Raw genomic sequence first — 56,514 nt, forward strand, 5'->3', positions numbered from 1 at the left:
CGCAACCAAATCTCTTTCGACGACTCGACCTTTAAAAGAACCCGGTTCGCTAACGCGAGCCGGGTTTTCTGCGTTCGGGGCTATGCGTGCCTGCGTCGCTCGGTCGATGGGGCAACATCGTGGGCGCGAGCCTGTATTACGGGCCGCCGGCTCGGCCGAATCCGGCCGGCGATCCGCGCGCGTCGCGGCCTCGAAGCCCGGCCACGGTCTCGCACGGGATGGTCCTCGCGAGACGGCCCCTCGCGGGGCGGGTCGAACCCTGTCCGAGGTGACAGGCCGAGGCCCGTGTTGCGTCGGCCTTCCGGGGGCGTTGGGCACGCTGGGGTTGCGCAAAGCGTCCCCTTCTTGCAGCCGAATTCACGCAGCGATGCGCGGCTCCGCTTTCCGTTCGCCCCGAAAAGAACCGATGCTGCACCAGCCCAAGTCTCTATTGCGTCAAGCTCGGCCGGATCAGCCATGTAATACCCGTCTCCGCCGCGACGTTTCGGTGGGCGCACCGACATCGATTGTGCACAAGCCATACTGCGGACAACCGTTTTCCTTGAGGTTGATCCCTCAATGTAGCGGTTCTTGCGCTGTTTCCGAATGTATAAGTCGATACCGAATTCGAGCCTTGACGGTTCATCGAAAAGCGATTGTATCTGCCCGCGGGATCGCGACGTTGTGCTTGCGTTCTCGACAGTTTCGACATCACGATGAGGCGGCGGACAGGTTATGAATCGAGTCGAGGACGACAAAAGCCGCTTCGTTACGCTCGCATCCGAGATCGTCTCGGCCTATGTGAGCAACAATCACGTGCAGAGCGCGGATCTCCCGAAACTGCTCAACGACATCCACGGCGCGATCCGGGGCGTCTGCGTCGGGGGCCCCGCGGTCGCGGCCCCGAACAAGCCGAGCGCGCAGGAGATCCGGCGTTCGGTGACGCCCGACTTCCTGATCTCGTTCGAGGACGGGAAGCCCTACAAGACCCTGCGCCGCCACCTGACCCTGCGGGGCCTGACCCCGGAGGCCTATCGCGCCAAGTGGGGCCTCGATGCCACTTACCCGATGACCGCCCAGAGCTATTCGGAGCAGCGCTCGCAGCTCGCCCGCTCGCTCGGCCTCGGCCAGCAGCGCCGGAAATCCGCCGCGCCGGTCGCCGAGCTGGAGGAGCCGGCCCCGGCGCCCACCAAGAAGCGCGGCGCCCGCCGCAAGGAAGATGCCTGACCGGGCCCGACCGCGGGCTTCCGGCAACGGTGTCGTGGGCCTGCCGCAATCGGCTCCGATAGCGTAAGGCCGCACGGCGCGCCGCCGATCGCACGGCGCGCCGACCTGCCGCCGGAGCCCTGCATGCTGACCCGCCTCGTCCTGCCCGCCCTCGTCGCAACCCTGCTGGCCGTCGGCCCCGCCGGAGCGCAGATGGCCCGCACCGAGGCCCCGGCCGCCCCGAAGGAGGGGACGGCCAAGACGGTCCCGCTCAGCCGGACCGACATCCAGCTCTCCTTCGCCCCGGTGGTGAAGCGGGCCGCCCCCTCGGTGGTCAACGTCTACGCCTCGCATGTCGAAAAGCGCTCCAACGCGCGCACCAGCGCCATGGAGGAGTTCATGCGCCGCTTCTTCGGCGAGCCGGAGGGCGGCCGCGGCCCCCGGGGCGACCGGGCCCAGCGGTCGCTCGGCTCCGGCGTGCTGGTCGATGCCGACGGCCTGGTCATCACCAACAACCACGTCATCGACAACATGAACGAGGTGCGGATCGCGCTCTCCGACCGCCGGGAATTCGAGGCGACGATCGTGATGCGCGACACCCGCACCGACCTGGCGGTGCTCAAGCTCAAGGAGGCCCCGAAGAACCTGGTGCCGATGCCGTTCGGCGATGCCGACGCCCTCGAGGTCGGCGACTTCGTGATGGCGATCGGCAATCCGTTCGGGGTCGGCCAGACCGTGACGCAGGGCATCGTGTCGGCGCTGGCGCGCACGCAGGTCGGCTCGGCGGATTACCAGTACTTCATCCAGACCGACGCGGCGATCAACCCGGGCAATTCCGGCGGCGCCCTGGTCGACCTGCGCGGCCAGCTGGTCGGCATCAACACGGCGATCTACTCGCAATCCGGCGGCAGCCACGGCATCGGCTTCGCGATCCCCGTCGGCATGGTCAAGGCGGTGGTCGACGCGGCCCGCGAGGGCGCGAGCGTGGTGCGCCGGCCCTGGCTCGGCGCGCGCATCCAGAGTGTGACCCCCGACATCGCCGACAGCATGGGCCTCGACCATCCCACCGGCGTGCTGGTGGCGAGCCTGCAGCCCAAGAGCCCCGCGGACGAGGCCGGCCTGAAGCGCGGCGACCTGATCCTGACGATCGACGGCCAGGAGGTCGCCGACCCGGAGGCGTTCGGCTACCGCTTCGCGCTCAAGGGCGTCCAGGGCCAGACCCGGTTCGGGATCCTGCGCGGCACGGCCCGCCAGACGGTCACGGTCAAGCTCGCCCCCGCCCCGGAGACGCGCCCGCGCGACGTGCTCAAGGTGCGCACCCGCTCGCCGTTCCAGGGCGCGACCCTGGTCAACACCTCGCCGGCGGTGGCCGAGGAGCTGCAGGTCGATTTCCCGGCCGAGGGCGTGGCCGTGCAGGCCGTGGACGAGAACTCCATCGCGAGCCGGCTCGGCTTTCAGAAGGGCGACATCGTCGTGGCGGTCAACGGCGTGCCGGTGGCGACCACCAAGGACCTGGACCGGGTCACCCGCAACACCCTCAATTCCTGGGAGGTCGTGATCAACCGCAACGGCGAGATCATGACCTCGGTGTTCGGGGGCTGAGCCGGACGGGGCGCGTCCGGCTCATGGCCGTGGGCAAGGCCCGGATCCCGGGTTGCGCCCGCCGCCGGGCCCGGTGTTGATGCTCGGATGTCCGACCTGTTCGCCTCCGCCGAGCCCCCATCGGGACCGGAATCCGGCCCCGCCCCCGTCGCGGCGGCGAGCCGCCCGCTCGCGGACCGGCTGCGCCCGCAAAGCCTCGCCGAGGTCGTCGGCCAGGAGCACCTGACCGGGGAGGGCGGGGCGCTCACCCGCCTCCTGCGCGGAAAGAGCCTCGGCTCGCTGATCTTCTGGGGACCGCCCGGCACCGGCAAGACCACGGTGGCGCGGCTCCTGGCCCAGGGCACCGACCTGCATTTCGAGCAGATCTCGGCGATCTTTTCCGGCGTGCCCGACCTGCGCAAGGCGTTCGAGGCCGCCCGCAAGCGCCGGGCGACCGGGCAGGCGACCCTGCTGTTCGTCGACGAGATCCACCGGTTCAACCGGGCCCAGCTCGACGCCTTCCTGCCCGTGATGGAGGACGGCACCGTCACGCTGGTGGGCGCCACCACGGAGAACCCGTCCTTCGAGCTCAACGCCGCCCTGCTGTCGCGGGCCCGGGTGCTGCTGTTCCGCGCCCTCGATCCGGGCGCGATCGCGCGGCTGCTGGTCCGGGCCGAGGCGCTCACCGGGCAGGCCCTGCCGCTCACCGAGGAGGCGCGGGGGGTGCTGGTCCGGATGGCCGACGGCGACGGCCGCGCGGCGCTGACGCTCGCCGAGGAGGTCTGGCGCTCGGCCAGCCCGGGGGAAACTCTCGGCGCGGACGAGTTGCAAGAAATCGTGCAGCGGCGGGCGCCGATCTACGACAAGGCCCAGGAGGGCCACTACAACCTGATCTCGGCCCTGCATAAGACGGTGCGCGGCTCGGATCCGGACGCGGCGCTGTACTACCTGTGCCGGATGCTCGATGCCGGCGAGGATCGGCTGTTCATCGCCCGCCGGCTGGTCCGGATGGCGGTGGAGGATATCGGGCTGGCCGACCCGCAGGCCCTGGTGGTGGCCAATGCCGCCAAGGACGCGTTCGACTTCCTCGGCAGCCCCGAGGGCGAGCTGGCCCTGGCCCAGGCCGCGATCTACCTGGCCTGCGCACCGAAATCGAACGCGGTCTACACCGCCTACAAGGCCGCGACCCGGCTCGCCAAGGAGGCCGGCTCCCTGCCGCCGCCGCGCACCATCCTCAACGCGCCGACCAAGCTGATGAAGCGGATCGGCTACGGCGAGGGCTACCGCTACGACCACGACGAGCCCGACGCCTTCTCGGGCCAGGATTACTGGCCGGACGCCCTCGGGCGCCAGCACCTCTACGCGCCCACCGAGCGCGGCTACGAGACCCGCCTGGCCGAGCGCCTCGCCCGCTGGGAGGCCCTGCGCAAGGAGCGGCGCGGGGAAGGGTAGGGCGGCGTCACAGGTCGAGCGGCGCGTTGTCGATCACCTCCTTCATCACGAAGAAGGTCCGGGTCTGGCGCACCCCCGGCAGGCCGATCAGCGTGGCGCTGTGGAGCCGGTTGAAGTCGGCCATGTCGGAGACGCGGACCTTCAGGATGTAGTCGAAGTCGCCGGCCACGAGGTGACAGTCGAGCAGCACGGGGATCGCCCGCACCGCCGCCTCGAATGCGGAAAAGCTCTCGGGGGTCGAGCGGTCGAGCACGACGCCGACGAAGACCAGGGTGCCCCGGCCGACCCGGGCCGGATCGACCAGGGCCCGGACCGCCCGCACGAAGCCCTCCGTGAACAGCCGCTGGATCCGGCGATGGCAGGTCGCCGCGCTGGTGCCCGACCGCTCGGCGATCTCGGCGTTGGCCATGCGCCCGTCCGCCTGCAGCAGGCGCAGGATCTTGAGGTCGATCCGGTCGAGCCCTGCGGACATGGCGGTTTCTTTCGTTTTTTTGCCGATTTCCGGACGATTTCTCACCCGTCGTCGCGATCGATGCAAGTGAGCGGCCATCGGCAGGCCAAGATCGAGAGCACCTTTCAAGCCATCCGGGGTAGTTTTCTGCCGTAACCCGTAGGCGGCCGTGCCGGGTGGAAAACAATCCCGGCGGCCGGAAGACCCGGAGAGACCCGATGCTGCAAGATTTCGAGCGCTATCCCCTGACCTTCGGCCCGACGCCGATCGAGCCGCTCAAGCGGCTCACGGACCATCTCGGGGGTGAGGTCGAGATCTACGCCAAGCGCGAGGATTGCAATTCGGGCCTCGCCTATGGCGGCAACAAGCTGCGCAAGCTCGAATACATCGTGCCGGACGCGATCAAGAGCGGCGCCGACACCCTGGTCTCGATCGGCGGCGTGCAGTCGAACCACACCCGCATGGTCGCGGCGGTGGCCGCCAAGATCGGCATGAAGTGCCGGCTGATCCAGGAAGCCTGGGTGCCCCACGAGGATGCCGTCTACGACCGGGTCGGCAACATCCTCCTGTCGCGGATCATGGGCGCGCAGACGCAGCTCGTGGATGACGGCTTCGACATCGGCATCCGCGACAGCTGGAAGCGCGCGCTGGCCGAGGTCGAGGCCGAGGGCGGCAAGCCCTACGCGATCCCGGCCGGCGCCTCGGTGCACAAGTATGGCGGGCTCGGCTATGTCGGCTTCGCCGAGGAGGTGCGCAAGCAGGAGGCCGAGATGGGCCTGCGCTTCGACTACGTGGTGGTCTGCACGGTCACCGGCTCGACCCATGCCGGCATGCTGGTCGGCTTCTCCGCGGACGGGCGCGCCCGCAACGTCATCGGCATCGACGCCTCCTGCACCCCGGCCCAGACCAAGGCCCAGGTCCTCGAGATCGCCCAGAACACCGCCGCCCTGGTCGGCGCGGGCGACATCGTCGCCGACGACGTCGTGCTCAACGAGGATTACGCCTACCCGGTCTACGGCGTGCCCTCGCAGGAGACCGTCGAGGCGATCCGGCTCTCGGCCCGGCTCGAGGGGATGATCACCGACCCGGTCTACGAGGGCAAATCCATGCAGGGCATGATCGACCTCGTGAAGAAGGGCTTCTTCCCGAAGGGCTCGAAGGTGCTCTACGCCCATCTCGGCGGCGCGCCGGCGCTGAACGGCTACAGCTACACGTTCCGCAACGGCTGAGGCCGCGCGACCGGCCTCCCACCCATACCCCTCAGCCTGAGGTGACCGCGAAGCAGGATGAGGAGAGGGTGGGAGCCGCGACTCCGGCGCGTGGCCCCCTATATGGCAGCGCCGGACCCGCATCGGAGAGAGCCTGGATGATCGCACCGGCACGCGCGCTGCTCCTTGGGCTTCTCGTCACCCTCGGAGGCCCCGGGGCGCGGGCCGCCTCGGGACCGGCCGTGGAGGCCGAGAACGGCATGGTGGTGTCGTCCCAGCGCCTGGCCTCCCAGGTGGGCGCCGACATCCTCAAGGCCGGCGGCAACGCCATCGATGCCGCGGTGGCGGTGGCCTATGCCGAAGCGGTGGTGAACCCGTGCTGCGGCAATATCGGCGGCGGCGGCTTCCTGGTCCTGCACCGGGCCGACGGGCAGAGCCGCTTCATCAATTTCCGCGAGAAGGCCCCCGGGGCGGCCAGCCGCGACATGTATCTCGACGCCGCCGGCAACGTCGTGAAGGGCGCGAGCCTGCGCGGCTGGAAGGCGGCGGGCGTGCCCGGCACCGTGCTCGGCCTGAACACCGCGCTCGCCGAATACGGCACCCTGCCGCTGGCCCGGGTGATGGCCCCGGCGGTGGCGCTGGCCCGGGACGGCTTCGTGCTCACCCGGGGCGACACCGACATTCTGGATTTCGGCGCGAAGCTGTTCGCCGGGCAGGCCAACGTCGCCCGCGTCTTCCTGCGCCCGGACGGCAGCTCCTGGCGGCCCGGCGACAGGCTGGTCCAGGCCGGCCTCGCCCGCACCCTCCAGGCCATCGCCGCGGGCGGCTCGGACGCGTTCTACACGGGCGAGATCCCCCGCCAGGTCGAGGCGGCATCCCGGGCGGGAGGCGGGCTGCTGACGGCGGCCGACTTCGCCGCCTACACGGTGACCGAATCCGAGCCGCTGAGCTGCCGCTACCGGGGCGCCACCATCCTGTCGGCGCCCCCGCCCTCGTCCGGCGGCACGACCCTGTGCGAGATCCTCACGATCCTCGACGGCTACGACCTGCGGGCGGCCGGCTTCAATTCCGCCCGGACCGTGCACCTGATGGTCGAGGCGATGCGGCGCGCCTTCGCCGACCGCAACATCCTGCTGGGCGACCCGGATTTCGGGCCCAACCCGGTGGCGCAATTGCTGTCGCCGGCCTACGCGGAGAAACTCCGGGCGACGATCCGGCCAGACCGGGCGACCCCGTCAGCGGATATCCGCCCGGCCCCCGAAAACCTCCCGCAGGAGAAGCCCGAGACCACCCATATCTCGGTGATGGACAGAGCCGGCAACGCGGTCTCGCTGACCTACACGATCAACGGCTATTTCGGCGCCGGGGTGATGGCGGGCGAGACCGGGTTCTTCCTCAACGACGAGATGGACGACTTCACGGTCAAGCTCGGGGTGCCGAACCTGTTCGGCCTGGTCCAGGGTGCCCGGAACGGGATCGAGCCGGGCAAGCGCCCGCTCTCGTCGATGGCGCCGACCATCGTGCTGCGCGACGGCAAGGTCGCCCTGGTGGCGGGCTCGCCGGGGGGCTCGCGGATCATCACGATCAACGCGCAGACGCTCATCAACGTGCTGGATTTCGGGATGGAGCCGCAGGAGGCGGTGGACGCCCCGCGCATCCATCACCAGTGGCTGCCCGACACGGTCTATGCCGAGCCCTTCGCGCTCTCGGCGGACACGCAAGGCATCCTGCGGGGCATGGGCCACACGATCGTCGAGCAGAAACCCTGGGGCGCGCAGGAGCTGATCGCGGTCCGCGCGGCCGTGCCGGATGCCGCCGACGTGGCCACCTCGGGCAACGACGCGACCCGCACGGAGCGGATGCGCCCGGGCCTGCTCTACGGCGCCAACGACAATCGCCGTCCGGCCGGCGCAGCCATCGGCGAGTAACGGGTTCCCAAAAGGCAAGCCCTTTCGCAGGGGTTCGGGGGGCGGAGCCCCCGAAGACAGCGGGCTCCGCCCGCACCCGCAAAAGGTCCCGGACCTTTTGAAACCAAGACTTTAGCCCCGCTCGGCGGCTTCCCGGGCGACTTCGCGGAAACCGATGTCGCGGCGGCAGAAGCCTTCCGGCCAGTCGATCCGGGCCACGGCCGCGTAAGCGCGGTCCTTGGCGTCGGTGACGCTGTCGCCCAGCGCCGTGACCGCCAGCACCCGGCCGCCATCGGCGAGCAATTGCCCGCCCTCGGCCCGGGTGCCGGCCTGGAACACGAACACGCCGTCGCCCTCGGCCGCCTCGACGCCCCTTATCACCGAGCCCCGGACCACGGCGCCCGGATAGCCGGCCGCCGCCATCACCACGGTGAGGGCGGCCCGGTGCGCGTCGAATTCGAGCGTGATCCCGGAGAGGTCGCCCTCGCTGGCCGAGAGCAGGGCCGGCACGAGGTCGGAGGCGAGGCGGGGCATCAGAACCTGCGCCTCGGGATCGCCGAAGCGGGTGTTGTACTCGATCAGCTTGGGACCGTCCGCGGTGAGCATCAGGCCGGCATAGAGGATGCCGGTGAACGGGCAGCCGCGCGCCCGCATCCCGGCGAGCGTCGGCATGATGATCTCGGCCATGACCCGGGCCTCGATCTCCGGGGTCACCACCCGGGCCGGGGAATAGGCGCCCATGCCGCCGGTATTGGGGCCGCGGTCGCCGTCGAACACGCGCTTGTGGTCCTGGGCGGTGCCGAGCGGGATGGCCCGGGTGCCGTCGCACAGCGCGAAGAAGCTCGCCTCCTCGCCGAAGAGACATTCCTCGACGACGACCTCGGCGCCGGGCTCTTCGAAGAGCGAGGTGAGGGCGTCCTCGGCCTGGTCCAGGGTCTCGGCGACGGTGACGCCCTTGCCGGCGGCCAGCCCGTCGGCCTTCACGACGATCGGGGCACCCTGCCGGCGGACATAGGCGAGCGCCGGCTCGAGTTCGGTGAACCGCGCGAAGGCGGCGGTGGGGATGCCGCAGGCGGCGCAGAGATCCTTGGTGAAGCCCTTGGAGCCCTCGAGCCGGGCCGCGTCGCGGGTCGGGCCGAAGGTGCGGATCCCGGCGATCTTCAGGTCGTCGACCAGCCCGGCCACCAGCGGCGCCTCGGGCCCGACCACCACGAGGCCGATCGATTCCGCGGTGCAGAAGGCCGCCACCGCGGCGTGGTCGGTGACCTTGAGGTCCGGCAGGTTGGTGCCGTGCCGGGCGGTGCCGGGATTGCCCGGCGCCGTGAACAGGCGGGTACAGAGCGGGCTCTTGGCCAAGCGCCAGGCCAGCGCGTGCTCGCGTCCCCCCGAGCCGATCAGCAGAATGTTCATGCGCGCGCCACCATGGGCCCTGCTTCTGGGCCAAGCGTGCGGACGGGAAAAGGTTTTTTTCGGGCTGTCCCCGCTATGCCGGGATTTCCGCCCCGGCATCGTCCGGTCCCGAAAGCCGGCGGCCGCCGTTCGGGACGATGCCCGCCGCTCAGCAGCCGATGCACACGCTCGTGTTGAGCCCGCCCCGGGGCGCCCGCGCGATCCCGTGCCGGCCGACCCGGCGCCCGCCATAGACGCCGTAGACCGGCGCGTGCGGCTGGAACTGGACGTTGCGCTGGAACTGCTGGTTCAGCGTGTTGTAGTCGGAGACCCGCTGCTGGTTGAGGGTGCGGATCTGGCTCTGCAGGGCGAACGAGGCGTTGGCCGCGTTCGGGTCGTTCGGCTGCACCTGCGCCCGGGCGGCGCCCACCGGGAGGGCGAGCGCCAGGGCGAGGAACGCGCGGGGGAAAGCGCGCATCTGTCTCTCCGTGATCAGGCCTGAATATTGTCCATCCCATCGACGCATCCAGGCTCGATCAGGTTCCTGGCCGCGTCAACCCGGCACGACCGGCGTCTTGGTCTGCGACAGGGCGTCGATCTGCTTGGGATCCAGCCCGGTATGGGCCTGCACCAGGGGATGCGGGGTCAGCGCCAGCCACTGGTTCAGCGAGATGTCGGCGTAGCGCGGGCTCTTGAACATCTCCAGGAAGGTCAGCGTCGTGTCGCCGGTATTCTCGATGTAGTGGCCCATGGCGTAGGGCACGTAGCCGACGTCGCCGGCCTGGTAGTCGAAGGTGCGGGCCTTCGATTCCGAGCCGAACACCGTCATCCGGCCCTTGCCCGAGAGGTAGTACTGCCACTCGTCGCTGTTGGGGTGCCAGTGCAGCTCGCGCAGCCCCCCAGGCTCGACCTCGACCAAGGCCGCCGCGATCGTCACCGAGGCCGGGAACACCGTGGAATCGGTGATGCGCACGCGCCCGCTCCTGGTGCGGATCGGCTCCTGCGCCAGCATCCGGTGGCTGAAGGTCTTCGGGACATCGCCGGCGCCGCCCATCTTGTCGGCCGCGAGCGGGCCGGGCGTCGGTCCGGGGAAGATGTAGAGTTCCTTCTCGGGGATCTTGGCCAGCGCGCTCTCGGGCACGCCGAGGTTCTTGGCCAGGATGTCCCGCGGGGTGTGGGCCAGCCAGTCGGTCAGCAGGAAGGTCGAATCCTCCGAGAAGCCGCCGTCGTCGAACACCAGCAGGAACTCGCAGCCGTCGACCCCGTCGGCGGCGAGCCCCTGGATCGAATGCGGGATGCCGCCCGGGAAGTACCAGAGGTCGCCCTCGCCGACATCGTCCGCGAAGGTGCGCCCGTCCTGGTCGACCGCGGTGATCCGGGCCTTGCCCTTGATCATGTAGGCCCACTCGGCCTCCTTGTGCCAGTGCATCTCGCGGACCACGCCGGCCTTGAGCCGCATGTTGACCCCGGCCATGGCCTTGGAGATCGGCAGCTCGCGCACCGTGGTCTGGCGCGCCCAGCCGCCCTCTTCCAGGCGCATGTGGCTGTCGCTGAACGACCATTTCAGGTTCGGCATCGTGCCGTGGTCGGTGGCCGGCGGCGCCTGGGTGAAGGGCTCCTCGGCGGCCCGGGGATCGTTGGTCGGGCCCAGGATGTCGGCGCCCTTGGAGCCGCGCCGGGGCAGGGGGGCGGCAGGAGCGGGGGCGGTCTGGGCCAGGGCGGGGGATGCCATCATCGCACCGCCGGCGGCGGCGATCATGGAGCGCCGGGAGATCTCGGTCATCGCGTCTCGGTCTGTTGAAGCGCGCCGTCGAAGCGGGGACCGGTTCGGCGTCCGCGCGGTGGAACACGGGCGCGGAGCCAGGCTCGCTCGCCCCACGATCGGGCCGCTCCGGCTCCGTCGCGAGGGTAACCGGCCGGTTCAGCGGAGGATCCAGCACATGATCGTGCGCTGCGGCATCTCGCCCGGACCCCGGGCGTGGTCTATGAATTGAATACGATATTGGATGTGCTCCGGTCGGCGGGCGCCGGCCGCAGGGCGGGGCGCCTCTGCGACGGAGGACGTTCGGCGCGACCCGAGGACCAGGATGGCGGACCGGGACAGTTCAGCCGCGCGCGAGGCCGGCGGCCCCGCGCGACGCGGCCGCCTGTGGGTCGGCCTGCTGGCGCTGGCGGGAATCGGGCTCCTGGGCTACCGCCACTGGCCGGACCCGTCCCGGGCGGCGACCCCGCCGTCCCAAACGGCCCCGAAACCCCAGACCGTGCGGGTCGCCAAGGCCCAGCGGGCCTCCGACACGCTCAGCCTCACCCAGACCGGCACCGCTCAGGCCTTCGACACGGCGAGCCTCTATCCCCGGGCCACCGGCTACATCGTCGAGCGCAAGGTCGATATCGGCTCGCACGTGAAGAAGGGCGACCTGCTGTTCCGGATCAGCGCGCCGGATCTCGACCAGCAGCTCGTCCAGGCGCAGGCGCAGGTGCTGCAATTGCAGGCGGCGCTGATCCAGGCGCGCGCGATGGTCGACCAGGCCGAGGCCAACCGCCACCTCGCGGACGTGACCAACCGGCGGACCTCGACGCTTGCCGGCACCGGCGCCGAGACCCGGCAGAATGCCGACACGTCGCAGGCCGGGGTTCTGGCGCAGAGCGCCAACGTCGATGCGGTCAAAGCGGCCGTGAAGGTCGCGGAGGCCAACATCGCCGCCCAGGAGGCCCAGGTCGCCCGGCTCAAGGTGCTGACGGGCTTCGAGGAGATCCGGGCGCCGTTCGACGGGGTCGTGACCACCCGCAACACCGATGTCGGCGACGCGGTCACGGCGGACACCAATACGGGTGCGCCATTGCTGACGCTGGCCCGGGACGACGTGCTGCGCCTGGCGGTGAACGTGCCGCTCTACGCGGCCGACGGCGTCCGCGACGGCCTGGAGGCCAAGGCCGAGGTGGCGCAGCTCCCCGGGAAGGTCTTCCCCGGCCGGGTCTCGCGCTCGTCGACGACCCTGCTCCACGCCTCCCGCACCCTGGTGACGCAGGTCGACATCCCCAACCCCGACCGCGCCCTCCAGGCCGGCCTCTACATCACCCTGACGCTGGCGATCCCGCGGGTCTCCCCCGCCGTGACGGTGCCGAGCGACGCCCTGATCTTCGACCAGAACGGCACCCGGGTGGCGGTGGTGGAGGCGGGCCAGGACGGGAGCCGGCGGGTGCGGATGCGCCCGGTCACGATCTTCCGCCAGACCGGGTCCACGCTGGAGCTGCGCACCGGCCTCGACGGCGGCGAGCAGGTCGTGGTCGGGCCGCCAGCCTCATTGCGCGACGGCGACGCGGTCGCCCTGCGGGCGGAGGGCAAGGCCGGGACGTGAGGAGCGGCCGGGCTGCGGGTCCCGCCCTCGGTCCGTCGCCGTACGAACCGCACAGCTTGAGGCCAGCTAAAGCGAAGATAAGCCGCCCGACTCGGGGCATTGCGCGGGTATTCTGTCCGGCAGCCCCCAAGATCCACCCTTTTCGTCCGGATCAAGAGAGCGGGTTCCATCGCAATGGCAGTCAAACTCCTGGGATTGCTGACCGCTATACTGGGCTTAGCCCTGATCGGCTTCGGATACAAGCTTGCGTCGGTCGGCGGATCGGCATTCTACGTCTGGATCGGCCTCGGCCTGCTCGCCGCCGGGATCCAGCTCGCCCGGCGCCGCCAGAGCGGGTTCTGGCTCTACGCGCTCACCCTGGCGGCCGCCTTCGCCTGGACGATCCAGGAGGTCGGCTTCGACAAGTGGCAATGGATCCCGCGCGGCGCGCTGATCCTGTTCCTCGGCCTGCTGCTGTCCCTGCCGTTCGTGCCGGGGGGCTTGCGGAATGCACCGCACGACCCGTGGGCGCCGAGCCTGCGGAACGGCCCGCTGGCCCTGCGCGCCGTCGTGGCGCTCCTTGCGATCCTGGGCGTCGCGGCCTGGTTCGTCGATCCGGTGGAGACGAAGGGCAGCCTGCCGAAGGTCGCGCAGGCCGGCAACGCCGCCATCGACCCGAGCGGCGTCCCCTATCCGGCCGACGACTGGGTCGCGTATGGCGGCACCAATCTGGGCCAGCGCTACTCGGCGCTGAAGGACATCGATACCGGCAACGTCCGGACCCTCAAGGTCGCCTGGGAGCACCATACCGGCGACCTGCGCGAGGGCGACAGCAAGGATTCGAAGGAATACACCTTCGAGGCAACGCCCATCAAAGTGAACGGGCTGCTGTATCTCTGCACCCCGCACAGCATCGTCCAGGCGCTGGAGCCGGAGACCGGCAAGCTGGTCTGGGCCTTCGATCCCAAGATGCAGCGGGACGCCCAGTACCAGCACCAGACCTGCCGCGGCGTGTCCTACAACGACTCGGCCAGTTACGTGCCGCCGGCCGAGGCCGATCCGGCCACCGCCCAGGCGGCCGCGGCGGCCATCGCCGAATGCCCGCGCCGGATCATCGCGGCCTCGGTGGACGCCAAGCTCTACGCCCTGAACGCCGATACCGGCGCCCCGTGCAGGAGCTTCGGCACCGACGGCGCGGTGGACCTGAAGGCGCAGATGCCCGGCCTGCAGCGGGCGACCTACCAGCAGACCTCGGCGCCGCTGGTGACCCGGGACCTCGTGATCCTCGGCAGCGCCATCGCCGACAATTACTACGAGACCAACCCGTCGGGAGCGATCCGCGCCTACGACGTGCGCACCGGCGCGATCGTGTGGAAGTTCGACGCCGGCAAGCCCGACGACACCGCGCCGCTCAAACCGGGCGAGCTCTACGAGCCGAACTCGGCGGTGGCCTGGACCCAGCTCTCGGCCGACGAGGGGTTGGGCCAGGTCTACGTGCCGTTCGGCAACCGCTCGCCCGACCAGGTCGGCGTGTCCCGGTCCAAGACGGACGAGGCCTTCATCGACGCCCTGGCGGCTCTCGACCTCAAGACCGGCCGGCTGATCTGGAAGTTCCAGACCGCGTATCATGACCTGTGGGACCGGGATAACCCGTCCCAGCCGGTGCTGCTGACCCTGCCGCACAAGGGTGAAGCGGTGCCGGCGATCCTGATCCCGACCAAGATCGGCAACATCTGGGTCCTGGACCGCCGCACGGGCGAGCCGATCGTGCCGGTGGAGCAGATGAAGGTCTCCACCCAGACCGACATCCCGGGCGAGACCCTGTCGCCGGTCCAGCCGATGTCGGCGCTGAACTTCACCCCGGCGCCGCTCACCGAGGCGGCCATGTGGGGCACGACGCCGTTCGACCAGATCCAGTGCCGCATCGCGTTCCGGTCGAACCGCTACGACGGCAACCCGTTCACGCCGCCCCAGGCGTCGGGCGGCTCGATCGTCTGGCCGGGCAATATCGGGGTGTTCAACTGGGGCTCCGTGGCCGTCGATCCGGTCAACCACTGGATGATCGCGACGCCGCAATACCTACCCTACATCTACCAGCTGTACCGGCGCCCCGCGGGCGAGCCGAACAAGCGGCTGTTCTCGACCGATCCGGAATCCAAGCCCGGCAACGAGAATCTCGGCGGCCCCTACGCGGTGTCGATCGCCCATATGCGCTCGGCCCTCGGCGTGCCCTGCAACGCGCCGCCCTGGGGCGTGCGGGTCGGGGTGAACCTCGCGGACGGCACCACGGCGTGGAAGCACCGCAACGGCACGGTGGCGGGCCAGAAGGTCGCCGGCCTCGCCGTGCCGATCCCGTTCGAGATGGGCATGCTGGCCCATGGCGGCACCCTGACCACGGCCGGCGGCGTCGCCTTCGCGGGCGCCACCCTCGACGACCTGATCCGCGGCTACGACATGCAGACTGGCGAGACCCTCTGGTCCATGAAGCTGCCCGCGGGCGGCCAGGCGACGCCGATGACCTACCGGGGCAAGGACGGGAAGCAATACGTGGTGATCGCCGCCGGCGGCCACGGCTCGCTCGGCACCACGCCGGGCGACTCGGTCATCGCTTACCGGCTCGACTGAGCGGAGATTCCAAAGGGCTGAGCCCTTTGGCGGGGTATCGGGGCAGAGCCCCGATGATGCAGGGCTCTGCCCTGCACCCGCACACGGTCACAGACCTTGTGAATCCGACAGCTTCGCCCGCGCATCCGTGCGGGCGAGGCGGGCCAGCAGGTACTCGATCTCGGCCTTGGCCTGCGGGGTGAGCGCCTGGGACGGCTTGCGCTGGGCGTCAGACGAAAAAATCCCCCGGCGCTGGAACACGTATTTGCGCACGGCGAGCCCCAGCGGGCCCTGCTGCTGCTCGTAGCGCAGGTAGGGCAGGTGGGCGTCGAACAGGTCGTGGGCTGCGTCGCGCTCGCCGGCCCGACCGAGGCGGACCACGTCGACCAGCATCTCCGGGAAGGCGTAGCCGGTATTGGCCCCGTCGGCCCCGCGCTCGGTCTCGAAATCCAGGAACAGGCCGCCATTGCCGACCAGGATCGCGATGTGGCGCATCGAGCCGTCGGCCTCGAAGCCCCGCAGGGTCGAGATCTTCTCCAGCCCCGGCCAGTCCTCGTGCTTGAGCATCACGCAGGACGGGTTCTCGGACACGATCCGGCGGATCACGCCCGGGGTCATCTGGACCGAGAAGGTGAGGGGGTAATCCTGCAGGACGAAGGGCACGTCCGGCCCGATCGCCTCGACGGCGTTGCGGTAATAGCCGACCACCTGGTCGTCGGTGCGCAGGGTGTTCGGCGGCGCGATCATCACGCCGGCCGCGCCCATCGCCATCACCTCGCGGGCGAGCGCCCGCATGGCCGCGAAGCCCGGCGCCGTCACGCCGACGATCACCGGCAGCCGGGTGCGCCCGAGGACCTGCTTCGCGACGGCGAGCCCTTCGTCATGGTCGAGCTTGCCCGCCTCGCCGAGCTGGCCGAGGATGGTCAGGCCGTCGACGCCCGCGGCCCCGAAAAAGTCGGTCATCCGGTCGAGGGAGACCGCGTCGATCCGGCCGTCCGGATGGAACGGCGTCGGGGCGATCGGCACGACGCCGCGGAGATCGCTGGTGAGGGGCATGCCGGTTCTGTCCTCCGTCGCGCGGCAAGGGGGCAGCCGAGGGGGCGGCCGCGCGGGCGGGGATCATAGGACATCCCGCGGAAAGGTGGTCGCCGGCTGAGCCAAAAAAATCCGGCGCCGTCAGGGCCGGGCCTCGGCCGGCCGGACGACCGGCTGCTGCCCGGCGCGGGGGCGGGCGGCCCGACCGGAGCGCCCGGCCAGGGCCACCGAGCCCTGCTGCAGGGCGATGAAGGCGAAGAGCAGCAGGCCGGTGGCGATCTTGGTCCACCAGCTCGACAGGGTCCCGTCGAAGGTGATCGCCGTCTGGATCAGGCCGCCGATCATCACGCCGAGGAACGTGCCCAGGATGCCGCCCTGGCCGCCGGTGAGCAGCGTGCCGCCGATCACCACGGCGGCGATGGCGTCGAGCTCGACGCCCACCGCCGAGAGCGGGGTGCCCGAGGCGGTGTCGAGGGAGAACACGATCCCGGCGAGCGCCGCGAGCAGGCTCGACAGGGCGTAGATCGCGATGGTGTTGCGCCCGACCCGCACGCCCATCAGCGCGGTGGTGTGGCGGCTGCCGCCCAGCGCGTAGACGGTGGCGCCGAAGCGCGTGGCATGGAGCAGCACCCCGCCCACCAGGAAGACGGCCAGCATCACCCCCGCCGTCAGGGTCAGGCGCCCGCCGCCGGGCAGGCTCAGGGACAGGTCGGCCACCGCGCTGTAGAGGGGCGCGTTGATCGGGACCGACTCGGTGGAGAGCAGGAAGCCCGCGCCCCGGGCCAGGAACATGCCGGCCAGGGTCACGATGAAGGGCGGCATCTCGAAGACGTGGATCAGCGCGCCCATCGCGGCGCCGAACAAGGCGGCGGCCCCGAGCACGATCGCGAAAGCGGCGAGCGGCGGGATCCCCCAGCGCTCGATGGCGAGCGCGAGGAACACCGTGGTGAACCCGACCACCGAGCCGACCGAGAGGTCGATGCCGCCCGAGATGATCACGAAGGTCGTGCCGACCGCGACGATGCCCAGGAAGGCGCTGTCGGTGAGCAGGTTGCCGACCACCCGGGTGGTCAGGAAGGCGGGGAACTGCGTCGCGCAGAGGCAATAGCCGGCCGCGAACAGGAGCGCGGCGACCAGGACCGGAAGGTTGCGGCTCATCACGGCTTCCGCAGCAGCAGGGTCAGGCCCGAGAGGCGGGGCGACTGGAGCAGGAGCACCGCCAGCACCACCGCCGCCTTGACCACGAGGTTCAGTTCCGGCGGCAGGCCGGAGAGCAGAATTCCGGTGTTCATCGCCTGGATGATGAAGGCGCCGAGCACCGCCAGCCACAGGCTGAACCGCCCGCCGAGCAGGGATGAGCCGGCCACCACCACGGCCAGGATCGCGTCGAGCTCCAGCCACAGGCCGGCATTGTTGGCGTCCGCGCCCAGGATGTCGGCGGCCGCGACCACGCCGGCCAGCGCCGCGCAGAGGCCGCTCCAGGCATAGACCGCCACCGTCACCGACCGTGTGTCGATGCCGGCGAGCGCGCTGGCCCGGGCATTGCCGCCGGTCGCCTCGATCATCAGGCCGAGCGCCGAGCCGCGCACCAGGGCGAGCGTCAGGAGGAGCATGACGAGGACCAGCACCACCGGCATCGGCACGCCGAGCAGGGCTCCCCCGCCCAGGAAAGCGAGATCGGGCGACGTGAAGGTGACGATGCGCCCCTCGGTGATCAGCTGGGCGATGCCCCGGCCGGCGACCATCAGGATCAGGGTGGCGACGATCGGCTGGATCCGCAGGCTCGCCACCAGGAAGCCGTTCCACAGCCCGCAGGCGAGCCCGGTGCCGAGGGCGGCGGCGAGGACCACCGGGAGGGGATAGCTGTCCGCGAGGCTGGCCGCGACCGCGCCCGCGATGGCCATCACGGCGCCCACCGACAGGTCGATGCCGCCGGTGGCCACCACCAGCACCATGCCGAGCGACAGGAGCGCCACCGGCGCGCCGCGGTTGAACACGTCGACCAGGCTGCCGAACAGGCGCCCGTCCTGGAGATGCACCGCGAGGAATTGCGGCGAGGCGAGCCGGTCGGCCAGGAGCACGGCCGCGAAGGCGAGGAGCTGGGGCGCTCCGGAGCGAAGGACGCGCATCAGGCGGGTTCCGGGACCGGGGCGGGCGCTGCCTCGGCAGCGATCGCCCGGAGGATGGCGGTGAGGTCGACCGCGCTGCCGGCGAGCTCGGCCACCTGGGCCCGGTCGCGCATCACGATCACCCGGTCGGAATAGGTCACGATCTCCTCGAGCTCCGAGGAGATCACCAGGAGGGCGAGCCCCTCGTCGCAGAGCCGGCGGATCAGCCGGATGATCTCCGCATGGGCCCCGACATCGATGCCGCGGGTCGGCTCGTCGAGGATCAGCAGGCGCGGCTCGGTGGCGAGCCAGCGCGCCAGCAGCGCCTTCTGCTGGTTGCCCCCGGACAGGAGCCCGATCGGCCGCTCCGGATCGGGCGGGCGGATGTCGAGCATCGCGATGAAATCGCGGGCGATCTTGTCCTGGGCCGCCCGGCCGAGGGGCCGGAACGGGCCGCGCCGGGCCTGCAGGGCCAGCACGATGTTCTCCCGCACCGTCAGGTCGGCGACGATGCCCTCGGTCTTGCGCTCCTCCGGGCAGTAGCCGAACCGGTGGCGCAGGGCGTCCCGGGGTCCGCCGATCTGGACCGGCTTGCCGTCGAGCCGGATGCGGCCGCGATCGGCCCGCTCGGCCCCGAACAGCAGGCGGGCGGTCTCCGTTCGGCCCGAGCCGAGGAGGCCCGCGAGGCCCACCACCTCGCCGCTGCCCACCGTGAGGTCGATGGGCTGGAGGTAGCCGGCCTTGCCGAGCCCTTCCGCCTGCAGGACCGGCGTCCCGGATCCGGCGCGGGCCGGCCGGTCCGCCTGCTCCACGCGCGCCTCGGTCTCGGCGAGGTCGTGGCCCAGCATCGTGTGCACGAGCTCGATGCGCGGGAAGCGCGCGGTCTCGCGCTCCGTCACCAGCCGGCCGTTGCGCAGGACCGTGATCCGGTCGGTGATCGCGTAGACCTGCTCCAGGAAGTGGGTCACGAAGACGATGCCGATCCCCCGCTCGGCGAGGCGGCGCATCACGCCGAACAGCACCGTGACCTCATGGGTGTCGAGGCTCGCGGTCGGCTCGTCGAGGATCAGCGCCCGGGCCGAGAGATCCACCGCCCGGGCGATCGCCACGAGGTGCTGCACCGCCACCGGGTAGCGTCCCAGCGGCGCGCCGACATCGATCGACAGGCCGAAATCCGCGAGCAGCGCGACCGCGCGCCGGCGCATCTCCCGGTTGCGCACGAGGCCGAACCGGGTCGGCTCGCGGCCGAGGAACAGGTTCTGGGCCACGGTGAGGTTCGGCAGCAGGCCGACCTCCTGGTAGACCGTGGCGATGCCGGCCCGCGCCGCGGCTTCCGCCGAGCGCGGGGCGATCGGCTCGCCGTCGAGCCAGACCTCGCCGGCATCGCGCCGGACGACGCCGGTCAGGGTCTTGATGAAGGTCGATTTGCCGGCGCCGTTCTCGCCGAGGAGGGCGTGGATCTCTCCCCGGCGCAAGGTGAAGTCGACCCCTGCGAGGGCCTGGTGCCCGGCAAAGCTCTTCGAGAGCCCACGGACGGTGAGCAGGACGGAATCGGACACGATGCGATCGCAGAGGTCGAGCGGCGCGGGGCGCGTCAGTAGCCGAGGTTCTTCTTGCTGTTGTAGACCTTCATCGGGTCATCGGCGGCGGTGTAGAGCTTCGACTCGGTCTGGATCCACTTGGGCGGGACGGTGCCCTTCTCCTTGTAGGCCTTGAGCGCGTCGAAGGCGGGGCCGGCCATGTCGGGAGTGAGCTCGACGGTGGCGTTGGCCTCGCCGGCGGCCATCGCCTTGAAGATGTCGGGCACGGCGTCGATCGAGACCGTCAGGATCTCCTTGCCGGGCTTCAGGCCGGCCTCCTTCATCGCCTGGATGGCGCCGACCATCATGTCGTCGTTGTGCGCGTAGACCGCGCAGATCGCGCGGCCGCCCTCCGCCTTGATGAAGCTCTCCATCACCTCCTTGCCCTTGGCCCGGGTGAAGTCGCCGGTCTGGCTGCGCACGAGCTTGATGTTGGCGTGGGGCGCGATGGCGGCGTCGAAGCCCTTCTTGCGGTTGGTGGCGACGCTGGCGCCGACCGTGCCCTGGAGCTCGACCACGTTGCAGGGCTTGTCGCCGACCGTCTTGGTCAGCCAGGTGCCGGCGACCCGGCCCTCCTCGACGCTGTCGGAGGTGACGGCGGTCAGGTAGAGGTCCTTGCCGGCGGGATCGATGTCGCGGTCGAGCAGGATCACCGGGATCTTCGCGTCGCGCGCTTCCTTGAGCACGGAATCCCAGCCGGTGGCGACCACCGGGGCGAGCAGGATCCCGTCGACCCCTTGCGCCACGAAGGACCGGATCGCCTTGATCTGGTTCTCCTGCTTCTGCTGCGCGTCGGCGATCTTGACGGTGATGCCGCGCTTCTTGGCCTCGTCCTTGGTCACGGTGGTCTCGGCGGCGCGCCAGCCGGATTCGGAACCGATCTGCGAGAACCCGACGGTCAGCGAGGCCGCCTGGGCCCCGCCGGCCCACGCGAGAAGCGCGCCCGCGAGCATGGCCTTGATGGAAATGGTCCCTCTCATCGACGTCCCCCCGTTCGAATGTTTCCGCCGCCTCTTCAGGACGATCGGTCGGCATATGTATGACATATGCGCGACGCGTTGAACAGCCGCATCCCTCGGGTTGCCGACTGCGCTGCCAAGTCCCGGAGCGCGGCGCTATTCGCACCGGCCTATCGGCCGCGCGACCGGTAGAACAGCACTCTATCTCAGTCTCTTGTGGTCGTTGACTGATGTCGAGGCCCCGAATGCCGCCTGCCAGCATCGGGCCGGCGAGGTGCGCTTTTCACCCTTACCGCCGCACGTTTTGGAAGCCGGGTTGGTGCGCCGGCGCCGGTTTCCCGGCTGACGGGGGCCGGCGATTCGCCGTGCGACCCACCGTGTAGGATGACAATTGTATGAGTTTACGGCGCGTGGGCTCGATCGCTGCTGGGACGGTGCGAACCGGTGATGGGCCTGGAGCGCTGCCCGTGCCGCCCCTCAGCTGGGGCGAACGGCCCGGCAAACAACAAAAACCCTGCCCGAGCGGGCAGGGTTCTCGTCGTTCGAGCCATCGGACGCGGGGAGCCGGACGGCAAAGATCCGCCCGGCCCGCCGGGCTCAGCCCAGGAGCTTGTCCAGGGTGATCGGCATCTCGCGCACCCGCACGCCGGTGGCGTGCCAGACCGCGTTGGCGATGGCGCCGACCGTGCCGGTGATGCCGATCTCGCCCACGCCCTTCACGCCGAGCGTGTTCACCACGGAATCGTCCTCGTGGACCAGGATCGCTTCCATGGCCGGGATGTCGGCATTCACCGGCAGATGGTACTCGGCGAGGTTGTCGTTGAGGAAGCGGCCGGTGCGCGGGTCCATCTCGGCCCGCTCGTGCAGGGCGAAGGACAGGCCCCAGATCATCCCGCCGTAATACTGGCTCTGGACCAGCCGGGGGTTGATCACCCGGCCGGCCGCGAAGGCGCCGACCAGCCGGCTCACCCGGATCTGGCCGAGATCGGGATCGACCTTCACCTCTGCGAAGACCGCCCCGTGGGCATGCATCGCGTAGGATTTCTGCGCCGCCGGGTCGGCGCCGGCCTTGCCCTGGCCCTCGATGCTGGCCCGCCCGGCCCGCTTCAGGATGTCGGCGAACGCCTCGCTGCGGCTCGGGTCGTCGCGCCGGGTCAGGCGCCCGTTTGCGGCGGTGACGCCGGCATTGCCCGCGCCGTAGAGCGGGGAGGCCGGGTCGTCGGTGGCGAGCTTCGCCAGCTGGGCGATCACGTCCTGGGAGGCCGCGTGGATCGCGTTGCCGGCGGTGGCGGTGTGGCCGGAGCCGCCCGCGATGCCGGCATTGGGCAGGTCCGAGGAGCCCATCCGGAAGGTCAGCGCCTCCATCCCGATCCCGAGCCCGTCGGCGGCGATCTGGGCCAAGGCCGTCCAGGCGCCCTGGCCCATGTCGATCGCCCCGAGCTCCACCGTGCCGGTGCCGTCGGCGCGGATCTCGGCCCGGGCCATGCCCTCGAAGATCAGGGCCGGGAAGGTGGCGGTGCCCATGCCGGTGCCGACGAGGAAGCCGTCCTTGTCCCGGGTCTGGCGAGGCCGGAGCGGGCGCCCGGCCCAGCCGAACGCCTCGGCGCCGCGCCGGTAGCACTCGCGCAGGGCCTTGGAGGAGAACGGCTTTCCGGTGATCGGCTCGACCTCGGCGTAGTTGGCGAGGCGGAACTCCAGCGGGTCCATGCCGAGTTCGTGCGCCATCTCGTCGAGCGCGCTCTCCAGGGCCGCGCTGCCGCTGGCCTCGCCGGGCGCCCGCATGAACAGGGGCGTGCCGGTATCGAGCCGCACCGCCTCGTGCCGGATGGCGATGGCCGGGCTGGCGTAGAGGGTGCTGGTCGCCCGGCCGGCCGGCTCGAAGAAGTCGTCGAAGCTCGACGAGGCGGTCAGAATGTGGTGGTCCAGAGCCGTGAGCTTGCCGGCCGCGTCGGTGCCGAGCCGCAGCGTCTGCCGGGTCGGGCCGCGATGACCCATCGGGCCGTACATCTGCGACCGGGTCGGCACGAGCTTGACCGGCCGCCCGACCATCCGGGCCGCCATGCAGGCGAGCACCTGCGGCCCCGAGGGCACGCCCTTCGAGCCGAAGCCGCCGCCGAGATAGGGGCTCTCGATCTGGATTTCGTCGGGCCGGATCCCGAACAGCCCGGCGAGCCGTCCCTGCGAGATCGCCAGGCCCTGGGTCGGCATGTGCAGGGTCAGCCGGTCGCCGTCCCACTGGGCCAGGGCCGCGTGGGGCTCCATGGCGTTGTGGTACTGGGCCGGCGTCTCGTAGGTGGCCGCGATGGTGCTCGCGGCGGCGGCGAGGCCCGCCTCGACGTCGCCGTCGCTCTCGGCCGGGGGCGCGCCGACGCCGACCGCATCCGGGGTGAACACGTCGCCCGCGTCGAGGCCGATGCGCGGCGTCTCGGTCTCGTAGGTCGGCGCCAGCAGCCGCGCGCCCTCGGTGGCGGCCTCCAGCGTCTCGGCGATCACCACGGCGATCGGCTGGTTGGCGTAGCGGACCCGGTCGTTCTGCAGCAGGTCGAGGCGAAAGATGAACGGCCCGGCCTTGGCGTCCGGGTCCTGGGCGAGCTTCGGCGCGTTCTCCGGGGTCATCACCGCGACGACGCCCGGATGGGCCTCGGCGGCGGCCCGGTTCAGGCCGGTGACCCGGCCCTTGGCGATCCGGGCGACGCAGAGCGCCGCGTGCAGCGTGCCGGGGGGCAGGTTGTCGGCGGAGAACCGGGCCTGGCCGGTCACCTTGAGGGGGCCGTCCCGCCGGGTCAGCGGCTGGCCGATGCTGGAGCCGTGGCGAGTGCCAGCGGCGGCGTTCTGGGGTGTGGCGGTCGCGGTCATGCGGTCTGTCCTCAGACGATGCCGAACGGGGAGGCGGGAAGAGCCGGGATCCGCGCGGGGGTCCCGGCGGCGGCCAGCGTCAGCGCCCGGACCGCGACGCGGCGGGCGAGCTCGATCTTGAAGGCGTTGGCCTCGCCGGTGGGTTTGGCACCGTCCAGCGCCAGGGCGGCGGCCCGGGCATAGGCCTCGGGGGAGGGCGCCTGGCCGGCGAGCGCGGCCTCAGCCGCCTCCACCCGCCAGGGCTTGAGCGCCAGCCCGCCGAAGGCGAGCCGGGCCCGGCCGATTTTTGCGCCGTCGAGCGTGAGGGCCGCTGCCGCCGAGACCACCGCGAAGGCGTAAGAGGTGCGGTCGCGGACCTTGAGATAGCGGGCATGGCCCTGGAACGCGGCGGCCTCGGGGGGCAACCGCAGGGCGGTGATCAGCTCGGCCGGGCGCAGCGCCGTCTCGCGCTCGGGATGGTCGCCGGGCAGGTTGTGGAACGCGGTGAGCGGCACTTCCCGGGCGCCGTCCGGCCCGGCGATCTCGACTACGGCGTCGAGGGCGGCGAGCGGCACGCAGAAATCGGACGGGTTGGTGGCGATGCAGTGCTCGCTCCAGCCCTGGACGGCGTGGATGCGGGTGGCGTGCCCCAGGGCCGCGCAGCCGGAGCCCGGCGCGCGCTTGTTGCAGGGCGAGACCGCGTCGGTGAAGAACGGGCAGCGGGTCCGCTGCATCAGGTTGCCGCCCGCCGTGGCGGCGTTGCGCAGCTGCGCCGAGGCGCCGGCCAGCAGGGCCTCGGCCACCATCGGGTAGGTCTTCGCGAAGGCCGGGTCGTGCGCGAGGTCGCTGTTGCGCACCAGGGCGCCGATCCGGGTACCGCCGTCCGGCAGCGTCTCGATGCTGGAGAGACCCGGCAGCCGGGTGATGTCGACGATCCGGGCCGGGGCGGTGACGCCGCCCTTCATCAGGTCGACCAGGTTGGTGCCGGCGGCGAGATAGGCGGTGTCGGGACGCTGCCCGGCCGCGACGGCCTCCGGCAGGCTCGCCGGGCGGATGTAGTCGAAGTTCCTCACGCCGCGTCCTCCCGGTGCTCGTTCTGGGCCGCAGCGTCCTGCACCGCGTCCAGGATGCCGGCATAGGCGCCGCAGCGGCAGAGGTTGCCGCTCATGCCCTCGCGGATGCGCTCGGGATCGGTGCCGGCATGGCCCTCGCGGATCAGGCCGACCGCGCTCATGATCTGGCCGGGGGTGCAGAACCCGCACTGGAAGCCGTCATGGGCGATGAAGGCGGCCTGGACCGGATGCAGCCGGTCGCCCTCGGCCAGCCCCTCGATGGTCAGGATCTCGGCGCCGTCGAGGCTCACGGCGAGCGTCAGGCAGGCGTTGATCCGCCGCCCGTCCACCAGCACCGTGCAGGCGCCGCACTGGCCGCGGTCGCAGCCTTTCTTGGCGCCCGTCAGGCCGAGACGTTCGCGCAGGAGGTCGAGGAGGGTGACGCGCGGATCGTCGAGGGCGATCTCGCGGGCCTGCCCATTCAGGGTGAGCCTGAGGGGAATGGTCATGCTGGGTCCCGGCTGGCAAAGGCTGGAACCGTTACAGATAGCCGGCACCCCGCCCCCGGCGAGGCCCGGGGCGGGTATTATGTGCGCCAGCTCACAGGCCGGTACGCCTGCGCCGATCCGCTTACTTGACCGTCACCTCGGAGACGGACTTGAGCACCGTCTTGCCCTTCCCGGTCTTGATCTCCACGGCGGGCTCGTCCTTCGAGGCCTCGCGCTTGACCGTGTTGCCCTTGATGGTCTTCTCGACGTCCTTGGTGTGGACCTTGGTCACCGCGCCCTCGACGGTGCCCTTGCCCCATTTGTAGGTGACGTCGTCCCCGGTCTTCACCTTCGCCTTGCTCATCGCGCACTCCATCGTCTGGTGCGGGAGAAGGCCGCCGGGGGCGGGGGCGTTCCCGGGCTTCCACGGCCGGGATGCCGCAGGTCCGGGCGCGGTGCCGAAAGCGATGCGGCTCAGGATGCCGTCGCCTGGGCTCCCGCGGGCCGCGTCCCGTCGGACGCTGATGGGGAAGGCCTTATGCGCCGGCCTGATCGGCACGTGTACCGACAGTCGAACACCCAACCGTGTCAGTCCGGGGCCGCGAAGCGGAGCCCGGGAATGACGGGGCGATTCAGACGTGCCCGTCCCATCACCGACCGGAGAGGCGGTCCGAGACGCGGCGAGCAGGCCTCAGCGCCCGACTTCCCCGCGCAACGCCGCGACCATCGCCTCTACCGTGGCCTGGGCGGTGTCGCCGAGGTCGATGTCGGTCTCGCCGGCGGTGACGAGGCCGCGCTCCTCCAGCTCCTTCACGCCCGCCGGGTCGGCCTCGTGGCCGGCGCCGTCCTTGCGGATGACCGAGGTGACCCGCTCGCCGCTGACGAGGCGGTGATAGGCCGCGAAGGCGAAGATCGAGAGCGCCTTGTCGGAGAGTCCGTTCACATCGTCGGCCATGGTGCCATCCTTCGAGACGGGGGATTGACGGAACGCCGCCCGGCGCCGACGGGTCCGGGGGCGGGCGGGGGTGCGACGATCCGGTGCGACGACAGGGGCGACGACGGATGCGCCGCCGGAGGCTAGAGCGCGTGCCGCCGCGAGGGGCGCCGGTTCGGCGTCAGCGCGCGCGTCGGATCGCGGTCCCGGAGCCGGGCCGGCAGCTCCGCGTCGCCCTGAGACCGCCTTCCTGCTAATCTGCCGCCGCCCATGACCGCACAGACCGATCAGACCGCAGTGGAACCCAGCCCCGACGCGCCCGCGGATCCCGCCGCGCCCAGACTCGCGCCGCCCGATCTCGGCGACCGCCTGCGCCAGCAGGTGATCCTGTCCGAGTTCGGCGTCGAGGCCCTGCGCGGCACCGATGTCGACCACCTGCTGCAGCGGGCCGCGGAGCTGTGCGCGCAGGGGATGGGGGCCGAGTTCTGCAAGGCGCTGGAATACCGCCGGGGCGAGGACACGCTGCTGGTGCGCGCCGGCGTCGGCTGGGGCCCGGAGGTGATCGGGCAGGCCCGGGTCGGGGCCGACCTCGCCTCCCCGGCCGGCTTCGCCCTCAAGACCGGCCGGCCGGTGATCTCGAACCATCTCGCCGAGGAAACCCGCTTCCGCACGCCCGAGCTGATGGCCGAGTACGGCATCCGCCGGGCGATCAACGTGCTGATCGAGAACCGGGACGGGGCCTTCGGGGTGCTCGAGGTGGACGACACCCGCGAGGGCATGTTCGAGGAATCCGACATCGCCTTCATGCAGGGCTTCGCCAACCTGCTCGGCGGCGCGATCGAGCGCCAGCGCACCGAGAGCCTGCTGCGCGCGGCACTGGCCCGGCAGGATCTCCTCGCCCGCGAGATGAGCCACCGAGTCAAGAACAGCCTCGCCATCGTGGCGAGCCTGCTCGCCCTCCAGGCCCGGGCCGCCGAGGCCGAGCCCGCCGTGCAGGCCGCCCTGTCGGATGCGCGCAGCCGCGTCGAGGCCATCGCGGGCGTCCACGACCAGCTCTGGCGGCAAGGAGACAAGACCGGGGACGGGGAGGGGGAGGGCGTGCCCGGCGAGCTCGACCTCGCGCCCTTCCTGGAGAAGCTGGTGGCCAATCTCGACAGCGGCGCCCCGGGCCAGACCCTCACCTGCACGGCGGCGCCGCAGCGGATCTCGGCCGACCGGGCGATCCCGATCGGGCTCCTGGTCAACGAGCTCGTCACCAACGCGCTCAAATACGCCTACCCGCCCGAGACGCATCCGGACGGCGGCGCGATCCGGGTCCGCGCGGAGCGCGAACTCGACACCCTGGTGGTCGAGGTCGCCGACGACGGCGTCGGGCTGCCGGCGGATTTCGAGATCGGGCGCAGCTCGAAGAGCCTCGGCATGCGGGTGGTCGGCAGCCTCACCCGGCAGCTCGGCGGCACGCTGACGGTGCCGCGGACGGGGCAGGGCGCCTGCTTCCGGCTCGAAGTGCCCCTGGCGGGTTGAGCCGCCGTCTCGGCCCCTGCCCAAGTTCAGGTAGATTCGGACGAAGAAACCGGGCAAAAGTGGCAATCGCCGTCGGGGCACCCCGGGATCGGCGCTTGCGGAGGGGGCGGGATGCGACGGCGGCGCGTGCTGCTGGCAGGGCTGGCCCTGGCAGGCCTCCTCACCCTTGCCGTCCTGACTCTCGCCGCCCCGGCCGGGCCGGACCTGCGCGCGCGGGGCGCCCCCCTGCTCGCCACCTTGAACGGCCTCGTCACGGCATTCCTGCCGGAGGCGCCGGCCGCCGTCCCGGAGCCGAAGGCGACTGCGCGGGTCGCCGTCGAGGACGGGCGCACGATCGTGCGGCTCACCCCGGAGGAGCGCGACCGGGTCGGCCTCCGGACCGCCATCCTGCCGGCCCGGTTGCACCGCCAGGAGCTGACCGCCTATGGCAGCGTGCTCGACCTCGCCCGGGTGACCGAGCTGACCAACGCCTATGCCGGTGCGGTGGCCGGGCTCCAGACCGCCCGGGCCCGGGCCGAGGTCTCGGCCAGCGCCGCGCGGCGGGCCCGCAGCCTCGGCCCCGCCACCATGGCGGCCGCCCAGATCGAGACCGTCGAGGCCACCGTGCTGACCGACCAAGCCGCCGTCACGGCCGCGGAATCGCAGCTGCGCACCCTGGCCGCCACCGCCCAGCAGGAATGGGGCCCGGTGCTCGGCCGCGCCATCGTCGAGCGCGGGCCGCTGGTTACCCGCCTGATCGAGCGCGCCGACTTCCTGATGCAGGTGACCCTGCCCCCGGGCGAGGCCCTGAACCCGCCGCCGGACGCCGCCTTCGCGGAGGTGCCGCCGCAGAGCGACCGGGTCCCCCTGCGGCTGGTCTCCCCGGCGACCCGCACCGATCCGCGGATCCAGGGCCAGAGCTTCTTCTACCGCGTCTCCGGGGCGGGCGGCCTCCTGCCCGGCATGAGCACGATGGCGTTCCTACCGGCCGCCCGCTCGGCCACCGGGGTGCTGGTCCCGGAGGACGCCGTGGTGCACGGGGAGGGGGGGACCTGGGTCTACCGGGGGATGCAGGGCGGCTATGTCCGCCACCCGGTCCGGGCCGACGCGCCGCTCTCGGCCGACGCCTTCGTGGTCGAGGACCTGCCCGACGGCACCGAGATCGTGCTGAAGGGCGGCCAGGCCCTGCTCTCCGAGGAGATGAAGGGCCAGATCCGGGTCTCCGGCGACGACGATGACTGAAGCGCGCGCCGCCGAAATGGACACCGGTTCGGCGCCGGCGAGCGCGTTCGATCACGGTGAGCCCCTGCCCCGCGGCCCCCAGGCCGGGCTGGTCGGGTTCTCGGTGCGACGGCCGCACGTGGTGCTGGCCCTCGCCTGCGCGCTCCTGGCCTTCGGGCTCTACGCCCTGCGCAGCGCCCGCTACGACGTCTTTCCGGAATTCGCGCCGCCCACCGTGACGATCCAGACCGAGGCGCCGGGCCTCGACCCCGAGCAGGTCGAGGTCCTGGTCACCCAGGCGATCGAGGGGGCGGTGGGCGGCCTGCCCGGGCTGGAGAGCCTGCGCTCCTCCTCGATCCAGGGGCTGTCGGTGATCAGCGCGGCGTTCCGGGCCGGCAGCGACGTCGACCGGGTGCGCCAGCGGGTCAACGAGCGCCTGGCCGCCCTGGCCGGACGGCTGCCGCAGGGCGTGATGGCGCCCGCCATGACGGCGCTCACCTCCTCGACCTCGACGGTGCTGCTGATCGGCCTCACCTCGGACAGCCGCAGCGCCATGGACCTGCGCACGCTCGCCGACTGGACGGTCCGGCTGCGCCTCCAGGCGGTGCCGGGCATTGCCCAGGTCTCGGTCTATGGCGGCGACGTGCGCGCCCTCCAGGTGCAGGTCCGGCCCGACGACCTGATCCGCTACCGGGTCGGGCTCAACGACGTGCTGGCCGCCGCCCGCAAGGCCACGGGAGTGCGGGGCGCCGGCTTCGTGGACACGCCGAACCAGCGGGTCGGCCTGCGCACCGAGGGGCAGTCGCTCACCCCGGAGGCGCTCGGACGCACCGTGCTGGTCAACGAGGGCGGGGCGAGCGTGGTCCTGGCCGACGTCGCCACGATCCTGGCCGCCCCCGAGCCGGCGATCGGCGCCGCCCTGGTGGACGGCAAGCCGGGTGTGCTGCTGATGGTCGGCGCCCAGGTCGGGGTCGACACAAGGACCGTCACCCGGCGCCTGGAGGCGGCCCTGGCGGAGCTGCGGCCGGCCCTGGCGCGGGCCGGGGTGAACCTGCACGCCGACCTGTTCCGCCCGGCGAATTTCGTCGACGTCGCCAACGGCAACGTCCTCCAGGCGCTGATGCTGGGCGGCGCCCTGGTGGTCATCGTCCTTCTGATTTTTTTGGCCGACTGGCGCACCGCCCTGATCAGCGCGGCCGCGATCCCGCTCTCGCTGATCGCCGCGGCGCTCGCCCTCCAGGCCTGGGGCGAGAGCCTCAACACCATGACGTTGGGCGGGCTGGCGCTGGCGATCGGCGAGGTGGTGGACGACGCGGTGATCGGCGTCGAGAACGTCGCCCGGCGCCTGCGCGAGGCCCGGGCGAGGGGCAGGGATGGCGGCCCCCGCGTGGTGTTCGACGCGATCCTGGAGGTGCGCGGCGCGGTCGCCTACGCCACCCTGGCGGTGCTGCTGATGTTCCTGCCGGTGCTGGCGCTCACTGGGGTGGCCGGCCGCCTGTTCGGCCCCCTGGCGCTCGCCTACATCGCCGCCGTGCTGGCCTCGCTGCTGGTGGCGCTGACGGTCACCCCCGCCCTCGCCCTGATGCTGCTCGCCGGGACCGGGCGCGCCAAGGCCGAAGCCGCCGACCCGCCGGTGGTGCGCCTGTGCCGGGCGGCCTATCGCGGGCTGCTCGCCGGGATCGGGCGGGTGCCGCGCACCACGATCGTCCTGAGCGCGCTCACGGTGCTGGCCGGAGCCATGTTGGTGCCGCGGCTCGGCGCCAGCTTCCTGCCCGACCTGAAGGAAGGCCACCTGATCCTGCACATGGCCGCGGCCCCCGGCACCGCCCTGCAGGAATCGCAGCGCCTGGGCGGCCTGATCACCACCGGCCTCAAGGGCATCCCCGGCGTCCGGACCGTGGCGGCGCAGATCGGCCGGGCCGAGGCCGGGCAGGACACCGCCGGCACCCATTACAGCGAGATCCATATCGACCTCGAGCCCGGCCTCGACGGGGCGACCCAGCGGGCCACGGAGGCCGGGATCCGCGCCCTGACGGCGGGCTTCCCGGGGGCGGCCTTCTCGCTCAAGACCTTCCTGACCGAGCGGATCGAGGAGACGGTCTCGGGCCATACCGCGCCCGTGGTGGTGAACCTGATCGGCGACGACCTGCCCCGGATCGAGGCCGCCGCCCGGGCGGTGGCGCGCGAGCTCGCCGAGGTGCGGGGCGCCCGGGACGTCCAGCTCGCCGCGCCGGCCGGGCTGCCGCAGGTGACCGCCTCCTTACGCCCCGCGGACCTGCGCCACTGGGGGCTCGACGCGATCGAGGTGCTGGAATCGGTGCGCACCGCCTACCAGGGCGACACGGTCGGCCAGACCTATGTCGGCAACGCGGTGTTCAACGTGCTGGTGATCCTCGACGCCCGGGCCCGCGGCCGGCTCAGCGCGCTGGGCGACCTGCCTCTGCGCAATCCGGGCGGGCGCTACGTCCGGCTCTCGCAGGTGGCCGACATCTACGAGAGCACCGGCCGCTACCAGGTCCAGCACCAGGGCGCCCAGCGGGTCCAGACCGTAACCGCGGGCGTCGAGGGCCGGGACGTGGCCGGCTTCGTGGCGGCGGCGCGCGCCAAGATCGCCCGGTCGGTGCGCCTGCCGGAGGGCGTCTACGTCGCCTTCGCGGGGGCCGCGGAGGCGCAGGCCCAGGCCCGTACCGATCTCCTCGCCCATGCGGCGCTCGCCGGGTTCGGCATCGTGCTGCTGCTCGCCGTGGTCACCGGCTCGGGGGCCAACCTGCTGCTGGTGCTGGTGACCCTGCCCTTCGCGTTCGTCGGCGGCGTGGCGGCGATCGTGCTCACCGGGGGCGTGCTCTCCCTCGGGTCGATCGTCGGCTTCGTCACCCTGTCGGGCATCAGCCTGCGCAACAGCGTGATGATGATCGCCCATTACGAGCAGCTCGTCACCGCGGGCCGCCCCTGGAACCGGGCCACCGCGGTGGAGGGCGCCGCCGACCGGATGGTGCCGATCCTGATGACCTCCCTGGTCACCGGCCTCGGCCTGCTGCCCCTGGCGCTGGGGGCGGGCGAGCCCGGCCGGGAGATCGAGGGCCCGATGGCGCTGGTGATCCTGGGCGGCCTCGTCACCGCGACGCTGCTCACCCTGGCGGTCCTGCCGGAGCTCGCCCTGCGCTTCGCCCGGTTCCGGGGGCCGGGGAGGGGGCTCGAGACGGAGCCCCGGGCCGCAGCCTGAGCCTGCGGCACCGGATCGGTCCGCCGCGGTGCAGCAATCCGGGCGCGGGCGCGTTGCCGCTGGTTCGGGACGATGCCCGGGCGCTCCGGATCAGCAGGGACGATGGCAGAGATGAAACCGCGCGTGGCCCTCGGGCTCCAGGGGGGCGGCTCCTACGGCGCCTATGGCTGGGGCGTGATCGACCGGCTGCTGGAGGAGCATATCGAGATCGTCGCGGTCAGCGGCGCCAGCGCGGGCGCGCTGAACGGCGCCGCCCTGGTGGCGGGGCTGGCCACCGGCGGCGACGACGGCGGCCGGGAGGCCCTGGAGCGCCTGTGGCGGGCGACCGCCGAGCGCTCGCCCCTGCGCGGCTTCGAGGGGTTCGGGACCTATTTCGAGCCCTTCCTGGACCCGTTCGTCGCCCGGTCCCTGGCGCTGTTCCGCGAGGCCTCGGCCTATGTCTCGCCGTTCCTGCCGACGTTACGCGACATGCACCTGTTCCAGGCGGTGGTGCGCGCCAGCATCGACCTCGAGACCGTCGCCCGCCAGGAGCGGGTGCCGCTCTACGTCTCGGCCACCGACATCCTCACCGGGGCCGCGCGCCTGTTCACCGGGCCCGAGGTCACGCTCAAGGCGCTGATGGCCTCCTCGTGCCTGCCGGAGCTGTTCGCCCCGGTGGAGATCGACGGCCGGCGCTACTGGGACGGGGGCTACGCCGCCAACCCGGCCCTGGAGCCGCTGGTGTTCAACGGCCACGGCGCGACCGACCTGATCGTCCTGCAGCTGACGCCGTTCGTGACCGACGAGATCGGCCTGCTGCCCTCCGAGATCGCCGGGCGGGTCAGCGACATCAGCTTCAACGCCTGCCTGATGCGCGACCTGAAGGCGCTGACCGAGTTGCAGCGTTACGCCAGGGAAACGGACACCCGGGACGCCCGGATGGGGGCGGTGGCCGACATCAACATCCACCTGCTGCAGGCGCCCTGCGAGCTGGCCGGGGGCGAGATCAGCAAGCTCGACACCCGCTGGTCGACGATCGGCGCCCTGCGCGACCTCGGCCGGGCCACCGCCGAGCGTTGGCTGTCGGAATCCGGACACGCGATCGGCACCGATTCGAGCCTGCAGACCCTGGAGGCGGTGATCGCGCCCTGAGGCCGGGGAGGGGGCTCCAGCGCACCGGACACCGAAAAACACCCCTCCTCCCGGGCCGACCAAGTCGCCGATGCAGCGCCGGCCATGCGCGGACGGGGCTGGACAAACCCGGGTGGACCCCGCGATCTGGCGCGAAAGGGCTCGGTGGATCAGAGCGGACGACAGTGACCGGGATCAGGAACGCGGCGGCCGCGAGGCTTTCGGAGCGGCTCCACGGGTTTCGCAGCCTGGGCGACAATTGCGAGTTCGGCTTCGTCCAGCGCTACGGCGGCGTCGAGCCGTCCGGCCTGCTGCGGTTCTCCTACACGCCGATGGAGGATCTGATCCGCGGCCTGCGCTGCGGCTTCGCGGATTTCGGCGCGCCGGGCGACCTGCGCATCGCGGTGAGCGCCGGCGGCACCTATTACTGCCACAGCGTGGCCTACAACATCTGGGCGAACACCGGCCACCCCGCCGGCTCGATCGACCCGGAGGTGCTGGTCGAGCGCGAATACGGCCGCCTCGCCCACCTCAAGCGCAAGATGCTGGACGACCTCGCCGACGGGTCGAAGATCCTGGTGCGCAAGCTCGGCCGCGACACCCCGGATTCCGAGTTCGCGCGCCTGGCCGAGGCGGTCTGGGCGCACGGGCCCTCGACGCTGCTGCGCGTCACCGCGGCCGGGCCGGATTGGCGCCCGGAGCCCGCGCGGCGGGTCGCCGACCGGGTGATCGCCGGGCAGGTGCGCCGCTTCGCCCCCACCGAGCAGGCCTGGGAGGTCGATCTCGAGCCCTGGATCCACCTGGTCGACAGCGCCTACGCGCTGGCACACGGCCAGGCGCCGACCGACTTAGGGGCGGGGGCCTTCGCGGACGCCCTGACCCTGCCGTCCGGCCTGCGCCGGCATGCCGGGCGGCACCGGACCCCGGCGCTCAGCGCCTATACGCGGGCGGTCGATCCGGCCGACCTCGGCACCGACCGGGCCTACGTGTTCTCGACCTGGGTGTGGATCCCGGAGACGTTCGGCGGCGAACGGGTGTTTGCCGTCGCCGGGCACGGGCGCCTGGGTTGGCGCGACGCCGACCTGTCGCGGCGCGGCTGCTGGCAGCGGGTCTGGGCCGCCGGGCGGATGCGCCCGGGCGTCGACCGCGAACCCGTCGGGCTCGGCATGATCGGGACCCGGCAGGACCAGTTCTGGTCGTTCGGCGCGCGCTTCCACGAGGGCCCGATCCCGGAGGAGGGGGCCGCACCGACGGTCCGGATGCCGCCTGCCCGCTTACCCGGGCGGCGCCTGTTCGGCTGGCTGCGCTCCAAGCTGCCGTAGCGGCCACGTCCATCGCCGCGCCCGTGTCGGCGATCCTCGGTGCGCCGGGGCGGCCTCCCGGGCGCCGCACCGGCGCTCGATCGCTCACGCGCCAGTCCATGGCCCTGCAGGCGAGCCTGCCGGAAGCGGTGATCGGGAGCCGCCGACGCCCTGCAAGACCTCGACCTGTCGGCGGGTCTGGATCCTGGGCTCCGCTGCGCGGCCCCGGGATGACGGTGTGGTTCTGGGGGCGGCTGCCCGGATCCTGCGCCAGGACCATCAGGAGACATCCCGGACCGAACCATCGGGCCCCGGCCACACCCCCTCACGACCCATATCCGAAGTTCGCATAAGATATATTATGGAACCAAAGCCATCGAGGCGCCCGGGTGAGGGGGTCTGGCATGCCAGATGACCGGGTTCGCCGCCGGATCGGAGCGGCGTATCCCACCGGGCACTGGCCGGCCCCGAGAGCCAGCCCGATCGCCGGCGTCGCGAAACGGCCGCACGCCCGAGAAGCGGAGCGGCGGAACCGGGTGAGGGCGGTTCGAGCAACCCGGGTCAAAGCGCCCTCCCCGCGGCGTCACGCGGCGCGCCCGGCGAGCCGGCTCTGATCGAAGAAGATCCGGCCGTCCTGGGCGCGGCACTCGATCTGGTCCGACAACCGGCCCGGCCGGATCCGGATCGCCGCCGGCCGGGCCAGGGAATCGGCCTGGTCCAGGAAGCCGGCGGCGTCCATCGGCGCGTCGCGGCCGCCGCCGAGCCCGCGCCACCACAGCACCGCCTTCTCCCGCTCGTAGCCGCTGCGCTCGGGCCGCAGGCGCACCCGCCAATCGGCCGCGGCCGCGCCGTCCCGCCAGCCGAGCACGAGGTCGAGCCCGTCCGGAGCCGCCTCAAGGCTCAAATCCGTCACCGGATGCCAGGGCGCGTCCGCCTCCGGGGCAGGGCCGGCCGGCTCCACGGCCGGCACGATCTCGGCCGAGAGGATCGGCAGCTCGTCCTCGGCCGCGGCGTCGTGCAGGGCGGCCGGGTCGGCCTCGTCCTCCGGCTCGGTCCAGCAGGCCTCGCAGGTGGAAGCGTTCAGGGCGATCAGGGCGCCGCAGCCGGGGCAGGGCTTGGCGCGCAGGCCCCCTGCCCCGCCGAGCACCTGGGCGGCACTCTGCGCCGTCACGGCGTCCACCGGCCCGTGCATCCGCACCAGGCCGGCATAATCGAGGATCAGCGCGTCTTCCTTGCCGGGGGCGCAGCGCAGCGCCCGGCCGACCTGCTGGACGTAGAGGCCGGTGCTGCGGGTCGGGCGCAGCAGCGCCACGAGGTCGACCTCCGGGGCGTTGAAGCCGGTGCCGAGCACGCCCACCGAGGTCAGGCAGCGGATTTTTCCCGCCCGGAATGCCGCCACGATCCGGTCGCGCTCCCGGCGGGGCGTCTCGCCCGAGACCGTCTCGCAGGAATACCCCTCGGCCCGCACCGCGTCGCGCACGGCCTCGGCATGGGCGAGGCCGGCGCAGAAGGCGAGCCAGGCCCGGCGGCCGCTGCCGTACTCCGTCAGCTCGGCCACGGCGGCCCGGGTGATCCAGTCGCGGTTGACCGCCGCCTCCAGCTCCCCCGGGATGTAGTCGCCCCCGCGCCGGCCGACCCCGGAGACGTCGAGCTGGGTCAGGGTCGCCTTGGACACGAGGGGCGCCAGGAAACCGCGCCGGATCAGGTCGCCGGTATCGGCCTCGTAGGCGATCCCGGCGAACAGACGGCCCTCCCCTGCGTCGAGCCGGCCGGAATCGAGCCGGTAGGGGGTCGCGGTGAAACCCGCCACCCGCATCCCGGGGGTCAGCGCCTGCAGGCCCGCCAGGAACCGGCCGTAGCGGGTATGGGCGGCGCGGGGGATCAGGTGCGCCTCGTCGACGATCACGAGGTCGCGCGGGCCGACCACGTCGAGCCGGTCGGCCACGGACTGGATGCCGCAGACCAGGACCTGCGCCCCGGCCTCCCGCCGCCCGAGCCCGGCGGAGAAGATGCCGGCCGGCGCCTCCGGCCAGTAGCGGGTCAACTCGGAAAAGTTCTGGGCGACCAGCTCGCGACTGTGGGTGACGATCGCCACCCGGGCGAGGAGGTTTTTTGTGACGGCCTCCCGGGCGAGGGCGGCGATGACCAGGGCCTTGCCGGCCCCGGTGGGCAGCACGACCAGATGTCCGGGCGCCGCCGCGTCGCCCCCTCCCCGCCCCCAGGCGGCCGCGAGCGCGTCGAGGCTGGCGCGCTGGTAGTCCCGCAAGCGCAGCATGGCGGCGGGTCTAGCCCGGTCGGGCCGCCCTGTCCGTGGCGGCGGGGTCACGGATGGGGTCGGCGTCCATGCAGGGCGTGTGGACGCGGGTTCTCCCACCGCCCCCGCTCATCCTGAGGTGCCGCGCAGCGGCCCCGAAGGAGCCCGCCAGGGATCGCGCGGCTGGCTGGAGGGCTCCTGCGAGGTCTCCGCTGCGCTGCGCCGCCTCAGGATGAGGGGCGAGAGTGGGATAGTCGCGCGCGCAGCGCAGTGATTCAGGGCCGTCCAGGTCGGCAGGCTCTCATGCTCAGAGCCGTCGTAACAGGTAGATATCCATGATCCAGCCGTGCTGCGCCCGGGCCTCCGCCCGGACCGTCCGGATCTCGCCGCCGACCGTGCCGAGGCGGCCGGCAAGCAAAATCTCGTCCGGGCTGCCGAGATAGGCGCCCCAGTAGACCGTCAGATCCGGGTCGAGATGGGCGAAGCGCGGGTCGCCGTCGAGCATCACCACGACGCTGTCGGCCCCCTCCGGCCAGCCCGCGGCGAGGCGGCGCCCGGTGGTGATCAGCACCGGTCCGCCGATGGCGTTGAGCGGCACGCCGTGGCGGGCGGCCAGGACCTGCACGCTGGAGAGGCCGGGGATCACGGCGTAGCTCAGGGCGAGACGCCCGCGCGACGCAATGCGGTCGAGGATCCGCAGGGTGCTGTCGTAGAGGGCCGGGTCGCCCCAGACCAGGATCGCCCCGACCTGCCCGGCCTCGAGCTCCGCCGCGAAGGCCGTCTCCAGCCGCTCGGCCCGGGCCGCGTGCCAGGCCTCGACGGTGGCGCCGTAATCGGCCGGGTGGCGCTCCCGGGGCGGGTCCTCGACGGTGACGACCCGGTGGGGGTTTCGGATATGGGCGGCGCAGATCCGCTTGCGGATCTCCACGAGGTCGGCGGTCTCGGCGCGCTTGTCGAGCACGAACACCGCGTCGACATCGGAGAGCGCCCGCACCGCCTGGAGGGTCAGGTGCTCGGGATCGCCCGTGCCGATGCCGATGACCCGGATCTGCCTGTCCTGCATGCCGCTCTGTCCTCCGCCGGGGCGGGGGAGGGCCGGCGTCGGCGTCCCCTACCCGCGCCCGCCCGCTTTGGCGAGGATCGCCCGGGCGATGGTCAGGTCCTGGAGGGCGATGCCGGAGGAGTCGAACACCGTGATCGCCTCCGGGTCCGTCCGCGCGCCCTCCCCGCTTTCGAGCACGGCGCCGATCGCCCGCAGCTCCGCCGCCGCGGGGGCGTGCTGGAACTCGCCGATGGTGCGCGATTGCTCGGGCAGGTCGCAGTAGAGGGCCGCCCGTTCCAGCAGGGCCAGGGGCAGCTCCTGCTTGCCCTTGGCATCCGCCCCCATGGCGGCGACATGGGTGCCGGGGCGGACCCAATCGGCCTCGAACAACGGCGCCCGGGCGGGCGTCGCCGTGACGATCACGTCCGCGGCCCGGCAGGCCTCCTGGGGATCGGCCGCCCGCACCTCCACGGCGATCCCCTGCCCGCGCAGACGCTCGCCGAACCCCGCGACCTTGGCCGCGTCGCGCGCCACCACCAGCACGGTCCGGATCGGCAGGATCCGGGCGAGCGCCGCGCATTCGAACTCCGCCTGGTTGCCGGCCCCGAACACGGCGAGCACCGCCGAATCCGGCCGGGCCAGGACGCTCGCCGCCACCGCGTCGGCGGCAGCGGTGCGGTAGGCGTTGACGCGGCCCGCCTCGATCACCGTGTCGACCCGGCCGACATCCTGATCGAACAGCAGGATCACCGAATTGTGCCGCGGCAGGCCCCGGTCGGGATTGCCCGGCCAGAACGAGCCGACCTTCAGGCCGGCATAATCGGCGGTCGATCCCGACTTGATCGAGAACCGGTTGGTCGGCTCCGAGCCGTGCCCCAGCACCGCCGGGAACAGGGTGGTGCCCGGCGCGACCGCGGCGATCAGCGCCTCCCGGGCCGCCTCGAACGCCAGGGCGTGATCGACCAGGGCGGCGGATTCCTCTTCCGAGATGAAGCGCATGACGTGACGATCTCCAAGGTCATGGTTTCAAAAGGTCTGCGACCTTTTGCGGGTGCAGGGCAGAGCCCTGCTAGGATGCATCAGGGCCGGCTTTAGAATTTCTGCCCGATACCCCCCGCCAAAGGGCTCGCCCTTTGGGAACCCATGACGGTACAGACCCCATCACAACGTCATGCCGCGGGCGGTGACCGGCCAGACCGCCTCGACCCGGCCGTTCCGCACGGCGACATACCAGTCGTAGACGTTGACGGTCGGGTCGCAATGGCCCGGGATCAGCTTCAGGCGGTCGTTGAGCTTGAGCACGTTGCCGGGATCGCTGATCACCCCGTGCTCGTCCGAGCACTTGACGTATTCGACATCGCTCCGGCCGAACACCAGGGGCAGGCCGCTGTCGATGCTCTGAGCCTTCAGGCCGGCGTCGCAGATCGCGACATCGGCCTTGGCCTTGCTCATGATCGACGTGACGATGAACAGGCTGTTCTCGAAATCGCCGATCGGCTGACCGCTCGCATCCTTCACCCGCTGGTAGTCGGCGTCCATGAACACGTAGGAGCCGCATTGCAGCTCGTTGTAGACGCCGCTGCCGCCCTCCAGGGCGAAGCTGCCGGTGCCGGCGCCCGCCACGATGGCGCAATCGAGCCCTTCGGCCTTCAGCAGGTCGACGGTGCGCTTCGTGTCGTCGATTGCCGTCTGGATCAGCGCCTTGCGCTCGGCGTAGTCGCGCACGTGCTGCGCCCGGCCCTGATAGGCCTGCAGCCCGGCAAATGTGAGCCCCGGCGCCGCCGCGATCCGCTTGGCGATCGCCACGGCCGGCTCGCCCGGGGCGACGCCGCAGCGGCCGGCGCCGACATCGATCTCCACCAGGGCCTCGAGGGTGACGCCGTACTTCACCGCCGCCGCTGAGAGGTCATCGACATTGCCGAGGTCGTCGACGCAGACCAGAACCCGCGCCCGGGTGGCGAGCGCGGCCAGGCGCTCGATCTTCTGGGGCGCCACGACCTGGTTCGACACGAGCACGTCGCGGATGCCGGCGCTGACCAGGGCCTCGGCCTCGCTGACCTTCTGGCAGCAGACGCCGCAGGCCCCGCCCCGCTCGATCTGCACGGTCGCGATGTCGGAGGATTTGTGCGTCTTGGCATGGGCCCGGTGGCGCAGGCCGTTCTCCTTCATGAAGCGGCCGAGCTTGTCGACATTGCGCTCGAACGCGTCGAGATCGACCATCAGGCAGGGGGTGTCGATCTCCTCGACCGGCATGCCGACGCGGGCGGGAATGTTGTTGCGCATGGGTTTTCCTCCTGTCGGGGCGTCTTCTTGGTTCGCGGTCGCGGAAGTTCAGGTCACGGGGCGAGACCCAAAAGCTCGGCGATGCGCGGCGTCGCCTTGATGCCGGTGCCGGTGAGCACCACCGCGACGGTCTCGTCGGGGCGGATCGCGCCGCTGGCGGTCAGGTCGGTCAGCGCCGCCGCGGCCATGGCGCAGGTCGGCTCGACGTAGAGGCCGGAGCGGGCGAGCTCCATCAGCGCCGCCTCGATCGCGGCCTCCGAGACCGCCACGGTGCCGCCCCCGGAGCGGCGGAGCGCCGCCAGCACCGCCCGGCCGCGCACCGGCTGGGCGATGGACGCGCCCTCAGCGAGGGTCGGGCGCGGGGTGACCGGCACATAATCCTCGGCCTCCGCCTCGAAGCCGGCATGCAGGGGCGCGCAATGGGCCGGCTGCACCGCGTAGAGGCGCGGCAGCCGGGCGATCGCCCCCCGGCGCAGCAGCTCCGAGAAGCCGATATCACAGCCCAGGATGTTGCTGCCCGCCCCGCACGGGATGATCACCGCGTCGGGGGCGGAGAAGCCCAGATCCTCCCACAGCTCGTAGGCGAGCGTCTTGGTGCCCTGGAGGAAATGCGCCTGCCAGTTGTGGCTGGCATAGAAGATCTCCTCGGCCTGCCGCACGGCCGCGTCCGCGGTGTCCTGGCGGGTGCCGGGGATCAGCTCGACCTCGGCGCCGGCGGCGCGCATCTGCACGGTCTTGGCCGGCGAGGTCGAGGCCGGGACCAGGATCTTGGCCCGCATCCCGGCGGCGGCCGCGTAGGTCGCCACGGCGGCGCCGCCGTTGCCGGACGAATCCTCCAGCACCGCGTCGATGCCCTGCTGGCGCAGGATCGACAGCATCACGGAGGCGCCGCGATCCTTGAAGCTGCCAGAGGGGGCGAACCATTCGAGCTTGAAATGGGCCTGGCGCCCCCGCCAGGGCCGGCGCACCAGCGGCGTGCAGCCCTCCCCCAGCGAGACCGGATCCGTGACCGCCACCGGCAGCGCCGCCGCGTAGCGCCAGAGCGAGCGCTGCCCGGTATCGATCTGTCCCCGGTCGATCCCGGGCAGCGGCGAGATCATCAGCGGGCCACCCGAATCACCCCGCCAGCGCGGGATCTCGATCGGGTAGGAGGCGCCGGTGGCGGGGTCGATATAGGCTGGGGGCATGCGCATCACGGCTCGGGAATCCGGGGCAGCTCGGGTAGTGTATACATAATAATCCGACCTGGCACGTCGGCCGTGGGACGTCCGGGATCCTGTGCGGATGCGGAGCGGGGCTCTCTTGCCACATCAGGGCTCCGCTCTGATCACCCGCCAAAGGGCTGGCCCTTTGGGAACCCCGGACTATCCAAGCCGCATCAGGCCGCCAGATCCAGGCCCACGGCCTCCGGCGCGTGCTCGGCGGCCACCGCCTCGGCGACGAGCTCGGCGGTGGCGCCTGAGAGGGTCCAGCCGAGATGGCCGTGGCCGGTGTTGTAGAACACGCCCTTCCGGCGGCCGCGGCCGACCTTGGGCAGCATGTTCGGCAGCATCGGGCGCAGGCCGCTCCAGGCCACGACCCGGTCGGTGTCGACCAGCGGGAACTGCTCCCGGGTCCAGTCGATCAGCGGCTGCACCCGGTCGTGGCGGATGTCGCGGTTGAAGCCGTTGAACTCGGCGGTGCCGGCGACCCGCAGGCGCTCGTCGCCGAGCCGGCTGGTGACGATCTTGGCCGCCTCGTCGAGGATGCTGACCTCCGGGGCCGCCTTCTGCGCCTGCGGGGTCAGCAGGTTGACGGTGATCGAGTAGCCCTTCACCGGGTAGACGTTGACCCGGTCTCCGAGCATCGCGGCGAAGCGCCGGCTGGCGCAGCCCGCGCAGATCACCACCGCGTCGGCCCGCAGCACCTGCGCGTCGGCGGCCGGCCGGTCGGCAAGATGGCCTGCTTGACGCCAGCCGATGGCGTAGCCCCCCTCCCCGGCGGCGATCGTCTCGACGTTGGCGTCGTGGACGAAGCGGACGCCCTTGCGGGCGCAGGCGGCGGCGAGGCCGCGGGTGAATTTGTGGATGTCGCCGGTAGCGTCCGACGGGGTGAAGTAGCCGCCCGCATAGGTGCCGGCCAGCGTCGGCTCGATCGCCCGGATCTCCTCCGGGGTCACGGCGTAGCGCTCGAGCCCGCCCTCCTGCAGCAGGGCGTTGACGGCGTGCGCCTTCTCGAAGCTCGCCCGGTCCCGGTAGAAATGCAGGATGCCGCGGGTCTTAAGGTCGAAATCGATCCCCTCGGCCTCCGCCATGGCGAACAGGGCGGTGCGCGCCTTGAGCGCCAGCCGCACGGTCTCCACGGTGTTCTGCCGGTAATGGGCGATCTCGCGCATGAACTCCGCCATCCAGGACAGCTTGTGCCAGGACGGGGTGGGATTCATCAGGAGCGGCGCGTCGCGGCGCATCATCCACTGGATGCCGTGGAGCACGGTGGAGAGCTTGTTCCAGACCTCGGCGTTGCAGGCCGAGAGCTGGCCGCCATTGGCGAAGGAGGTCTCCATGGCGGCGTAGCGCTGCCGGTCGACGACGGTGACGCTGTAGCCGCGCCGGGCGAGCGCATAGGCGGTGGTCACGCCGGTGATGCCGGCGCCGATGATGGCGATGTGGGTCATGATGGGTACTCCGGGACGTGCGGACGCGGGAAGGCCGCCCCTTGCGGGTTGGCCGGTTGCGCGCCCCATCTGTCCCGGTGCCTGAGAGCTTGATCCGGCCGGCCCTGGCGAGGCTGGCACGGACGTCCCCTTCGGCGGGTGCCCACGGAGAAATCCGCTGCACCGCTCTCCAGATCGCCCTGACGACACGGTTCCGGTGCCTGAGAGTTTCCGGGGCGGTTGCTCCGTCGGCGCCGGGCCCCCTCTGGCGGGTGGATCCCGGTCTCTCCCGCATCGTCGTGATGGGCTGAGACGGGATACCCCGATTCGGCCGACCGGGTGAAGGCCGGGCGCCCCGTCCCGGCCGACAGCGCGGCCGCCCTGTCACCCGCCGGGAGCGATCCCGGCGCTGGCCGGTTGACCGGTCGAGGCCGAGGAGACGCCCCGATGCTGACCAGGACCGCGATCTACGAGGGCACGGTGCGCGACGGCCGGGACGAGGAGTTCTTCCGCCGGGTCCGGGACGAGCTGGAGCCGTTCTGGCGGCGCTTCCCGGGAGTGACCGCGGTGCGGGTGCAGCGCCTCGTCTCCAAGGATGCCGACGCCCGGCCGATCGCCATGATCCTGGAGATGGATTTTCCCGATCAGGCGGCGCTCGACGCCTGCCTGGCCTCCTCGATCCGCCCGGAATCCCACGCCGCCACCGAGACGGTGATGCAGATGTTCGACGGCCGGTTCTACCATCTCGTCAGCGCGGCCCGCAGCCTGGAGGTCATGGGCTAGGGGCGGATGCGCGGCCGCCGGAGCGGGATCCGGCGTTGCGAATCGGTTTCGGTTCCCCTAGCCTCGTCCCCGTCGCGCTCGATCGAGGGAGGGGCTGCATGATAACTGTCGTTGCCGTCCTCCCCGCAGGAATCGCCGGCGTCGCCGCCTGGATCGGCTAGCCGCCTTCCCGCCGCGCCCGGCCCCACGGCCCCGGCGCCCCTGAGCCCTCCTCCCGTCTGACCTCGCCGGCCCGCGTCGCATCCGATGCCGGGCCCGCGCCTCTCGGAGCCGACGCCTGCGCGTCGGGCATAGGCATGTCTCTGTCCTCCCCCCGGCGGGCGGGCGCGGTCCGCCGCGTCCTCGCCTTCGTCGTCCGCGGCTGGCGCAAGCGCTGGCCCCTGGTCGCCGGCCTGTCCGGCGCGATCACGCTGGCCACCTTCGCGGAGGTGATGCTGCCGCTCTACGCGGGCCGGCTGGTCGACGCGCTCACCGGGCCCGAGCGCCAGGCGGCCCTGGCGGCCGCCCTGCCCGCCTTCCTGGCGATGACGGCGCTCGGCCTCGCCACCGCGCTGCTGCGCCACGTCGCCTGGAGCCTCGTGGTGCCGCTCACCCTCCACACCATGAGCGACATGGCCCGGGACGGCTTCGCCCGGGTCCAGCGCTTCTCCACCGAGTGGCACGCCAACACCTTCTCGGGCTCCACCGTCCGGAAGATCTCCCGCGGCATGTGGGCCCTCGACGGGCTCAACGACACGCTGCTGCTGGCGCTGCTGCCCGCCCTGGTGGTGCTCCTGGGCACCGCCCTCGTGCTCGGCCTGCATTGGCCGGCCCTCGGCGCGGTGGTGGCGCTCGGGGCCGCCGCCTATGTCGGCGCCACCGCCCTCCTGGCGACCCGGGTCATCGCGCCGGCGGCCGCGCTCTCGAACGCCCTCGACACGCGGCTCGGCGGCGCCCTGAGCGACGCGATCGGCAACAACGCCGTGGTCAAGGCCTTCGGCGCCGAGGGCCGGGAGGAGGCGCGCCTCGGCCGGCTCCTGGCCAAGTGGCAGCGGCGCACGCACCGCACCTGGATGATCATCACCTGGAGCGGCACCGGCCAGCTCGGGCTGCTGCTGGCGCTGCGCACCGCCATCGTCGCCACCGCCCTCTGGCTGTGGTGGCGCGGGGAGGCGAGCCCGGGCGACGTCGCCTACGTGCTCACCACCACCTTCGTGGTGCACGGCTACCTGCGCGAGGTCGGCGGCCACATCAACCACCTGCAGCGGGCGATCAACGAGATGGAGGAGCTGGTCGCGCTGGCGGCCGAGCCCGTCGGCGTCCCTGACCGGCCGGGCGCGGTCCCGCTCGCGGTCGCGGGCGGCACGATCCGCTTCGCGGATGTGCGCTTCCATTACGGCGCCCACGGAAACCCGCTCTACGACGGGCTGTCGGTGACGATCCCGGCGGGCCAGCGGGTCGGGCTGGTCGGCCGCTCGGGCTCGGGCAAGACCACCTTCGTCAAGCTGATCCAGCGGCTCTACGACGTCTCGGGCGGTCGGGTGACCATCGACGGGCAGGACGTGGCGGCGGCGACCCAGGCCAGCCTGCGGGCGCAGGTCGCGATCGTGCCCCAGGAGCCGGTGCTGTTCCACCGGTCGCTGGCCGAGAACATCGCCTATGCCCGGCCCGGCGCCTCGGCGCAGGACATCGAGCGGGCGGCCCGGCTCGCCAACGCGCACGATTTCATCGCGCGGCTGCCCAAGGGCTACGCCACGCTGGTGGGCGAGCGCGGCGTCAAGCTCTCGGGCGGCGAGCGCCAGCGGGTGGCGCTGGCCCGCGCCTTCCTGGCGGACGCGCCGATCCTGATCCTGGACGAGGCGACCTCGAGCCTCGACTCGGAATCCGAGGCCCTGGTCCAGGAGGCGATGGCGCGGCTGATGCACGGGCGCACCGCGATCGTGATCGCCCACCGGCTCTCGACCGTGCAGGCGCTGGACCGGATCCTCGTGTTCGACCGCGGACGCATCGTCGAGGACGGCCCCCACGCCGCCCTGATGCGCCGCCCGGGCGGGGCCTACCGGGCCCTGTTCGAGCGCCAATCCGTCCTGGCGGAGAGCGCGTGAGGGCCGCGCGCGGCGCGTGCGTTTTCCTCACGCGCCGCGTGAGCGTTTCAGGGATTGTCCGGTTGGGATCCCGGGTCTACCCCCGTCGGGTTTCCGGACGGGACCCGGCATCATGACCCTCCATACCGGCCAGTGCCATTGCGGCGCGGTGCGCTTCCGGGCGCGGCTCGGCGACGGCTTCGCATCGATCCGCCGCTGCACCTGCTCCTATTGCCGGATGCGCGGCGCCGTGGTCGCCATGGCGGAGGCGGGCGGGGTCGAGATCCTGGAGGGCGCGGAGGCGCTGACCCGCTACCGGTTCCACACCGGCACGGCGGAGCATTTCTTCTGCGCCCGCTGCGGGATCTACACCCACCATCAGCGGCGCTCGAACCAGGCCCTCTACGCCGTGAACGTGGCGTGCCTGGACGGGGTCAGCCCGTTCGACTTCGCCGCGGTGCCGGTCATGGACGGGGTCAACCACACCAACGATACCGGCCGGCCGACCCGCCGGGCCGGCACGCTGCGGTTCATCCCGGCCGATTAGGAAGCGCCGGGAGCCCGGCCGCGAGGGCGTCGATCGCCACCCGGAGGCGGGCGGTCATCAGGCTGTCCGTCGGCCAGACCAGGTGGATCGGCAGGCCGGGCGGTTCGCGCGCCGCCAGGACCGGCCGCAGACGCGCCTGCCCCGGATGCCCCTGCCCCGGATGCCCCTCCTCCAAATGCCCCTCCCCCAGGAGCGGCTGCGCCAGCCACAGCGGAACCTGCGCGAGGCCGAGCCCGGCCCGGGCCGCCAGCAGCGCCGCCTCGACATGGCCGACCCGGATCCGGGCGCGGAGCGGAACCTGCATGAGCCGGCCCCCGACCGCGAAGCGCCAGGGCTCGACCCGGCGGTCGCGCAGGATTCCGATGCAGTCATGGGCCGCCAGGGCGTCGAGATCCTCCGGCATGCCCCGCCGGTCGAGATAGGCCGGCGCCGCGCAGGTGACCGAGCGCTGCGTGCCGCACCGCCGGGCCGTGAGCCCGAGCGTGTCGGGCAGCGCCCCGATCCGGACCGCCAGGTCGATCCGGTCATCGATGAGATGGGTCGGCCGGTTGGAGAACAAAGCCTCCAGCTCCAGCCCCCGGTGCCGCTCCATCAGCGCCAGCAGGATCGGCATCACGCAGTCGCGCCCGAACAGGACCGGCATGGCGATGCGCAGCCGGCCGACCGGATCGGCGGCCCGGTCGGCCAGCCGGGCCTCGAGCCCGGCCTCGGCCCGCTCCAGCTCGGCGAGCGCCCGCAGGCAGCTGTCGCGAAAGAGCCGCCCCTCGTCGGTCAGCGACAGGCTGCGGGTCGTGCGCAGGAACAGCCGGGTGCGCAGGCGCGCCTCGAGACGCCCCACCGCCTTGGCGATGGTCGACTTGGACTGGCCCAGCTGCCGCGCCGCCCCGGTGAAGCTGCCGGCCTCCGCGGTCTGCAGGAAGGCCCGGATCCCCTGAAGCCGCTCGCTCGCGATGGTCACCGGTGATTTCCGAACTGAATTCGCCAATCCGGGGATGAGATATCGCCCCGGGCGCATGTCCTTCAACGCTATACGGGCCTCGGCCCCGGGCCACGCCCCGTGCGGGTCCCGATGCCCACACATCCGCGTGCGCAGGCCGCGACGCACCCCCTCCCCATGCGGGAAAGCGAGCCCGCGGCTTTTCCGGGTGCCGACGGGTGAATCCGCGGGCCCCGGAGGGGAGGGAAAGGCCCGTCGATCGGCCGGAGCCCTCATCCGCCACCCCGGCGCGGCCGGCAGGAGCGGGCGCGCCTCAGACCTCCGTTCCACATCCCACGCGAGGAAACCATGTCCTCTCCCGCCCCCGTATCGCGCTGGATCGCCCTGCTCGGCGTCGCGATCGCCAGCTTCGTCGGCTGCCTCGACTTCACCATCGTCAACACCGCCATCCCGGACATCCAGCGGGCGCTGGCGGCCACGGTCGGCGAGACGCAGTGGATCGTGACGATCTTCGTGATGGCCCTGTCGGCCTTCATGGTGGTGGGCGGCCGGCTGGCCGACCTCTACGGCCGGCGCCGGATGCTCCAGGGCGGGCTCGTCCTGTTCGCCCTCGCTTCGCTGGGGGCGGGCCTCGCCGGCACGGTCGGCCAGTTGGTCGCCTTCCGGTTCGTCCAGGGCCTGGGCGCGGCCGTCCTGTACACGGCTTCGGCCGCCATTGTGGCCGAGGCCTTCCCGGAGGCGGAGCGGGGCCGGGCGATCGGCCTCCTGTTCGCCGGAAACGGCCTCGGGCTGGCGCTGGGGCCGGTGGCGGGCGGCATCCTGGTGGCGCTGTGGGGCTGGCGCGGGGTGTTCCTGATCAACCTGCCGTTCCTCGCCCTGTCCGGCCTGCTGTGCGGCCTGAGCGTGCGCGAATCCCGCGATCCCGCCCCCGGCGGCATCGACTGGCCGGGGCTGGCCCTGCTGGTTCCCGGGATGCTGCTGCTCCTGTTCGGGATCAGCAGGATCCCCGATGCCGGCTGGACGGCGCCGGGTACCACGGGATCCATCCTGGGCGGCGCGGTGCTGCTGGCGGCCTTCCTGCAGGTCGAAGCGCGGGCGTCCGCCCCGTTGATCCGCCTCGACCTCTTCGCCAACGGCCTCTTCCGGGAGGCCGCCATCGCCACCGTCGCGCTGGCCTTCTTCTACTGCGCGGCATTCTTCATGATGCCGCTCTATCTCAGCGACATCCGGCGGATCGCGCCCGTCCAGGTCGGCTTGGCGCTCCTGCCGACCACCGCCCTGGTGGCGCTGTCCTCCCCGGTGGTCGGACGCCTCGTCGACCGCGGCGGCCCCCGCCCGCTGCTGCGCGCCGGGCTGGCCCTGCTGGCCGGCTCCGCCGCCGTGCAGACGCTCTTCACCGCCGAGACCCCCCTGCCCCTGCTCCTCGCCGGCTTCGCCCTGATGGGCCTGGGCTGGGGCTGCGTCCTCGGCCCCTCGACCGTGGCGGCGATCGGCGCCGTCGGCGAGGCCGCGGGCGGGGTCGCCATGGGCGTGTCGTGGACCCTGCACAATCTCGGCGGGGCCCTCGGCCTGGCCCTGGCGAGCGCCGTCTACCGCGCGGCCGAGCCCGCCGGCCCGGCCGCCGGCTACCATGCCGGCATGGGGTTTCTGGTGGCCGTGACGGTCGGGGCGCTGCTCGTCACCGTCTGGCTCGGCCGGGGCCGGCGGGCGGTTCTGCAGCCCTGAGGTTCGCCCCTCCGCCCCGCCATCCGGGGCGCCGTGGGCGAACCCGAAGCCGGCAGGGCCGCCGCCGGCGCGCGAACCTGGCCCGCGGCGTCCGCTGCGCCGAAACCCGCTGGGACAAGGCCGAGACCTGTAATCGATCGACAAAACCAAACATAAACCATATTTTCAGGCAATAGGGTCAGTATAATAGCCGCAAACACAGATATTAAGGCCTTCCTCCCAGGGTTCCCCCCGCGATGACACCCTTATCGGAGACAGGCAGCACGATGGCGAGATGGATCCCCGGGGCGGCGGTGTTCGGCCTCCTGTGCTTGATGATCATCCCGGCCCCCGGGATCTGGGGCGTCCTGATCGGCGCCGTCTGCGTGCTGGCGATCATCGGCAGCCTGTCCCTGCTCCTCCTGGACCGGGTCGCCACCGGGATCCTCGCCTGGCGGGCGCGCCGGCAGTCCAAGCGCCGGAGCCGGGTGCGGGGACGGGTGGTGCATGCCGGCTCCGGGATGTCCCGGAAGCTCTAACGGGGCTGGATTCCGGCCGGCAGGAGTGCAAGGTCCGAGCGCCTCGACCAGGCGTCGCCACGAACCGGGACGGACCGATGAAGCTCCTCTACTCCCCCGCCTCCCCGTATGCCCGCAAGGTGCTGGTGCTGGCCCACGAGACCGGGCTGATCGACAGGATCGCCGTCACGGTCGCCGGGGCCTCCCCGACCGGCCCCTCCCCGGAGGTCGCCGCCCACAATCCGCTCGGCAAGATCCCGGCCCTGGTCCTGGAGGACGGCACCGCGCTCTACGACAGCCGGGTGATCTGCGAGTATCTCGACGGGCTCTCGGCCGGACCGCGCCTGTTCCCCGAGGGCGCGGCCCGCTGGGACGCCCTGGTCCGGCAGGCGCTCGCCGACGGCCTGCTCGATGCCGCGCTGCTCACCCGCTACGAGCGGGTCCTGCGCCCGGAGGCGCAGCGCTGGGCGTCCTGGGAGGCCGGGCAGGTCGGCAAGATCAGGGCGGCGCTCGACCGGTTCGAGGCCCTGGTCGCGGACATGCCGGCGCTCGATATCGGCTCGGTGGCGATCGCCTGCGCGCTCGGCTACCTTGACCTGCGCTTCCCCGACCTCGCCTGGCGCGAAGGGCGCCCCGCCACCGCCGCCTGGTACGCGGTGTTCGAGGGCCGGCCCTCGATGGTCGCCACCGTGCCGAAGGGATGAGACCTCGGGGCTGCGCGCCCCAAAACCCCGCCCAAGGGCCGGGGGCCCTTTGGAATCCCGGATTTTACGGCTTGGCCTGGACCGCGTAGGGCTGGGACGAGGCGAGCGGGTCGGCGAAGAAGTTTTCGACCGTCCCGGCGCCGGTCCCGAAGGTGATCAGCAAGAAGCCTCCGGCCAGCGCAAAATTCTTCAGGAAATCCCAGAACAGCTCGCGGCCCTTGCCGCCCGCCCAGAAATCGCCGGGCGCCCAGAATGGCTTCCACAGCAGCGCCGTGACGCCGCAATAGCCGGCGAGCACGAAGGCCGCCGCCCGGTCGGCGAAGCCGGTCAGGATGCACAGCGACATCCCGATCTCGACCCCGAGCCCGATCAGGATCAGCAGGGTCGCCGGCCCGGTGGCGTGCACCGCCTGCCGGGCCTGGCCGACCGCGCCCTTGAAGTTGAGGATCTTGTCCAGGGCGCTGAACGGCAGGAACAGCAGCACCAGGAGCAGGCGGACGCCGAACGCGATCGCGACGCTGAGGCTGGCCATGCGCTTTTCGACGATTCCCGAGCCGGCTCCACGGCCCGCCGTTCCTCCAAACCGCGAGCGGCGCAAAGGTTTCCCGTCGCGGGCCGACCACGGATCTTCGGGCATACGGTGCGCCAGGCCCTGGCCGGACTGGGCCGTGCGGATCTGGTCGAGCGGCTGATCCTGTATCTTGCGTCGTTGGTGACTTCTGAACAACAGCAGGGCCATCGATTTCAGCCAACACAATGATCGATATCCCAGCGTAAAATACTATTATTTCCGAAATTTGTAGGCGTTCATCTATCGTACAAGAATCGAACAGATTTTATATTCTCCGACGTTATTTCGATCGTGACCGCCTGGAATAACTTGACAGCCCGAAACACAAACTGCTTCGATTTATCCAGCGCGATAGAATGTCGCCATGCCACAGCGCCGCGAAGATATTCACAGCCGACGTGCAGCGTCGTCATGAATTTCTCGATAGATTTTCAGAGAAACAAGAATGAAAATTGCCATCATTACGCCGTCACGACTTAAACGCTCGACGCTGGTCGGCAAATCCGATCTCTATTTTCTGGAGCATGCCGTTGCGAGCGCAGCGGCTCAAGAGCTCATCGATAAACAGCTCACGATCCATTTCTTCGTCGGAATCGATGCGGATACCGTGATCCCAGATCGGCTCGCTGACCATCCGCAAATCACGTTCGTGCGGAGCGACTGCAAGGCCCAGGTCCCCGCATTGAATGCGGCAATCCGGGCCGTGGATGCCAGCTGGGACCTTGTCGGCTTCCTCGAGGACGACGACCGGTGGCTGCCGCAATATCTCGCCGTCGCCATCCGGGCCCTCGAGGGGTTCGATTTCGTCTCCTCGACTCAACTCGAGGTGAACGAGGCCGACGAGCCCGTCCGGATCAACGATTTCCCGGCGCCGTCCGGTTGGCTCATGCGCCGCAGCACGTTCGAGAAGGTCGGCGCGATCAATCCGGCCTCGAAGTGGCACTACGACAATGAGTGGCTCGGTCGCCTGGCCGAAACCGGCCTGCGTCGCGCCCATCTGGTCGAGGCAACGGCACCGTGGACCATGGACGACGCCTTCCAGGTCCGTCCCTGGCTGGCGAACGTCCTACGTTTCGGCGGCCCGAACATCCACCTCGTGCGCCACGGCTTCGTCCTGCCGCTCGTGTACCGTCTCGTGCATCCGGGATCCGGGACCTCGCATGTCGGCGGGGGCGGGACGGCCAAGACGGAGAGCAACGCGGAATACCAATGGCTCGTCGACCGCTTCGGTCGGATCCCGTGGTGAGGCTGCAGCGCTCTGCCGGACTCGATCCCGTTGCGATCGGTCCGGCCTCTCACCCCTCCATGTGACGCCCCCGCGAGAGAGTGCTGGCCGCGACGTCCGGGCATTCTTCGCAGAAAACCTCAATCTGCGATGCGAGAGCCGCGGCCTTCGAAGGCTCCTCGCGGGGAAGGCTTCGCTGCGCCGTCAGCCCCGGCACGCCCGGATCAGCCGCCGGACGAAATCCGCGCAGGCGGCGAGTTCGTCCCGGGTCACGTATTCGTCGGCCTTGTGGGCCCGGGTGATCGAGCCCGGACCGATCACCACCGCCGGCACGCCGCCCAGCCGCTCGAACAGCCCGCCCTCCGTCCCGTACGAAACCTTCCCGTGCGCGTTCCGCCCGGCCAGCCGCTTGGCCAGCGTCACGATCGCCGCCTCGGGGTCGGTGTCGAGGCCGGGATAGTCGATCAGGGGCTCGACCTCGACGCCGCAGCCCGGGTCCGTTTTCCGCATCAGCGGCGCCAGGGTGTCGGTGGCGTAGGCGATCGCCGCCGCCGCCAGCGCCCCGGCATCGTCGGCGCCGATCGCCCGGTACTCGAACTCGACGCTGCAGGTATCCGGCACGATGTTGAGCGCCGAGCCGCCCCGGACCACGCTCGACAGGCCGGTGGTGTGGGGCACGTCGTAGAGCGGGTCGCGGGCCCCGTCCCGGGCGATCGCCTCCGCGGACAGCCGGACATGCTCGATGAAGCGGGCGGCGTATTCCACCGCGTTGACGCCCGCGGGCGCGAGGGCCGAATGGCTAGCCTTGCCCCGGAAGGTGAGGCGGGAAGCCGACTTGCCCTTGTGCCCGACCACCACGCCCATCCCGGTGGGCTCGCCGACGAAGCAGCCGAGCGGGCGCGGCCCCCGCTCCAGCATTTGGGCGATCAGCGGCCGCACCCCGAGGCAGCCGACCTCCTCGTCGTACGAGATCGCGATGTGGAGCGGGGTGGCGAGCTCCGCCGCCGCCATCTCCGGGAGCAGCGCCAGGCAGACGGCGAGGAACCCCTTCATGTCCGAGGTGCCGCGCCCGTAGAGCCGGCCCGCCTCCTCCCGCAGCACGAACGGGTCCGACGACCAGGGCTGGCCCTCGGCCGGCACCACGTCGCTGTGCCCGGAGAGGACGTAGCCGGCTTGCGTCTCGAACGGGCCGACGCTGACGAGCAGGGCCGCCTTCGTGCCGGTGGCGTCGGGCACCCGCGCGACCGCGGCGCCGTGAGCGCGGCAGTAGCCTTCCGCCCAGTCGATCAGCGGCAGGTTCGAGCGGGCGCTCACGGTGTCGAAGGCCACCAGGGTCTCGAGCAGCGCGACCGGATCCTGCGCGGCGGGGTTTTCGGCGGCGATCGGCATCGGGCGGCTCGCATCGTCTCGGGGGGAGGGCGTCCCGCATCCTACGGGGTTTTCGCAAGTTCCGGACCGGCGAACACCGCCCTGCCCCGGGAAACGCCCCCGGAACCGGCGGCGCGGAGCCGCGTAGGCGCCGGAGAGCCCGCACAGCCGAGCCCGAACCATGCGCCCCGCGTCCGCCCCGATCCTCGCGGCCCTCCTGCCGGCGGCGCTGCTGCTGACGCCCGCTCCGGCCGAGGCCCGCCCGCGCCCGCGGGAACCGCAGTACCGCGCAGCACCGGACATGGAGGCGACGCTGGCCCGCATGGCCGAGCGCGACCGGCTCCGGGGCTGGCGGTCGTGGCAGAGGCCCCGGCCCCCCACGGGCAACCTTCCCCCGGCGACGCGGGAGCGGGTCGCGGCCCCGCCCTTCACAGGATGGGGCTATGGCGGCACGATCCCGGGGGCCCGGCCCGGATTCTGACCCCTCCCCCGCCCGCCTCCGCCTCCGAGGATTGCGATGCCTGCCCCCACCCGCCCCGCCGCCCGGCTCACCCATGCCGCGGCCCTGACCGTCCTCCAGGCGGCCATCGCCCACGCGGAGGCGATCGGGGTGCCGGAGAACGTCGCCGTGGTCGATGCCGACGGCAACCTGCTCGCCTTCCTGCGCATGGACGGCGCCAAGCTGCTGTCGCGCGAGAGCGCGCTCGCCAAGGCGGTCACCGCCGCCTCGAACGGCGCCGCCACCGGCCGGCTCCCGGCCGATCTCGCCGTGACGGTCGCCCTCGCCTCCGGCGGCCACCTGACCAACCTCCCGGGCGGCCTGCCGATCGTGATCGACGGCGCCTGCCTGGGGGGCATCGGGGTCGGCTCCGGCGCCAGCGACCAGGACGTGGCGGTGGCCCGCGCCGGCCTGCGGGCGATCGGCGCGCAGGATCCCGACCCCGCGGCCTGAGAACCGGGCGGCTCGACCCGGATCCGGCGGCCTGTCATGGTGTGGCGGGAGGCCGGGAGGCAACCCACGATGGTTCTCGATTTCCGCCTGGACGATCCGACCCCGGCCGATCCGCGCCGCCGCTGGGCCGAGCTCGACCGGGACGCGCGCAGCGCCTGCTACGACAACACCCGCGCGGTGGCCGACAGCGCCTCCCAGGTGGCCGCCCGCGACGCCGCCTCGGCCGCCTACCGGGCCCGGCATCCGGCCGGCCTCGACATCCCGTACGGCCCGGGCCCCCGCAACGCCCTCGACCTCTACCCGGCCCGCGACGCCTCGGCGCCCGGCCTGATCTTCCTCCATGGCGGCTACTGGCAGCGCGGCGCCCGCGAGCTGTTCGCCTGCTTCGCCGAGGGGCCGAACGCCGCCGGCTGGTCGGTGGCGCTGGTCGGCTACACCCTCGCCCCGGAGGCGAGCCTGACCCGGATCGCAGCCGAGATCGGCGCGGCGCTCGACTGGATCGGCGCCCAGGGACCCGCGCACGGGATCGGCGGCCCCCTGGTCCTGGCCGGCTGGTCGGCGGGCGGGCTGCTGACCGCGCTGCAGCTCGGCCACCCGGCGATCGCCGCGGGGCTCGCGATCTCGGGCGTCTACGATCTCGCGCCGATCCGTGAGACTACCCTGGACGACAAGCTCGGCCTCACGGAGGCGGAGGTCGAGACCCTGTCGCCGCTGCGCCTGCCGGTGGTGGGCAAGCCGCTCTGCCTCGCCTATGGCAGCCGCGAGCTGCCGGCCCTGATCCACGATGCCCGCAACCTGCACGCCCTGCGGGCGGCGGCCCATGCGCCGGGTCCCCTGCTGCCGGTCCCCGGGGCCGAGCATTTCTCCGTGCTCGGCGAGCTGCGTCGGCCGGACGGGATCCTGGTGCGGGCGGCGCATGCGCTGCTCGGCGGCTGAGCGCCCGCGCCGACGTCCGCGCGGCAGCACGGACCGCCGTTTCGCCGGACACGCCGCCCCTGAGGAAGCCCCTGCGGAGGGGTGAGATCGCGCACGGGCCCGGCCTGGACGGGTCCCGTCCGGAGCCGGTCGCCTTCATCCCCGCCCCTCCCCGGCCCCGGACCGGACGGCCGCGCTCCGGCTGCGATCCTGCAGCGCGAACCGGATCGGGGCCGGTTAATCCGCCGGTTCGACAGGCCTCGGGTTGCCGCGTGCGGTCACGCACCAAGTCGATCAGCAAATCGGATTAAATTTTACATCGATCTACTGTGCTTATCCGCACATCTACTTGGATCGTCCGAAGCTATGTTGGGTTCATCGGCACAGGACGCGGTGTCCCGAGCCAGCATGACGAACACAGGCGGAGAGCTTCACATGACGCGCACCACAACCCAGCGCATCCTGACCCTCGGCCTCCTGGCCGGTGCCCTCGCCCTGCCGATGGCGGCCCAGGCCGGCGAGGGTGGCGGCGGCAGCCGGCAGGCCGCCGGCGGCGGCCACATGAGCTCCTATGTCAGCGATCCCTCCCACGATCCGCGCTCCCTGCATTCGCAGCGCGTGGGCAGCGGCCAGCTGCTCGGTGCCCCGATGCTGCATGACCGGGGCCACGCCACGGTCGCGCGCCGCAGCGTGATCGATCCGCACTGGGCTTCCGGGCATGTCGAGCGCCGCACCCGGCGCTGACCCCGCGTAAGACCCGGCGCCGCGTTTCGCATCCGATATCCGGGGCGCGGCGCCGGATCCGTAGAGCCCCCCTGTCGGGATGGTGCCCGAGCCCCCTGGTCGGGCGGTCCCATCCGAAGGCCCGCATCGCCGGAGGGGCCCGCACCGCCACGCCGAGACGGCGCGGCGCCCGGGCTCCCCCCCGTGCCGGCCCCTGTTCGCCCCTCTCTCACAGCCCGATCTCTCGCCGCCGAAGGCCATATCCGTGAACAGCATCATCCAGGGCATCGCCAGCTTCCAGGGCAGCGTCTTCCCAGGCCAGCGCCAGATGTACCAGCAGCTGGTGCGCGACGGTCAGCACCCGAGCGCGCTGATCATCGCCTGCGCCGATTCCCGGGTCGCGCCCGAGCACATCACCCAGGCGGGCCCGGGCGACCTGTTCGTCTGCCGCAACGCCGGCAACATCGTGCCCCCGGCCTCCGACGTGGTCGGCGGCGTCTCCTCGGCGATCGAGTACGCCGTGGTGGCGCTGGGGGTGCGCGACATCGTGATCTGCGGCCATTCCGATTGCGGCGCCATGAGCGGCCTGATGAAGCCGGACCTCCTGAAGAAGATGCCCAGCGTCGCGGCCTGGCTGCGCCACGCCGAGGCCGCCGAGCGGATCGTCTGCGAGGCCTATCCCGAGGGGATGGATCCGCAGGAGCGCCACCGGGCCCTCGCCCTGGAGAACGTGGTGGTCCAGCTCGCCAACCTGCGCACCCATCCGAGCGTCGCCGCCGGCCTGGCCAGGGGCGCCCTGCGCCTGCACGGCTGGTTCTTCGAGATCGAG

Annotated in this window: 47 protein-coding genes and 2 riboswitches (1 of these 49 only partly in view); of the genes, 24 read left to right on the top strand and 23 right to left on the bottom strand. The window is 71.9% G+C overall.

Annotated elements, in window-relative coordinates; all coding sequences use genetic code 11:
* Window positions 1–714 precede the first annotated feature (714 nt).
* From WYO_RS06460 to WYO_RS06470, 3 genes are all read left to right on the top strand, one after another.
* On the top strand, window positions 715–1,206 hold the full coding sequence (locus WYO_RS06460) for a MucR family transcriptional regulator (RefSeq protein WP_007560457.1): 492 nt from the start codon (window positions 715–717) through the stop codon (window positions 1,204–1,206).
* Between the two features lie 123 nt (window positions 1,207–1,329).
* Entirely contained in the window at window positions 1,330–2,787 is a 1,458-nt protein-coding gene (locus WYO_RS06465) for a DegQ family serine endoprotease (RefSeq protein ID WP_007560459.1), read from the top strand.
* A gap of 87 nt (window positions 2,788–2,874) precedes the next feature.
* Window positions 2,875–4,218 (top strand): replication-associated recombination protein A, encoded by a 1,344-nt coding sequence (locus WYO_RS06470; protein WP_007560461.1) that lies wholly within the window; start codon window positions 2,875–2,877, stop codon window positions 4,216–4,218.
* Between the two features lie 7 nt (window positions 4,219–4,225).
* Here the strand turns inward: WYO_RS06470 and WYO_RS06475 are convergent, their stop codons facing one another.
* On the bottom strand, window positions 4,226–4,690 hold the full coding sequence (locus WYO_RS06475; protein WP_007560463.1) for an Lrp/AsnC ligand binding domain-containing protein: 465 nt from the start codon (window positions 4,688–4,690) through the stop codon (window positions 4,226–4,228).
* A gap of 197 nt (window positions 4,691–4,887) precedes the next feature.
* Between WYO_RS06475 and WYO_RS06480 the strand changes: the two genes are divergently transcribed.
* Both WYO_RS06480 and ggt read left to right on the top strand, forming a co-directional pair.
* Complete coding sequence (locus tag WYO_RS06480) at window positions 4,888–5,898, top strand: 1-aminocyclopropane-1-carboxylate deaminase (RefSeq protein ID WP_007560465.1); 1,011 nt, start codon at window positions 4,888–4,890, stop codon at window positions 5,896–5,898.
* 137 nt (window positions 5,899–6,035) lie between these two features.
* Complete coding sequence (ggt, locus tag WYO_RS06485; protein WP_007560467.1) at window positions 6,036–7,805, top strand: gamma-glutamyltransferase; 1,770 nt, start codon at window positions 6,036–6,038, stop codon at window positions 7,803–7,805.
* A gap of 111 nt (window positions 7,806–7,916) precedes the next feature.
* On the opposite strand, the gene purD is transcribed toward ggt, so the two are convergent.
* The 3 genes from purD to WYO_RS06500 form a co-directional block, all read right to left on the bottom strand.
* A complete protein-coding gene (gene purD, locus WYO_RS06490; RefSeq protein WP_007560469.1) occupies window positions 7,917–9,194 on the bottom strand; it encodes a phosphoribosylamine--glycine ligase in 1,278 nt (425 codons plus the stop codon).
* Window positions 9,195–9,342: 148 nt separating this feature from the next.
* Complete coding sequence (locus WYO_RS06495) at window positions 9,343–9,651, bottom strand: hypothetical protein (protein ID WP_007560471.1); 309 nt, start codon at window positions 9,649–9,651, stop codon at window positions 9,343–9,345.
* Between the two features lie 75 nt (window positions 9,652–9,726).
* A complete protein-coding gene (locus WYO_RS06500) occupies window positions 9,727–10,956 on the bottom strand; it encodes an oxalate decarboxylase family bicupin (protein WP_007560473.1) in 1,230 nt (409 codons plus the stop codon).
* A gap of 304 nt (window positions 10,957–11,260) precedes the next feature.
* Here WYO_RS06500 and WYO_RS06505 point away from each other — a divergent pair, with 304 nt between their 5' ends.
* Window positions 11,261–12,532: an efflux RND transporter periplasmic adaptor subunit gene (locus WYO_RS06505; RefSeq protein ID WP_007560475.1), complete on the top strand. Its 1,272-nt coding sequence runs from the start codon at window positions 11,261–11,263 to the stop codon at window positions 12,530–12,532.
* 174 nt (window positions 12,533–12,706) lie between these two features.
* Window positions 12,707–15,136, top strand: coding sequence for a membrane-bound PQQ-dependent dehydrogenase, glucose/quinate/shikimate family (locus tag WYO_RS06510; RefSeq protein WP_007560477.1), 2,430 nt, complete (start codon window positions 12,707–12,709; stop codon window positions 15,134–15,136).
* A gap of 87 nt (window positions 15,137–15,223) precedes the next feature.
* Here WYO_RS06510 and WYO_RS06515 read toward each other — a convergent pair whose 3' ends face one another.
* The 10 genes from WYO_RS06515 to WYO_RS06560 all read right to left on the bottom strand — a co-directional run bounded on the left by WYO_RS06515 (window position 15,224) and on the right by WYO_RS06560 (window position 26,127).
* Window positions 15,224–16,171 (bottom strand): dihydrodipicolinate synthase family protein, encoded by a 948-nt coding sequence (locus WYO_RS06515; protein WP_007560479.1) that lies wholly within the window; start codon window positions 16,169–16,171, stop codon window positions 15,224–15,226.
* A gap of 120 nt (window positions 16,172–16,291) precedes the next feature.
* Window positions 16,292–17,308, bottom strand: coding sequence for a galactofuranose ABC transporter, permease protein YjfF (gene yjfF, locus WYO_RS06520; RefSeq protein ID WP_007560481.1), 1,017 nt, complete (start codon window positions 17,306–17,308; stop codon window positions 16,292–16,294).
* The gene (locus tag WYO_RS06525; RefSeq protein WP_007560483.1) at window positions 17,308–18,279 is read right to left on the bottom strand and encodes an ABC transporter permease; all 972 of its coding nucleotides are present in this window, start codon (window positions 18,277–18,279) and stop codon (window positions 17,308–17,310) included. The genes yjfF and WYO_RS06525 overlap by 1 nt, the downstream gene beginning before the upstream one ends.
* Entirely contained in the window at window positions 18,279–19,817 is a 1,539-nt protein-coding gene (locus tag WYO_RS06530; RefSeq protein WP_007560485.1) for a sugar ABC transporter ATP-binding protein, read from the bottom strand. The genes WYO_RS06525 and WYO_RS06530 overlap by 1 nt, the downstream gene beginning before the upstream one ends.
* A gap of 35 nt (window positions 19,818–19,852) precedes the next feature.
* Complete coding sequence (gene ytfQ / locus WYO_RS06535) at window positions 19,853–20,791, bottom strand: galactofuranose ABC transporter, galactofuranose-binding protein YtfQ (RefSeq protein ID WP_085985776.1); 939 nt, start codon at window positions 20,789–20,791, stop codon at window positions 19,853–19,855.
* A 603-nt stretch (window positions 20,792–21,394) separates the two neighbouring features.
* Window positions 21,395–23,653, bottom strand: coding sequence for a xanthine dehydrogenase family protein molybdopterin-binding subunit (locus tag WYO_RS06540; protein WP_007560489.1), 2,259 nt, complete (start codon window positions 23,651–23,653; stop codon window positions 21,395–21,397).
* Between the two features lie 11 nt (window positions 23,654–23,664).
* Window positions 23,665–24,705: a xanthine dehydrogenase family protein subunit M gene (locus WYO_RS06545; RefSeq protein WP_007560490.1), complete on the bottom strand. Its 1,041-nt coding sequence runs from the start codon at window positions 24,703–24,705 to the stop codon at window positions 23,665–23,667.
* Window positions 24,702–25,193 (bottom strand): (2Fe-2S)-binding protein, encoded by a 492-nt coding sequence (locus WYO_RS06550; protein ID WP_007560492.1) that lies wholly within the window; start codon window positions 25,191–25,193, stop codon window positions 24,702–24,704. The genes WYO_RS06545 and WYO_RS06550 overlap by 4 nt, the downstream gene beginning before the upstream one ends.
* Before the next feature lie 121 nt (window positions 25,194–25,314).
* Window positions 25,315–25,536 (bottom strand): DUF2945 domain-containing protein, encoded by a 222-nt coding sequence (locus WYO_RS06555; protein WP_007560494.1) that lies wholly within the window; start codon window positions 25,534–25,536, stop codon window positions 25,315–25,317.
* 327 nt (window positions 25,537–25,863) lie between these two features.
* Window positions 25,864–26,127, bottom strand: coding sequence for a hypothetical protein (locus WYO_RS06560; RefSeq protein ID WP_007560496.1), 264 nt, complete (start codon window positions 26,125–26,127; stop codon window positions 25,864–25,866).
* 249 nt (window positions 26,128–26,376) lie between these two features.
* Here WYO_RS06560 and WYO_RS06565 point away from each other — a divergent pair, with 249 nt between their 5' ends.
* The 5 genes from WYO_RS06565 to WYO_RS06585 all read left to right on the top strand — a co-directional run bounded on the left by WYO_RS06565 (window position 26,377) and on the right by WYO_RS06585 (window position 34,485).
* Entirely contained in the window at window positions 26,377–27,630 is a 1,254-nt protein-coding gene (locus WYO_RS06565; RefSeq protein ID WP_007560498.1) for a histidine kinase dimerization/phosphoacceptor domain -containing protein, read from the top strand.
* 111 nt (window positions 27,631–27,741) lie between these two features.
* On the top strand, window positions 27,742–28,851 hold the full coding sequence (locus tag WYO_RS06570; protein ID WP_007560501.1) for an efflux RND transporter periplasmic adaptor subunit: 1,110 nt from the start codon (window positions 27,742–27,744) through the stop codon (window positions 28,849–28,851).
* A 16-nt stretch (window positions 28,852–28,867) separates the two neighbouring features.
* Window positions 28,868–32,053: an efflux RND transporter permease subunit gene (locus tag WYO_RS06575; protein WP_047170764.1), complete on the top strand. Its 3,186-nt coding sequence runs from the start codon at window positions 28,868–28,870 to the stop codon at window positions 32,051–32,053.
* 111 nt (window positions 32,054–32,164) lie between these two features.
* Window positions 32,165–33,184 carry a patatin-like phospholipase family protein gene (locus tag WYO_RS06580; protein WP_165486547.1) on the top strand — a complete coding sequence of 340 codons (1,020 nt, stop codon included), beginning with the start codon at window positions 32,165–32,167 and terminating at the stop codon, window positions 33,182–33,184.
* A 164-nt stretch (window positions 33,185–33,348) separates the two neighbouring features.
* Window positions 33,349–34,485 carry a hypothetical protein gene (locus tag WYO_RS06585; protein ID WP_007560506.1) on the top strand — a complete coding sequence of 379 codons (1,137 nt, stop codon included), beginning with the start codon at window positions 33,349–33,351 and terminating at the stop codon, window positions 34,483–34,485.
* Between the two features lie 562 nt (window positions 34,486–35,047).
* On the opposite strand, the gene WYO_RS06590 is transcribed toward WYO_RS06585, so the two are convergent.
* From WYO_RS06590 to WYO_RS06615, 6 genes are all read right to left on the bottom strand, one after another.
* Window positions 35,048–36,739, bottom strand: coding sequence for a DEAD/DEAH box helicase (locus tag WYO_RS06590; protein WP_007560508.1), 1,692 nt, complete (start codon window positions 36,737–36,739; stop codon window positions 35,048–35,050).
* A 286-nt stretch (window positions 36,740–37,025) separates the two neighbouring features.
* The gene (gene cobF, locus WYO_RS06595; protein WP_007560510.1) at window positions 37,026–37,781 is read right to left on the bottom strand and encodes a precorrin-6A synthase (deacetylating); all 756 of its coding nucleotides are present in this window, start codon (window positions 37,779–37,781) and stop codon (window positions 37,026–37,028) included.
* 48 nt (window positions 37,782–37,829) lie between these two features.
* The gene (locus tag WYO_RS06600; RefSeq protein WP_007560512.1) at window positions 37,830–38,759 is read right to left on the bottom strand and encodes an ornithine cyclodeaminase family protein; all 930 of its coding nucleotides are present in this window, start codon (window positions 38,757–38,759) and stop codon (window positions 37,830–37,832) included.
* A 162-nt stretch (window positions 38,760–38,921) separates the two neighbouring features.
* Complete coding sequence (locus tag WYO_RS06605; RefSeq protein WP_007560514.1) at window positions 38,922–40,043, bottom strand: DSD1 family PLP-dependent enzyme; 1,122 nt, start codon at window positions 40,041–40,043, stop codon at window positions 38,922–38,924.
* Between the two features lie 53 nt (window positions 40,044–40,096).
* Window positions 40,097–41,230 (bottom strand): pyridoxal-phosphate dependent enzyme, encoded by a 1,134-nt coding sequence (locus tag WYO_RS06610; protein WP_039902438.1) that lies wholly within the window; start codon window positions 41,228–41,230, stop codon window positions 40,097–40,099.
* 191 nt (window positions 41,231–41,421) lie between these two features.
* Window positions 41,422–42,696, bottom strand: a complete 1,275-nt coding sequence (locus tag WYO_RS06615; RefSeq protein WP_007560518.1) for a D-amino acid dehydrogenase — start codon at window positions 42,694–42,696, stop codon at window positions 41,422–41,424.
* Window positions 42,697–42,763: 67 nt separating this feature from the next.
* Window positions 42,764–42,871: riboswitch (glycine riboswitch) on the bottom strand.
* Window positions 42,872–42,874: 3 nt separating this feature from the next.
* A riboswitch (glycine riboswitch) is annotated at window positions 42,875–42,977 on the bottom strand.
* A 145-nt stretch (window positions 42,978–43,122) separates the two neighbouring features.
* Between WYO_RS06615 and WYO_RS06620 the strand changes: the two genes are divergently transcribed.
* From WYO_RS06620 to WYO_RS06630, 3 genes are all read left to right on the top strand, one after another.
* Window positions 43,123–43,458 (top strand): hypothetical protein, encoded by a 336-nt coding sequence (locus WYO_RS06620; protein WP_007560520.1) that lies wholly within the window; start codon window positions 43,123–43,125, stop codon window positions 43,456–43,458.
* Between the two features lie 296 nt (window positions 43,459–43,754).
* Window positions 43,755–45,542, top strand: a complete 1,788-nt coding sequence (locus tag WYO_RS06625; protein ID WP_007560521.1) for an ABC transporter ATP-binding protein — start codon at window positions 43,755–43,757, stop codon at window positions 45,540–45,542.
* Between the two features lie 112 nt (window positions 45,543–45,654).
* A complete protein-coding gene (locus tag WYO_RS06630; RefSeq protein WP_007560522.1) occupies window positions 45,655–46,068 on the top strand; it encodes a GFA family protein in 414 nt (137 codons plus the stop codon).
* Here the strand turns inward: WYO_RS06630 and WYO_RS06635 are convergent.
* Window positions 46,052–47,026 carry a LysR family transcriptional regulator gene (locus tag WYO_RS06635; RefSeq protein ID WP_007560523.1) on the bottom strand — a complete coding sequence of 325 codons (975 nt, stop codon included), beginning with the start codon at window positions 47,024–47,026 and terminating at the stop codon, window positions 46,052–46,054. The two genes, WYO_RS06630 and WYO_RS06635, sit on opposite strands and share 17 nt — an antisense overlap.
* 327 nt (window positions 47,027–47,353) lie before the next feature.
* On the opposite strand from WYO_RS06635, the gene WYO_RS06640 reads away from it, so the two are divergent.
* The 3 genes from WYO_RS06640 (at window position 47,354) to WYO_RS06650 (ending at window position 49,931) form a co-directional block, all read left to right on the top strand.
* The gene (locus WYO_RS06640; RefSeq protein ID WP_007560524.1) at window positions 47,354–48,730 is read left to right on the top strand and encodes an MFS transporter; all 1,377 of its coding nucleotides are present in this window, start codon (window positions 47,354–47,356) and stop codon (window positions 48,728–48,730) included.
* A gap of 266 nt (window positions 48,731–48,996) precedes the next feature.
* Window positions 48,997–49,248 (top strand): hypothetical protein, encoded by a 252-nt coding sequence (locus WYO_RS06645; RefSeq protein WP_007560526.1) that lies wholly within the window; start codon window positions 48,997–48,999, stop codon window positions 49,246–49,248.
* 77 nt (window positions 49,249–49,325) lie between these two features.
* On the top strand, window positions 49,326–49,931 hold the full coding sequence (locus tag WYO_RS06650) for a glutathione S-transferase (RefSeq protein ID WP_007560527.1): 606 nt from the start codon (window positions 49,326–49,328) through the stop codon (window positions 49,929–49,931).
* 64 nt (window positions 49,932–49,995) lie between these two features.
* Here the strand turns inward: WYO_RS06650 and WYO_RS06655 are convergent, their stop codons facing one another.
* Window positions 49,996–50,463, bottom strand: a complete 468-nt coding sequence (locus tag WYO_RS06655) for a DoxX family membrane protein (protein WP_007560528.1) — start codon at window positions 50,461–50,463, stop codon at window positions 49,996–49,998.
* A gap of 484 nt (window positions 50,464–50,947) precedes the next feature.
* Between WYO_RS06655 and WYO_RS06660 the strand changes: the two genes are divergently transcribed.
* Window positions 50,948–51,748, top strand: coding sequence for a glycosyltransferase family 2 protein (locus WYO_RS06660; RefSeq protein WP_007560529.1), 801 nt, complete (start codon window positions 50,948–50,950; stop codon window positions 51,746–51,748).
* Between the two features lie 183 nt (window positions 51,749–51,931).
* Here WYO_RS06660 and argE read toward each other — a convergent pair whose 3' ends face one another.
* Window positions 51,932–53,116, bottom strand: a complete 1,185-nt coding sequence (gene argE, locus WYO_RS06665; protein WP_007560530.1) for an acetylornithine deacetylase — start codon at window positions 53,114–53,116, stop codon at window positions 51,932–51,934.
* A 160-nt stretch (window positions 53,117–53,276) separates the two neighbouring features.
* On the opposite strand from argE, the gene WYO_RS06670 reads away from it, so the two are divergent.
* The 5 genes from WYO_RS06670 to WYO_RS06690 form a co-directional block, all read left to right on the top strand.
* Window positions 53,277–53,576: a hypothetical protein gene (locus WYO_RS06670; protein ID WP_007560531.1), complete on the top strand. Its 300-nt coding sequence runs from the start codon at window positions 53,277–53,279 to the stop codon at window positions 53,574–53,576.
* Window positions 53,577–53,612: 36 nt separating this feature from the next.
* Window positions 53,613–54,047 carry a heme-binding protein gene (locus WYO_RS06675; protein ID WP_007560532.1) on the top strand — a complete coding sequence of 145 codons (435 nt, stop codon included), beginning with the start codon at window positions 53,613–53,615 and terminating at the stop codon, window positions 54,045–54,047.
* Window positions 54,048–54,116: 69 nt separating this feature from the next.
* Window positions 54,117–54,983: an alpha/beta hydrolase gene (locus WYO_RS06680; RefSeq protein ID WP_007560533.1), complete on the top strand. Its 867-nt coding sequence runs from the start codon at window positions 54,117–54,119 to the stop codon at window positions 54,981–54,983.
* A 414-nt stretch (window positions 54,984–55,397) separates the two neighbouring features.
* Window positions 55,398–55,706, top strand: coding sequence for a hypothetical protein (locus WYO_RS06685; RefSeq protein ID WP_007560534.1), 309 nt, complete (start codon window positions 55,398–55,400; stop codon window positions 55,704–55,706).
* Window positions 55,707–55,950: 244 nt separating this feature from the next.
* Window positions 55,951–56,514, top strand: the 5' portion of a protein-coding gene (locus WYO_RS06690) for a carbonic anhydrase (protein ID WP_007560535.1). The gene runs 114 nt beyond the window's last position; the window shows 564 of its 678 coding nt (coding positions 1–564); it begins with the start codon at window positions 55,951–55,953; its stop codon lies beyond the right edge, outside the window.

Source organism: Methylobacterium sp. GXF4, from assembly GCF_000272495.1.
GTDB classification, from domain to species: domain Bacteria; phylum Pseudomonadota; class Alphaproteobacteria; order Rhizobiales; family Beijerinckiaceae; genus Methylobacterium; species Methylobacterium brachiatum.

Bases quoted from the DNA above. Each gene is read 5' to 3' on its own strand.
- WYO_RS06460 (WP_007560457.1), top strand. From the start codon at position 715: ATGAATCGAGTCGAGGACGACAAAAGCCGCTTCGTTACGCTCGCATCC.
- WYO_RS06465 (WP_007560459.1), top strand. From the start codon at position 1,330: ATGCTGACCCGCCTCGTCCTGCCCGCCCTCGTCGCAACCCTGCTGGCC.
- WYO_RS06470 (WP_007560461.1), top strand. From the start codon at position 2,875: ATGTCCGACCTGTTCGCCTCCGCCGAGCCCCCATCGGGACCGGAATCC.
- WYO_RS06475 (WP_007560463.1), bottom strand. From the start codon at position 4,690: ATGTCCGCAGGGCTCGACCGGATCGACCTCAAGATCCTGCGCCTGCTG.
- WYO_RS06480 (WP_007560465.1), top strand. From the start codon at position 4,888: ATGCTGCAAGATTTCGAGCGCTATCCCCTGACCTTCGGCCCGACGCCG.
- ggt (WP_007560467.1), top strand. From the start codon at position 6,036: ATGATCGCACCGGCACGCGCGCTGCTCCTTGGGCTTCTCGTCACCCTC.
- purD (WP_007560469.1), bottom strand. From the start codon at position 9,194: ATGAACATTCTGCTGATCGGCTCGGGGGGACGCGAGCACGCGCTGGCC.
- WYO_RS06495 (WP_007560471.1), bottom strand. From the start codon at position 9,651: ATGCGCGCTTTCCCCCGCGCGTTCCTCGCCCTGGCGCTCGCCCTCCCG.
- WYO_RS06500 (WP_007560473.1), bottom strand. From the start codon at position 10,956: ATGACCGAGATCTCCCGGCGCTCCATGATCGCCGCCGCCGGCGGTGCG.
- WYO_RS06505 (WP_007560475.1), top strand. From the start codon at position 11,261: ATGGCGGACCGGGACAGTTCAGCCGCGCGCGAGGCCGGCGGCCCCGCG.
- WYO_RS06510 (WP_007560477.1), top strand. From the start codon at position 12,707: ATGGCAGTCAAACTCCTGGGATTGCTGACCGCTATACTGGGCTTAGCC.
- WYO_RS06515 (WP_007560479.1), bottom strand. From the start codon at position 16,171: ATGCCCCTCACCAGCGATCTCCGCGGCGTCGTGCCGATCGCCCCGACG.
- yjfF (WP_007560481.1), bottom strand. From the start codon at position 17,308: ATGAGCCGCAACCTTCCGGTCCTGGTCGCCGCGCTCCTGTTCGCGGCC.
- WYO_RS06525 (WP_007560483.1), bottom strand. From the start codon at position 18,279: ATGCGCGTCCTTCGCTCCGGAGCGCCCCAGCTCCTCGCCTTCGCGGCC.
- ytfQ (WP_085985776.1), bottom strand. From the start codon at position 20,791: ATGCTCGCGGGCGCGCTTCTCGCGTGGGCCGGCGGGGCCCAGGCGGCC.
- WYO_RS06540 (WP_007560489.1), bottom strand. From the start codon at position 23,653: ATGACCGCGACCGCCACACCCCAGAACGCCGCCGCTGGCACTCGCCAC.
- WYO_RS06550 (WP_007560492.1), bottom strand. From the start codon at position 25,193: ATGACCATTCCCCTCAGGCTCACCCTGAATGGGCAGGCCCGCGAGATC.
- WYO_RS06555 (WP_007560494.1), bottom strand. From the start codon at position 25,536: ATGAGCAAGGCGAAGGTGAAGACCGGGGACGACGTCACCTACAAATGG.
- WYO_RS06560 (WP_007560496.1), bottom strand. From the start codon at position 26,127: ATGGCCGACGATGTGAACGGACTCTCCGACAAGGCGCTCTCGATCTTC.
- WYO_RS06565 (WP_007560498.1), top strand. From the start codon at position 26,377: ATGACCGCACAGACCGATCAGACCGCAGTGGAACCCAGCCCCGACGCG.
- WYO_RS06570 (WP_007560501.1), top strand. From the start codon at position 27,742: ATGCGACGGCGGCGCGTGCTGCTGGCAGGGCTGGCCCTGGCAGGCCTC.
- WYO_RS06575 (WP_047170764.1), top strand. From the start codon at position 28,868: ATGGACACCGGTTCGGCGCCGGCGAGCGCGTTCGATCACGGTGAGCCC.
- WYO_RS06580 (WP_165486547.1), top strand. From the start codon at position 32,165: ATGAAACCGCGCGTGGCCCTCGGGCTCCAGGGGGGCGGCTCCTACGGC.
- WYO_RS06590 (WP_007560508.1), bottom strand. From the start codon at position 36,739: ATGCTGCGCTTGCGGGACTACCAGCGCGCCAGCCTCGACGCGCTCGCG.
- cobF (WP_007560510.1), bottom strand. From the start codon at position 37,781: ATGCAGGACAGGCAGATCCGGGTCATCGGCATCGGCACGGGCGATCCC.
- WYO_RS06600 (WP_007560512.1), bottom strand. From the start codon at position 38,759: ATGCGCTTCATCTCGGAAGAGGAATCCGCCGCCCTGGTCGATCACGCC.
- WYO_RS06605 (WP_007560514.1), bottom strand. From the start codon at position 40,043: ATGCGCAACAACATTCCCGCCCGCGTCGGCATGCCGGTCGAGGAGATC.
- WYO_RS06610 (WP_039902438.1), bottom strand. From the start codon at position 41,230: ATGCCCCCAGCCTATATCGACCCCGCCACCGGCGCCTCCTACCCGATC.
- WYO_RS06615 (WP_007560518.1), bottom strand. From the start codon at position 42,696: ATGACCCACATCGCCATCATCGGCGCCGGCATCACCGGCGTGACCACC.
- WYO_RS06620 (WP_007560520.1), top strand. From the start codon at position 43,123: ATGCTGACCAGGACCGCGATCTACGAGGGCACGGTGCGCGACGGCCGG.
- WYO_RS06625 (WP_007560521.1), top strand. From the start codon at position 43,755: ATGTCTCTGTCCTCCCCCCGGCGGGCGGGCGCGGTCCGCCGCGTCCTC.
- WYO_RS06630 (WP_007560522.1), top strand. From the start codon at position 45,655: ATGACCCTCCATACCGGCCAGTGCCATTGCGGCGCGGTGCGCTTCCGG.
- WYO_RS06640 (WP_007560524.1), top strand. From the start codon at position 47,354: ATGTCCTCTCCCGCCCCCGTATCGCGCTGGATCGCCCTGCTCGGCGTC.
- WYO_RS06645 (WP_007560526.1), top strand. From the start codon at position 48,997: ATGGCGAGATGGATCCCCGGGGCGGCGGTGTTCGGCCTCCTGTGCTTG.
- WYO_RS06650 (WP_007560527.1), top strand. From the start codon at position 49,326: ATGAAGCTCCTCTACTCCCCCGCCTCCCCGTATGCCCGCAAGGTGCTG.
- WYO_RS06655 (WP_007560528.1), bottom strand. From the start codon at position 50,463: ATGGCCAGCCTCAGCGTCGCGATCGCGTTCGGCGTCCGCCTGCTCCTG.
- WYO_RS06660 (WP_007560529.1), top strand. From the start codon at position 50,948: ATGAAAATTGCCATCATTACGCCGTCACGACTTAAACGCTCGACGCTG.
- argE (WP_007560530.1), bottom strand. From the start codon at position 53,116: ATGCCGATCGCCGCCGAAAACCCCGCCGCGCAGGATCCGGTCGCGCTG.
- WYO_RS06670 (WP_007560531.1), top strand. From the start codon at position 53,277: ATGCGCCCCGCGTCCGCCCCGATCCTCGCGGCCCTCCTGCCGGCGGCG.
- WYO_RS06675 (WP_007560532.1), top strand. From the start codon at position 53,613: ATGCCTGCCCCCACCCGCCCCGCCGCCCGGCTCACCCATGCCGCGGCC.
- WYO_RS06680 (WP_007560533.1), top strand. From the start codon at position 54,117: ATGGTTCTCGATTTCCGCCTGGACGATCCGACCCCGGCCGATCCGCGC.
- WYO_RS06685 (WP_007560534.1), top strand. From the start codon at position 55,398: ATGACGCGCACCACAACCCAGCGCATCCTGACCCTCGGCCTCCTGGCC.